43 protein-coding genes (1 of these 43 running past the window's edge) are annotated in these 57,671 nt (G+C 62.8%); 31 read left to right on the top strand and 12 right to left on the bottom strand.

The features are described 5' to 3' along the window. The 10 genes from lptF to tadA form a co-directional block, all read left to right on the top strand. Nucleotides 1-50, top strand: the 3' portion of a protein-coding gene (lptF, locus tag KVG91_RS00215; protein WP_169378424.1) for an LPS export ABC transporter permease LptF. It extends 1,069 nt beyond the left edge of the window; 50 of the gene's 1,119 nt are visible here — the last part of the coding sequence; its start codon lies beyond the left edge, outside the window; its stop codon occupies nucleotides 48-50. Further along, nucleotides 43-1,122, top strand: a complete 1,080-nt coding sequence (gene lptG / locus KVG91_RS00210; RefSeq protein ID WP_169378423.1) for an LPS export ABC transporter permease LptG — start codon at nucleotides 43-45, stop codon at nucleotides 1,120-1,122. The genes lptF and lptG overlap by 8 nt, the downstream gene beginning before the upstream one ends. A 151-nt stretch (nucleotides 1,123-1,273) precedes the next feature. Further along, nucleotides 1,274-3,073, top strand: a complete 1,800-nt coding sequence (lepA, locus tag KVG91_RS00205) for a translation elongation factor 4 (protein WP_169378422.1) — start codon at nucleotides 1,274-1,276, stop codon at nucleotides 3,071-3,073. A gap of 5 nt (nucleotides 3,074-3,078) precedes the next feature. Further along, the gene (gene lepB / locus KVG91_RS00200; RefSeq protein WP_169378421.1) at nucleotides 3,079-3,930 is read left to right on the top strand and encodes a signal peptidase I; all 852 of its coding nucleotides are present in this window, start codon (nucleotides 3,079-3,081) and stop codon (nucleotides 3,928-3,930) included. A gap of 150 nt (nucleotides 3,931-4,080) precedes the next feature. Then, nucleotides 4,081-4,770, top strand: a complete 690-nt coding sequence (gene rnc / locus KVG91_RS00195) for a ribonuclease III (RefSeq protein ID WP_017136295.1) — start codon at nucleotides 4,081-4,083, stop codon at nucleotides 4,768-4,770. Beyond that, the gene (era, locus tag KVG91_RS00190) at nucleotides 4,763-5,665 is read left to right on the top strand and encodes a GTPase Era (RefSeq protein WP_003234112.1); all 903 of its coding nucleotides are present in this window, start codon (nucleotides 4,763-4,765) and stop codon (nucleotides 5,663-5,665) included. Before rnc ends, era begins: the two co-directional genes overlap by 8 nt. Nucleotides 5,666-5,820: 155 nt before the next feature. Continuing rightward, nucleotides 5,821-6,507 carry a DNA repair protein RecO gene (recO, locus tag KVG91_RS00185; protein WP_169378420.1) on the top strand — a complete coding sequence of 229 codons (687 nt, stop codon included), beginning with the start codon at nucleotides 5,821-5,823 and terminating at the stop codon, nucleotides 6,505-6,507. 51 nt (nucleotides 6,508-6,558) lie between these two features. Further along, nucleotides 6,559-7,302, top strand: a complete 744-nt coding sequence (gene pdxJ, locus KVG91_RS00180; RefSeq protein WP_169378419.1) for a pyridoxine 5'-phosphate synthase — start codon at nucleotides 6,559-6,561, stop codon at nucleotides 7,300-7,302. A gap of 237 nt (nucleotides 7,303-7,539) precedes the next feature. Then, entirely contained in the window at nucleotides 7,540-8,916 is a 1,377-nt protein-coding gene (locus KVG91_RS00175) for a multicopper oxidase family protein (protein ID WP_169378418.1), read from the top strand. After that, nucleotides 8,916-9,416 carry a tRNA adenosine(34) deaminase TadA gene (gene tadA / locus KVG91_RS00170; protein ID WP_169378417.1) on the top strand — a complete coding sequence of 167 codons (501 nt, stop codon included), beginning with the start codon at nucleotides 8,916-8,918 and terminating at the stop codon, nucleotides 9,414-9,416. The genes KVG91_RS00175 and tadA overlap by 1 nt, the downstream gene beginning before the upstream one ends. A gap of 135 nt (nucleotides 9,417-9,551) precedes the next feature. Here the strand turns inward: tadA and cmoB are convergent, their stop codons facing one another. From cmoB to KVG91_RS00145, 5 genes are all read right to left on the bottom strand, one after another. Continuing rightward, nucleotides 9,552-10,508: a tRNA 5-methoxyuridine(34)/uridine 5-oxyacetic acid(34) synthase CmoB gene (gene cmoB, locus KVG91_RS00165; RefSeq protein WP_169378416.1), complete on the bottom strand. Its 957-nt coding sequence runs from the start codon at nucleotides 10,506-10,508 to the stop codon at nucleotides 9,552-9,554. Continuing rightward, nucleotides 10,505-11,248 (bottom strand): carboxy-S-adenosyl-L-methionine synthase CmoA, encoded by a 744-nt coding sequence (gene cmoA / locus KVG91_RS00160; RefSeq protein WP_169378415.1) that lies wholly within the window; start codon nucleotides 11,246-11,248, stop codon nucleotides 10,505-10,507. The genes cmoB and cmoA overlap by 4 nt, the downstream gene beginning before the upstream one ends. 65 nt (nucleotides 11,249-11,313) lie before the next feature. Then, complete coding sequence (locus tag KVG91_RS00155) at nucleotides 11,314-11,703, bottom strand: protease inhibitor I42 family protein (RefSeq protein WP_169378414.1); 390 nt, start codon at nucleotides 11,701-11,703, stop codon at nucleotides 11,314-11,316. A 202-nt stretch (nucleotides 11,704-11,905) separates the two neighbouring features. Then, complete coding sequence (lon, locus tag KVG91_RS00150; RefSeq protein ID WP_169378413.1) at nucleotides 11,906-14,329, bottom strand: endopeptidase La; 2,424 nt, start codon at nucleotides 14,327-14,329, stop codon at nucleotides 11,906-11,908. Between the two features lie 781 nt (nucleotides 14,330-15,110). Next, nucleotides 15,111-16,100 (bottom strand): GntR family transcriptional regulator, encoded by a 990-nt coding sequence (locus KVG91_RS00145; RefSeq protein WP_169375491.1) that lies wholly within the window; start codon nucleotides 16,098-16,100, stop codon nucleotides 15,111-15,113. A gap of 334 nt (nucleotides 16,101-16,434) precedes the next feature. Between KVG91_RS00145 and KVG91_RS00140 the strand changes: the two genes are divergently transcribed. From KVG91_RS00140 to KVG91_RS00080, 13 genes are all read left to right on the top strand, one after another. Beyond that, nucleotides 16,435-17,766 (top strand): amidase, encoded by a 1,332-nt coding sequence (locus tag KVG91_RS00140; RefSeq protein ID WP_169375492.1) that lies wholly within the window; start codon nucleotides 16,435-16,437, stop codon nucleotides 17,764-17,766. 11 nt (nucleotides 17,767-17,777) lie between these two features. Beyond that, entirely contained in the window at nucleotides 17,778-18,656 is an 879-nt protein-coding gene (locus KVG91_RS00135) for a polysaccharide deacetylase family protein (RefSeq protein ID WP_003234086.1), read from the top strand. A gap of 143 nt (nucleotides 18,657-18,799) precedes the next feature. Further along, entirely contained in the window at nucleotides 18,800-20,140 is a 1,341-nt protein-coding gene (locus KVG91_RS00130) for an MFS transporter (protein WP_169375493.1), read from the top strand. Nucleotides 20,141-20,150: 10 nt separating this feature from the next. Beyond that, nucleotides 20,151-20,912 (top strand): SDR family NAD(P)-dependent oxidoreductase, encoded by a 762-nt coding sequence (locus tag KVG91_RS00125; protein ID WP_169375494.1) that lies wholly within the window; start codon nucleotides 20,151-20,153, stop codon nucleotides 20,910-20,912. Between the two features lie 137 nt (nucleotides 20,913-21,049). After that, a complete protein-coding gene (locus tag KVG91_RS00120; RefSeq protein ID WP_169375495.1) occupies nucleotides 21,050-21,799 on the top strand; it encodes an SDR family NAD(P)-dependent oxidoreductase in 750 nt (249 codons plus the stop codon). A gap of 13 nt (nucleotides 21,800-21,812) precedes the next feature. After that, nucleotides 21,813-22,112: a hypothetical protein gene (locus KVG91_RS00115; protein WP_104501808.1), complete on the top strand. Its 300-nt coding sequence runs from the start codon at nucleotides 21,813-21,815 to the stop codon at nucleotides 22,110-22,112. Further along, a complete protein-coding gene (locus KVG91_RS00110; protein WP_169375496.1) occupies nucleotides 22,109-23,083 on the top strand; it encodes a CobW family GTP-binding protein in 975 nt (324 codons plus the stop codon). Before KVG91_RS00115 ends, KVG91_RS00110 begins: the two co-directional genes overlap by 4 nt. Next, nucleotides 23,080-24,255 carry an ABC transporter substrate-binding protein gene (locus KVG91_RS00105; RefSeq protein ID WP_169375497.1) on the top strand — a complete coding sequence of 392 codons (1,176 nt, stop codon included), beginning with the start codon at nucleotides 23,080-23,082 and terminating at the stop codon, nucleotides 24,253-24,255. The genes KVG91_RS00110 and KVG91_RS00105 overlap by 4 nt, the downstream gene beginning before the upstream one ends. 235 nt (nucleotides 24,256-24,490) lie before the next feature. Then, entirely contained in the window at nucleotides 24,491-26,827 is a 2,337-nt protein-coding gene (locus KVG91_RS00100) for a putative bifunctional diguanylate cyclase/phosphodiesterase (protein ID WP_169375498.1), read from the top strand. Nucleotides 26,828-27,035: 208 nt separating this feature from the next. After that, the gene (locus KVG91_RS00095) at nucleotides 27,036-27,713 is read left to right on the top strand and encodes a methylamine utilization protein (RefSeq protein ID WP_169375499.1); all 678 of its coding nucleotides are present in this window, start codon (nucleotides 27,036-27,038) and stop codon (nucleotides 27,711-27,713) included. Then, entirely contained in the window at nucleotides 27,697-30,045 is a 2,349-nt protein-coding gene (locus tag KVG91_RS00090) for a bifunctional diguanylate cyclase/phosphodiesterase (RefSeq protein ID WP_169375500.1), read from the top strand. The genes KVG91_RS00095 and KVG91_RS00090 overlap by 17 nt, the downstream gene beginning before the upstream one ends. An 8-nt stretch (nucleotides 30,046-30,053) precedes the next feature. Further along, a complete protein-coding gene (locus KVG91_RS00085; RefSeq protein WP_169375501.1) occupies nucleotides 30,054-30,917 on the top strand; it encodes a DUF3034 family protein in 864 nt (287 codons plus the stop codon). Next, entirely contained in the window at nucleotides 30,917-31,336 is a 420-nt protein-coding gene (locus KVG91_RS00080) for a group I truncated hemoglobin (RefSeq protein ID WP_169375502.1), read from the top strand. Before KVG91_RS00085 ends, KVG91_RS00080 begins: the two co-directional genes overlap by 1 nt. Nucleotides 31,337-31,499: 163 nt before the next feature. On the opposite strand, the gene KVG91_RS00075 is transcribed toward KVG91_RS00080, so the two are convergent. After that, a complete protein-coding gene (locus KVG91_RS00075; protein WP_169375503.1) occupies nucleotides 31,500-33,911 on the bottom strand; it encodes a glucose/quinate/shikimate family membrane-bound PQQ-dependent dehydrogenase in 2,412 nt (803 codons plus the stop codon). A 440-nt stretch (nucleotides 33,912-34,351) separates the two neighbouring features. Then, nucleotides 34,352-36,370 carry a TonB-dependent receptor gene (locus KVG91_RS00070; protein ID WP_169375504.1) on the bottom strand — a complete coding sequence of 673 codons (2,019 nt, stop codon included), beginning with the start codon at nucleotides 36,368-36,370 and terminating at the stop codon, nucleotides 34,352-34,354. Nucleotides 36,371-36,508: 138 nt separating this feature from the next. Between KVG91_RS00070 and KVG91_RS00065 the strand changes: the two genes are divergently transcribed. Next, nucleotides 36,509-36,742 carry a VF530 family protein gene (locus KVG91_RS00065; protein ID WP_169375505.1) on the top strand — a complete coding sequence of 78 codons (234 nt, stop codon included), beginning with the start codon at nucleotides 36,509-36,511 and terminating at the stop codon, nucleotides 36,740-36,742. Between the two features lie 4 nt (nucleotides 36,743-36,746). Beyond that, nucleotides 36,747-37,370, top strand: a complete 624-nt coding sequence (locus KVG91_RS00060; RefSeq protein WP_169375506.1) for a Pr6Pr family membrane protein — start codon at nucleotides 36,747-36,749, stop codon at nucleotides 37,368-37,370. A gap of 114 nt (nucleotides 37,371-37,484) precedes the next feature. Here KVG91_RS00060 and KVG91_RS00055 read toward each other — a convergent pair whose 3' ends face one another. Further along, complete coding sequence (locus KVG91_RS00055; RefSeq protein ID WP_169375507.1) at nucleotides 37,485-38,252, bottom strand: siderophore-interacting protein; 768 nt, start codon at nucleotides 38,250-38,252, stop codon at nucleotides 37,485-37,487. After that, complete coding sequence (locus KVG91_RS00050) at nucleotides 38,249-38,788, bottom strand: PadR family transcriptional regulator (RefSeq protein ID WP_169375508.1); 540 nt, start codon at nucleotides 38,786-38,788, stop codon at nucleotides 38,249-38,251. Before KVG91_RS00050 ends, KVG91_RS00055 begins: the two co-directional genes overlap by 4 nt. A 483-nt stretch (nucleotides 38,789-39,271) precedes the next feature. Here KVG91_RS00050 and KVG91_RS00045 point away from each other — a divergent pair, with 483 nt between their 5' ends. The 5 genes from KVG91_RS00045 (at nucleotide 39,272) to KVG91_RS00025 (ending at nucleotide 44,925) form a co-directional block, all read left to right on the top strand. Continuing rightward, nucleotides 39,272-39,760 (top strand): CS1 type fimbrial major subunit, encoded by a 489-nt coding sequence (locus KVG91_RS00045; RefSeq protein ID WP_169375509.1) that lies wholly within the window; start codon nucleotides 39,272-39,274, stop codon nucleotides 39,758-39,760. Between the two features lie 119 nt (nucleotides 39,761-39,879). Next, nucleotides 39,880-42,402: a CS1-pili formation C-terminal domain-containing protein gene (locus tag KVG91_RS00040; RefSeq protein WP_169375510.1), complete on the top strand. Its 2,523-nt coding sequence runs from the start codon at nucleotides 39,880-39,882 to the stop codon at nucleotides 42,400-42,402. A gap of 27 nt (nucleotides 42,403-42,429) precedes the next feature. Continuing rightward, on the top strand, nucleotides 42,430-43,170 hold the full coding sequence (locus tag KVG91_RS00035; protein ID WP_169375511.1) for a molecular chaperone: 741 nt from the start codon (nucleotides 42,430-42,432) through the stop codon (nucleotides 43,168-43,170). Between the two features lie 29 nt (nucleotides 43,171-43,199). Further along, nucleotides 43,200-43,676 (top strand): CS1 type fimbrial major subunit, encoded by a 477-nt coding sequence (locus KVG91_RS00030; RefSeq protein WP_169375512.1) that lies wholly within the window; start codon nucleotides 43,200-43,202, stop codon nucleotides 43,674-43,676. A 16-nt stretch (nucleotides 43,677-43,692) separates the two neighbouring features. Then, on the top strand, nucleotides 43,693-44,925 hold the full coding sequence (locus KVG91_RS00025; protein ID WP_169375513.1) for a hypothetical protein: 1,233 nt from the start codon (nucleotides 43,693-43,695) through the stop codon (nucleotides 44,923-44,925). A 1-nt stretch (nucleotide 44,926) separates the two neighbouring features. Here KVG91_RS00025 and KVG91_RS00020 read toward each other — a convergent pair whose 3' ends face one another. Both KVG91_RS00020 and KVG91_RS00015 read right to left on the bottom strand, forming a co-directional pair. Beyond that, on the bottom strand, nucleotides 44,927-46,924 hold the full coding sequence (locus tag KVG91_RS00020) for an NEL-type E3 ubiquitin ligase domain-containing protein (RefSeq protein ID WP_169375514.1): 1,998 nt from the start codon (nucleotides 46,922-46,924) through the stop codon (nucleotides 44,927-44,929). Between the two features lie 66 nt (nucleotides 46,925-46,990). Next, nucleotides 46,991-49,750, bottom strand: coding sequence for a dermonecrotic toxin domain-containing protein (locus KVG91_RS00015; protein WP_169375515.1), 2,760 nt, complete (start codon nucleotides 49,748-49,750; stop codon nucleotides 46,991-46,993). Between the two features lie 132 nt (nucleotides 49,751-49,882). On the opposite strand from KVG91_RS00015, the gene KVG91_RS00010 reads away from it, so the two are divergent. Next, a complete protein-coding gene (locus KVG91_RS00010) occupies nucleotides 49,883-54,403 on the top strand; it encodes a hypothetical protein (RefSeq protein WP_217894855.1) in 4,521 nt (1,506 codons plus the stop codon). On the opposite strand, the gene KVG91_RS00005 is transcribed toward KVG91_RS00010, so the two are convergent. Then, nucleotides 54,365-57,475, bottom strand: a complete 3,111-nt coding sequence (locus tag KVG91_RS00005; RefSeq protein ID WP_169375192.1) for a transglycosylase domain-containing protein — start codon at nucleotides 57,473-57,475, stop codon at nucleotides 54,365-54,367. The genes KVG91_RS00010 and KVG91_RS00005 overlap by 39 nt on opposite strands. Between the last annotated feature and the right edge of the window lie 196 nt (nucleotides 57,476-57,671).

Raw genomic sequence — 57,671 nt, 5'->3', positions numbered from 1 at the left:
GTTTGAAAATGAAGAGCCGTCGTGGCCAGAAGGAGTTGGCTCGTGGCTAAGCTCGATCGCTACATTGGTAGCAGCGTACTGATCGCCATCCTGGCGGTATTGGGCATCATCCTGGGCCTGGCGTCGTTGTTCGCCTTCATCGATGAAGTGGGCAACGTCAGCGATACCTATACCGTGTGGGACGTGCTGAGCTATGTGGCCCTCACCGCACCGCGTCGTCTCTACGACATGATGCCGATGGCCGCGCTGATCGGCTGCCTGATCGGCCTGGGCAGCCTGGCCAGCAACAGCGAATTGACCATCATGCGCGCCGCCGGCGTGTCCATCGGCCGTATCGTCTGGGCGGTGATGAAACCCATGCTGCTGCTGATGGCGTGCAGCGTGCTGATCGGCGAATACGTCGCGCCACCCGCTGAAACCACGGCCCAGGCCAATCGCGCACTGGCCCAGGGTTCGGGCGATGCGCAAAGCGCCAAGCACGGCCTGTGGCATCGCCAGGGTGACGAATTCATCCACATCAACGCCGTACAACCCGGCGGCCTGTTGATTGGCGTGACGCGCTACACCTTTGACAAGGAGCGCCACCTGCTGTCGTCGAGCTTCGCCAAGCGGGCGCAATACGGCGACGAAAAATGGCAGCTTAACGACGTCACCACCACCTACTTCCGCAATATCGGCCAAGGCACGAAGGCCACCACCGAAGTGATCAATGTGCCGAGCCAGGAGTGGGATATCGCCCTTAAGCCGGAGCTGCTCAATACCGTCGTGATGATCCCGGAAAGCCTGCCGATTTCCGGGTTGTGGGGCTACATCCACTACCTGAAGGACCAGGGCCTGAACAACGGTCGTTACTGGCTGGCATTCTGGGTCAAGGTGTTGCAGCCGGTCGTGACCGCCGCGCTGGTCCTGATGGCGATCTCGTTCATCTTCGGCCCGTTGCGCTCGGTAACCCTCGGCCAGCGTGTGTTTACCGGTGTGCTGGTGGGTTTCACCTTCCGCATTGCCCAGGACCTGCTCGGCCCGTCCAGCCTGGTGTTCGGCTTCTCGCCGCTGTTTGCGGTGCTGGTGCCCACGGCCATCTGCGCCCTGGCCGGGTTCTGGCTGTTGCGCCGGGCCGGTTGATACCGCGCTTATGAACAAAAAATGCCCCGGTCGAGAGATCGGGGCATTTTTGTTCTGGTCAGCAAAGATGACGTCTGGCCCGAGCATCAGGTACAATTCCCGGCTATTTTTCAGCGGGCAATCTGCCTGCAGCCTTTTTGAGTGTTGATCCGTGAGTGATTTGAGTCATATCCGCAATTTCTCCATCATCGCCCACATTGACCATGGTAAGTCGACGCTGGCCGATCGATTCATCCAGATGTGCGGCGGCCTTGCCGAGCGTGAAATGGAAGCCCAGGTACTGGACTCCATGGACCTCGAACGCGAGCGCGGGATCACCATCAAGGCCCACAGCGTTACCCTGTACTACACCGCCAAAGACGGTATCAAGTACCAACTCAACTTCATCGACACCCCGGGCCACGTTGACTTCACCTATGAAGTCAGCCGTTCCCTGGCCGCCTGTGAAGGCGCGTTGCTGGTGGTGGATGCGGGGCAGGGCGTTGAAGCCCAATCCGTGGCCAACTGCTACACCGCCATTGAGCAAGGCCTGGAAGTGATGCCGGTGCTGAACAAGATCGACTTGCCGCAAGCCGATCCGGACCGCGTAAAAGAAGAAATCGAAAAAATCATCGGCATTGACGCCACCGACGCCGTCGAGTGCAGCGCCAAGACCGGCCTGGGCGTCGACGAAGTGCTCGAGCGCCTGGTCAAGACCATCCCCGCTCCCACCGGCAACTACGAAGATCCGCTGCAAGCGTTGATCATCGACTCCTGGTTCGACAACTACCTGGGCGTTGTCTCCCTGGTACGCGTGCGCCATGGCCGTGTGAAGAAAGGCGACAAGATCCTGGTCAAGTCCACCGGCAAGATCCATCTGGTGGACAGCGTCGGTGTATTCAACCCCAAGCACACCGCCACTGTTGACCTGAAAGCCGGTGAAGTCGGCTTCATCATCGCCGGTATCAAGGACATCCACGGTGCGCCGGTCGGTGACACCCTGACCTTGAGTTCCACCCCCGACGTCGACGTGCTGCCAGGCTTCAAGCGCATCCAGCCGCAGGTTTACGCCGGCTTGTTCCCGGTCAGCTCCGACGACTTCGAAGACTTCCGCGAAGCCCTGCAAAAGCTCACCCTCAACGACTCGTCGTTGCAGTACACCCCGGAAAGCTCCGACGCCCTGGGCTTCGGCTTTCGCTGCGGGTTCCTGGGCATGCTGCACATGGAGATCATCCAGGAGCGTCTCGAGCGCGAATACGACCTGGACCTGATCACCACCGCGCCGACCGTTATTTTCGAGCTGGCGCTGAAAACCGGTGAAACGATTTACGTCGACAACCCGTCCAAGCTTCCAGACCTGTCCTCCATTGAAGACATGCGCGAACCGATCGTGCGGGCCAATATTCTTGTGCCGCAGGAACACCTGGGCAACGTCATTACTCTGTGTATCGAAAAGCGTGGCGTACAGCACGACATGCTGTTCCTCGGTACCCAGGTGCAAGTGACCTACGATTTGCCGATGAACGAAGTGGTGCTGGACTTCTTCGACCGTCTCAAATCCACCAGCCGCGGCTATGCTTCGCTGGATTACCATTTCGATCGATACCAATCGGCCAATCTGGTGAAGCTGGATGTGTTGATCAACGGCGACAAGGTTGATGCCTTGGCACTGATCGTGCACAAGGACAATGCGCATTACAAAGGTCGCCAGTTGACCGAGAAGATGAAAGAACTGATTCCGCGCCAGATGTTCGACGTCGCGATCCAGGCCGCCATTGGCGGGCAGATCATCGCGCGGACCTCCGTCAAGGCACTCAGAAAGAACGTATTGGCCAAATGCTACGGTGGTGACGTAAGCCGTAAGCGCAAGCTGCTTGAGAAGCAAAAGGCCGGTAAAAAACGCATGAAGCAAGTGGGCAACGTGGAAATTCCACAAGAAGCCTTCCTTGCGGTGCTCAGGTTGGATAGTTAGGTCCTATGTCGCTAAATTTCCCGCTGTTGCTGGTCATCGCCGTTGCCGTTTGCGGTTTCCTGGCGTTGCTCGATCTGGTGTTCTTCGCCCCGCGTCGGCGGGCGGCTATCGCGTCCTATCAGGGCAGCGTCAGCCAGCCCGACGGCGTGGTGATCGAGAAGCTGAACAAAGAGCCTTTGCTGGTTGAATACGGCAAGTCGTTCTTTCCGGTGCTGTTCATCGTATTGGTGCTGCGTTCGTTCCTGGTGGAGCCGTTCCAGATCCCGTCGGGGTCGATGAAACCTACCCTGGACGTGGGTGACTTCATCCTGGTGAACAAGTTTTCCTACGGGATTCGCCTGCCGGTGATCGACAAAAAGGTCATTGAGATCGGCGACCCGCAGCGTGGTGACGTGATGGTGTTCCGCTACCCGGCTGACCCCAGCGTGAACTACATCAAGCGGGTCATCGGTTTGCCGGGTGATACGGTGCGCTATACCAACGACAAGCACTTGTACGTCAACGGTCAGTTGATTACCGACCAGATGATCGGCACCACCTACGATCCGCAATTGGGTGATGTCGCGGTCTATAAGGAGCAGGTTGGCGCTTCCGAGCACCTTGTCCACAAAGCCATGGGGCGTTCCATGCCGGGTGGGCAATGGACTGTCCCGGCGGGTCATTACTTCATGATGGGTGACAACCGCGACAACTCCAACGACAGCCGCTATTGGGATGACGCCAGCATTCCCAAAGAGATGCTGGGCATGGTCCCTGACGGAAATATCGTCGGCAAGGCCTTTGCGGTCTGGATGAGCTGGCCGGAACCCAAACTCAGCCACCTGCCGAATTTCTCGCGGGTCGGGCTGATCAAGTAATACAGGCGGCGCTGTGAACACAGCGCCGAATGCTTTTCTGGGGTTGGGACAAATCGGTCCTGCCCCATGCAGCACCAACCAGGATTTGAATTTGAACACTGCGTCAATCGTCGATGGCCGCCGGTGCCACCAAACAGATATGGGTAAACCGTGAGCGTTTCTTTAAGCCGTCTCGAGCGCCAGCTCGGCTACACCTTCAAGGACCAGGAATTGATGGTCCTTGCCCTCACACACCGCAGCTTTGCAGGGCGCAACAACGAACGCCTGGAATTCCTCGGTGATGCCATCCTCAATTTTGCCGCCGGTGAGGCGCTGTTCGAACGTTTTCCTCAAGCGCGCGAAGGCCAGCTTTCGCGCCTGCGCGCACGCCTTGTGAAAGGCGAGACCCTGGCCGTGCTGGCCCGAGGTTTCGGCCTGGGCGAGTACCTGCGGCTGGGTTCCGGCGAATTGAAAAGCGGCGGTTTTCGTCGCGAGTCGATCCTGGCTGATGCCCTGGAAGCCTTGATCGGTGCGATCTACCTCGATGCAGGGATGGAGACGGCCAAGGAGCGTGTGGTCGCCTGGCTGGCTTCGGAAATCGAAAGCCTGACACTGGTCGACACCAACAAAGATCCCAAGACCCGCCTGCAGGAATACCTGCAGTCCCGTGGTTGCGAACTGCCACGCTACGAAGTGGTGGATATCCAGGGTGAGCCGCATTGCCGCGTGTTCTTCGTGGAATGTGAAATCACCTTACTGAACGAAAAAAGCCGAGGTCAGGGTGTGAGCCGTCGTATTGCCGAACAGGTAGCGGCCGCTGCAGCACTGATTGCCCTGGGCGTGGAGAATGGCCATGACTGATTCAACCGCAACACGCTGTGGCTACGTTGCCATCGTCGGCCGCCCCAACGTGGGCAAGTCCACGCTGCTCAACCACATCCTCGGCCAGAAGCTTGCTATCACGTCGCGCAAGCCGCAGACCACCCGTCACAACATGCTGGGCATCAAGACCGAAGGCAGCGTGCAGGCGGTCTATGTCGACACCCCGGGCATGCACAAAGGCGGCGAGAAAGCCCTCAACCGCTATATGAACAAAACCGCGTCGGCGGCGCTGAAAGACGTCGACGTGGTGATCTTCGTGGTCGACCGCACCAAGTGGACGGATGAAGACCAGATGGTCCTCGAGCGTGTGCAGTACGTCACCGGTCCGTTGATCGTCGCGCTGAACAAGACCGACCGCATCGAAGACAAAGCCGAGCTGATGCCGCATCTGACCTGGCTGCAGGAGCAACTGCCGAACGCCCAGATCATGCCAATTTCGGCCCAGCACGGGCATAACCTCGAAGCCCTGGAACGCGTGATTGCCGGTTACCTGCCGGAGAACGAGCACTTCTTCCCGGAAGACCAGATCACCGACCGCAGCAGCCGTTTCCTCGCCGCCGAACTGGTGCGTGAGAAAATCATGCGCCAGATGGGTGCCGAACTGCCGTACCAGATCACCGTCGAAATCGAAGAGTTCAAGCAGCAGGGCAAGACCTTGCACATCCATGCGCTGATCCTCGTCGAACGCGATGGCCAGAAGAAGATCATCATTGGCGACAAGGGCGAGCGCATCAAGCGTATCGGTACCGAGGCGCGCAAGGACATGGAATTGCTGTTCGACTCCAAGATCATGCTCAACCTGTGGGTGAAGGTGAAGGGTGGCTGGTCCGATGATGAGCGTGCGTTGCGTTCGCTCGGTTACGGCGACCTGTAACCGGTTCAGAGCACACCGCAATACACTGTGGGAGCGGGCTTGCCCGCGATGAGGATGTAACATTCAGCAGAGATGTTGACTGTGATACCGCCATCGCGGGCAAGCCCGCTCCCACATTGGATCGGCGCTGTTTCACGTTCTGCGAAGAGAGCCCCATGTCCGCTTCCCCCCCCAGCCAACTCGCCTACGTCCTGCACAGCCGCGCCTACCGCGAGACCAGCGCCCTGGTGGACTTCCTCACGCCTCAAGGCCGGCTGCGCGCGGTGTTGCGCAGCGCGCGGGGCAAGGCGGGTACGTTGGCGCGGCCTTTCGTGGCCTTGGACGTGGAGTTTCGCGGCAAGGGCGAGTTGAAGAACGTCGGTCGCCTGGAAAGCGTCGGTACCTCCGCCTGGCTCAATGGCGAGGCCCTGTTCAGCGGCCTGTACCTCAACGAACTGCTGATCCGCCTGCTCCCGTCTGAAGACCCCCACCCCGGCGTCTTTGATCACTACGCCGCGACCCTGCTGGCGTTGGCCGAAGGCCGCCCGTTGGAACCGCTGCTGCGCGCCTTCGAATGGCGCTTGCTCGACGACCTGGGCTACGGCTTCGAACTGGCCAACGACCTGCACGGCGACCCTGTCGCCGCCGATGGCCTGTACCGCCTGCAAGTGGACGCCGGCCTTGAGCGCGTGTACCTGCTGCAACCCGGCCTGTTCCACGGTGCCGAGCTGCTGGCCATGAGCGAAGCGGATTGGACCGCGCCGGGTGCGCTGTCCGCCGCCAAGCGTTTGATGCGCCAGGCCCTGGCCGTGCACCTGGGCGGGCGGCCGCTGGTCAGCCGCGAGTTGTTTCGAAAGCCCTGACATCCCCGTGTATGCTGTGCACCGATTCTTTCCCTTTTCAGGAGCGCTTCCGTGACCACCAGCAATCGCATTCTTCTTGGCGTCAACATCGACCACGTCGCCACCCTGCGCCAGGCCCGGGGCACCCGTTACCCTGACCCGGTCAAGGCCGCGCTGGACGCCGAAGAAGCGGGCGCCGACGGCATCACCGTGCACCTGCGCGAAGACCGCCGCCACATCCAGGAGCGCGACGTGCTGCTGCTCAAGGACGTGCTGCAAACCCGCATGAACTTCGAGATGGGTGTCACCGAAGAAATGATGCAGTTCGCCGAGCGCATCCGCCCGGCGAATATCTGCCTGGTGCCGGAAACCCGCCAGGAGCTGACCACCGAAGGCGGCCTCGACGTGGCCGGCCAGGAAGCGCGGATCAAGGCGGCGGTGGAGCGCCTGTCGAAGATCGGCAGTGAAGTCTCGCTGTTCATCGATGCCGACGAGCGCCAGATCGAAGCCTCGCGCCGTGTCGGTGCACCGGCGATCGAACTGCACACCGGGCGTTACGCCGATGCCACCACGCCGACCGAAGTGGCCGACGAACTGCAACGCGTCATCGACGGAGTGAACTGCGGTCTCAATGAAGGGCTGATCGTCAACGCCGGCCATGGCCTGCACTACCACAACGTCGAGGCTGTGGCCGCGATCAAGGGCATCAACGAACTGAACATCGGCCATGCTCTGGTGGCCCACGCGCTGTTCGTCGGGTTCAAAGGTGCCGTGGCCGAGATGAAGGCGCTGATCCTGGCTGCCGCCAAGTCCTGACATAACAACGGAGATCAAATGTGGGAGCGGGCTTGCTCGCGAATGCGGTGTAACAGTCGATACATGTATTGACTGACCCACTGCATTCGCGAGCAAGCCCGCTCCCACACTGGATCTTCGTGTTTTCGGAACCGTTTCTGTCATGCGGCAATGCGAAGCCTTACTGTTTAGGCGACGCAGGTGTATCGTATCAGCCCTTCGCGGGCCCCTGGCCTGCCGCCGATACGCGAGGTTGTTGTGTCCCGATCCTTTTCCCGTCGACAAATCCTGGGTGGTCTTGCAGGCCTGGCCGTAGTCGGTGTGGGTGCCGGTGGCGCCTACCGCTATTGGCTGGGGAAAGTCGCCGAGGCCGAGGCCGGGCACGATTACGAGCTGATCGCCGCACCGTTGGACGTGGAACTGGTGCCGGGGCACAAGACCCCAGCCTGGGCGTTCGGGCCTTCGGCGCCCGGCACCGAGTTGCGGGTGCGCCAGGGCGAGTGGCTGCGGGTGCGCTTTATCAACCACCTGCCGGTCGCCACCACCATCCATTGGCATGGCATCCGCCTGCCGCTGGAAATGGACGGCGTGCCCTACGTCTCGCAATTGCCGGTGCTGCCCGGCGAATACTTCGACTACAAATTCCGTGTGCCGGACGCCGGCAGCTACTGGTATCACCCCCATGTGAACAGCAGCGAGGAACTCGGCCGTGGCCTGGTGGGGCCGTTGATCATCGAAGAACGCGAGCCCACCGGGTTCAAGCACGAACGTACCCTGAGCCTGAAAAGCTGGCATGTGGACGAGGAGGGCGCGTTCGTCGCCTTCAGCATTCCCCGTGAAGCCGCGCGTGGCGGCACCGCCGGGCGGCTTTCGACGATCAATGGCGTGTCCCAGGCGGTGATCGATCTGCCGGCCGGGCAGATCACCCGCGTGCGCCTGCTCAACCTCGATAACACCCTGACCTATCGTCTCAATATTCCGGGCGTCGAAGCGCAGATCTACGCGCTGGACGGCAACCCCATCGAGCCGCGCCCGCTGGGCAAGGAATACTGGCTCGGCCCCGGCATGCGCATTTGCCTGGCGATCAAGGCACCGCCGGCCGGCGAAGAACTGTCGATCCGCAACGGCCCGGTGCGTCTGGGCACGTTCCGTTCGGTGGCCAGCACGGATGCACCCGCGCAATGGCCGCCGGCACTGCCCGCCAACCCGATCAGCGAGCCGGACCTGGCCACTGCCGAGAAACTCAACTTCAATTTCGAATGGGTGGGCTCCGTCTCCGTGGATGATGGCAAGCCGCCGAGCCTGTGGCAGATCAATGGCAAAGCCTGGGACATCACCGACAAGACCTGCGCCGACCGCCCCATCGCCAAGCTGGAAAAGGGCAAGAGCTACATCTTCGAATTGAAGAACATGACCCAATACCAGCACCCGATCCACCTGCACGGCATGAGCTTCAAGGTGATCGCCTCTAACCGCCACAAGGTGATCCCTTACTTCACCGATACGTATTTGCTGGGCAAGAACGAGCGCGCGCGCGTGGCGTTGGTGGCGGATAACCCAGGGGTATGGATGTTCCACTGCCATGTGATCGACCATATGGAAACCGGCCTGATGGCCGCCATCGAGGTGGCGTGATGCGCCAGTTTCGCCCCACCGCGATCATCGACCGCAGCCGCGACCAGGACTTCATGCGTGAAGCCTTGGCCCTGGCCGCCCAAGGCGCCGCATTGGGTGAGGTGCCGGTAGGCGCGGTGCTGGTGCAGGATGGCGAAATCATCGGCCGTGGCTTCAACTGCCCGATCAGCGGCAACGACCCCAGCGCCCATGCCGAAATGGTCGCCATTCGCGCGGCGGCGCAGGCCATCAGCAACTACCGGCTGGTGGGCAGCACCCTGTATGTGACCTTGGAGCCGTGCAGCATGTGCGCGGGGTTGATTGTGCATTCGCGGGTGGCTCGGGTGGTATATGGCGCGCTGGAACCCAAGGCGGGGATTGTGCAAAGCCAGGGGCAGTTTTTTACCCAGGGTTTTTTGAATCATCGGGTGGTGTTTGAAGGGGGGGTGTTGGCTGAGGAATGCGGGACTGTGCTGAGTGAATTCTTCAAGGCCCGTCGGGCCAAGCCAACCTCAATCTGACTTGGCAATCCATTCAATGTGGGAGCTGGCTTGCCTGCGATAGCTATTTTTCAGTCAACTCATCAGTGACGGGTACACCGCTATCGCAGGCAAGCCAGCTCCCACATTCGATCTCCATTTATTCAGATGGAAGGGTTATTTCCTGGCGATGATCACCGCCCGCATCGGCGCCGGCAGCCCTTCAAGGGTCTTGCTGTGATCCTGCGGATCGAGAAAATCACTCAACGACTGGAACTTCATCCACGCCGTCCCGCGCTGTTCTTCAACCGTCGTCACGCTTACATCCACGCAACGCACGTCACTGAACCCGGCACGACGCAGCCACAGCATCAGCGCCGGCACCGACGGCAGAAACCACACGTTACGCATCTGCGCGTAGCGATCTTCCGGCACCAGCACCTGTTGCTGATCGCCTTCGACCACCAGGGTTTCCAGCACCAGCTCGCCGCCCTTGACCAAGGTGTCTTTGAGCGCCAGCAAGTGCTCGATCGGCGAACGGCGGTGATAGAACACGCCCATGGAAAACACCGTGTCAAAACCTTCCAGATTCGCCGGCAAGTCTTCAAACGGGAACGGCAAGTGCCACGCCCTGGGCTCGGACAGGTAGCGCTGCACCGCCTGGAACTGGCAGAAGAACAGCCAGTTCGGGTCAACGCCAATCACACTGTCGGCGCCGGCGCCGAGCATGCGCCACATGTAGTAGCCGTTGCCGCAGCCGACATCTAGGATGCGCTTGCCCTTCAGGTCCAGGTGCGGGGCGACGCGGGACCACTTCCAGTCCGAGCGCCATTCGGTGTCCACGTGCACGCCGAACAGGTGGAACGGCCCCTTGCGCCACGGGCTCAACCCCATCAGCGCGGCGTGCATCTGTGTGCGGGTGGCGTCGTCGCAGTCGGTGTCCAGCACCAGACCGTTCAGCAAGTCGACTTCGGTCGGCATGATCTTCGGCAACGCATCCAACGCACTCTGCCAGCGCTCCAGGTCGCCATGGCCTTTTTCCATCTTGCTATCGAGTTGCGCTTGCAGGCCCTGGGCCCAGATGGCCAAGGGAGTGCCGACCAAGTGGCGGGCGAGGGGGGACAGATCAATCATGGCAAGGCAATCAACGAGGCAAAGTTAAGACACTGGAACCACGGCACGACTGTCGAGAACCCCGCCGCCAGCAGGCGTTCGCGGTGTTCGTCGAGGCTGTCGGGCTTCATGACGTTTTCGATGGCGCTGCGCTTCTGGGCGATTTCCAGTTCGCTGTAGCCATTGGCGCGTTTGAACGCGATGTGCAAGTCGGTGAGCAGCGCGTGTTCTTGGGGATCGTTGAAACGCAGTTTCTCCGAGAGAATCAACGCACCGCCCGGCAACAGTGACTGGCGGATACGCGCGAGCAACGCCAGGCGTTCATCGGGCGCAATGAATTGCAGGGTGAAGTTCAACGCCACCACTGAAGCCGGCTGGAACTGCAGCGCGAGGATATCGCCCTCGATCACGTCAACCGGCAACAATTCCTGGAACATCGAGTCCTGGCCATTGAGGTATTCGCGGCAGCGCTCGACCATCGCCGCCGAGTTATCCACAGCGATCACCCGGCAGCCATCGGTGCGCACGTGACGGCGCAGGGCTTGAGTGACCGCGCCCAGTGACGAGCCGAGGTCGTAGAGCACGCTGCCCGGTTGGGCAAACTGCGCCGCGAGCACGCCGAGGTTCTCGACGATGGTCGGATAACCGGGCACCGAACGCTTGATCATGTCCGGGAACACCCGCACCACGTCCTCGTTAAAGGCGAAGTCCGGCACCTCCGGCAGGGGCTGGGCGAATAGGCGATCGGGTTCTTTGCTCACGGCTGTTCCGGCGACGAAAGTGGAAAGGCCGGCATTTTAGCCAAGTTGGGCGCCACGTGCGCGCATCAGTTGACGGTAATCGCGCACTCAAAGGTCTCGACAGGTTCAGCTTCCGGCGCCCAGGGCTGCTGGGATGTCAGGCGCAAGCGGCCCTGGCCGCCGGCGAAGGCCTGGAAGCGCCAGGTCGATTGACCGCCGCCACCGATCACGCCGGATTCGGCGCTGCTATAGACCTCGGGGCCCAACGCGCGCAGCACGCCGCCGGCGGAATCCTGGATGGCCCAGCGGTAACCGGTGGTGGGGTTACTCGGCAGGGTGAGGATCAGGTTTTGTCCGTTTTTAAGCGCAAGCGGGCAGGCGTCCTGATTGTCCACGGTGACGTTTTGCTTCGGGGCACTGGCGCAGGCGGCCAGCAGGGCAAGGCTCAAGGGGAGAAGCAGGCGGGCAGCGGTCATGGAGGCTCCGTTGATGGGCGACGAAGGGCGAGCATAACCGAAGATGGGGTGAGGTGTGACTGGAGGAAATTTTGGGGTGACTGGGCCGGCCTCATCGCGGGCAAGCCCGCTCCCACAGTTGACCGCATTGTCATCAACAACATGGATCCCTGTGGGAGTCGGGCTTGCCCGCGATGAGGTCAGTCAGATCACTAGAGAACTGTCAGAACAGCACCTTCGCCACATCCGTAAACCGCTTGGCAAAGTGCACCGTCATGCCTTCCTTCAGATACTCCGGCAATTCCTCGAAACTGCCCCGATTCGGCTCCGGCAGGATCAGCTCATGAATCTTCTGGCGCCGCGCCGCGATCACCTTCTCGCGCACCCCGCCAATCGGCAGTACGTGCCCGGTCAACGTCAGTTCGCCGGTCATGGCCACGCCTTTTTTCGGCGGCTGGTTGCGCGCCAGCGACAGCAACGCACTGGCCATCGTGACGCCTGCGCTCGGGCCGTCTTTGGGCGTGGCACCTTCGGGTACGTGGAGGTGCACGAAGGCTTCGTCGAAGAACTTCGGATCGCCGCCAAACGACTTCAGGTTCGAACTGATGTAGCTGTAGGCGATCTCGGCGGACTCCTTCATCACTTCGCCCAGTTGCCCGGTGAGCTTGAAGCCGCGGTTGAGCGTGTGGATACGCGTCGCTTCGATCGGCAAGGTCGCGCCGCCCATGCTGGTCCACGCCAGGCCGGTGATCACGCCGGTGCCGGACAGCACCTGCTCATTACGGAACACCGGCATGCCCAGGGAACTTTCGAGGTCCTTGTTGCCGATCTTGATCACCTGGTCCGGCGCATCCAGCAACTTGACCACCGCCTTGCGCACCAGTTTGCCCAGTTGTTTCTCCAACTGGCGCACCCCGGCCTCGCGGGCATAACCGTCGATCAATGCGCGCAGGGCGCCGTCGCTGATGCTCAGGGTGTTTTTTGCAACCCCGGCTTTTTCCAACTGCTTGGGCCATAGGTGGCGCTTGGCAATGGCGACTTTTTCTTCGGTGATATAGCCCGACAGGCGAATCACTTCCATACGGTCCAGCAGTGGGCCGGGGATGGAATCCAGGGTGTTGGCGGTGCACACGAACAGCACTTTGGACAGGTCCAGGCGCAGGTCCAGGTAGTGGTCGAGGAATTCGACGTTCTGCTCCGGGTCCAGGGTTTCCAGGAGCGCCGATGCCGGGTCGCCCTGGAAGCTCTGGCCCATCTTGTCGATCTCGTCGAGCATGATCACCGGGTTCATCACTTCCACATCCTTGAGCGCCTGTACCAACTTGCCGGGCATGGCGCCAATGTAGGTGCGGCGATGACCCTTGATCTCGGCCTCGTCGCGCATGCCGCCGACGCTGAAGCGATAGAACGGCCGGCCCAGGGACTCGGCGATGGATTTGCCCACGCTGGTCTTGCCCACGCCAGGCGGCCCCACCAGCAGCACGATGGAACCGGCGACTTCGCCTTTATAGGCGCCCACCGCCAGGAATTCGAGGATGCGACTCTTGATGTCATCCAGGCCCGCATGGTGTTTGTCCAGAACCTTGCGCGCGTGCTTCAGGTCGAGTTTGTCCGCGCCGTACACGCCCCACGGCACTGAGGTGGCCCAGTCCAGGTAATTGCGCGTCACTGCGTATTCCGGCGAACCGGTTTCGAGGATCGACAGTTTGTTCAGTTCTTCATCAATGCGCTTTTTCGCCTGGGCCGGCAGCGTTTTGCCTTCCAGGCGTTGCTCGAACTGCTCGACATCCGCGCTGCGGTCGTCCTTGGTCAAGCCCAGCTCCTGCTGGATGACCTTGAGCTGTTCCTTGAGGAAGAATTCACGCTGGTGCTCGCCGATCTTGCGGTTCACCTCGGCGGACAGTTCTTTTTGCAGGCGCGCCACTTCCACCTCTTTGCGCAGCATCGGCAACACTTTTTCCATGCGCTTGAGCATGGGCACGCAGTCCAGCACTTCCTGCAACTCGTTACCGGTGGCCGAGGTCAGCGCGGCGGCGAAGTCGGTGAGCGGCGACGGGTCGTTGGGGCTGAAGCGGTTGAGGTAGTTCTTCAGCTCTTCGCTGTACAGCGGGTTGAGCGGCAGCAGTTCCTTGATCGCATTGATCAGCGCCATGCCGTAAGCCTTGACCTCATCGGTCGGCTCGCTCGGCTGGTGCGGGTATTCGACTTCCACCAGGTACGGTGGGCGGTGGTGCTTGAGCCAGGTCTTGATCCGCACGCGGGTCAGGCCCTGGGCGACAAATTGCAGCTTGCCGTTTTCGCGGCTGGCGTGGTGCACCTTCACCAGGGTGCCGTACAGCGGCAGGCTTGAGGTGTCGAAGTGGCGCGGGTCTTCCGGCGGCGTGTCCATGAAGAACAGCGCCAGGGAGTGGTGGTCGGACTTGCTCACCAGCTCCAGCGTCTCGGCCCACGGCTCTTCATTGACGATCACCGGCAGCACTTGCGCCGGGAAGAAAGGCCGGTTGTGGATCGGGATGATATAGACCTTGTCCGGCAGGTTTTGCCCAGGCAGGGCCAGGCCGGTGTTGGACGAAGCAGCGTGTTCGGCGTTTTCGGGGTCTGCGTAGTCGTTGATGTCGTAATCAGGGGATTCTTGCTGGTCGCTCATGGGGCACCTGCATCAGTAAGTATGGTGCTTAGATGGGGCAGGGCGGTGGTGGTTTCAATGGTGGGGGTGAGATAGCAACATATTGCATGGTATTTGTTGTCCCACAGACCCCGTGGCGGCCTTAGAGCCGGCCGGTATTGACGTCGAACTCGGTTCAAAATGTGGGAGCTGTCGAGCCCCAGCGAGGCTGCGAAGGCGGCGGCACTGCTGGGATTTTCTTCGCCTGACCCACCGCTTTCGCAGCCTCGCTAAAGCTCGACAGCTCCCACAGGGGATGAAGTCAGCCTCTGAAAGTTGTGTAGATACCTATGCTGCGATGGCCGCAACCCGGTGTGCCTGATGTACCGAAGTGACTGCATCGCAGGCAAGCCAGCTCCCACAGAAGAGCAAAGCTGCAGAGTGCCCCCAACCTGCTCTTGATCTGCTCTTGATCTGGCTTTTGATTTTGATCTTAGGCGCCCCGTCAACCACGCTGGCCGAACGCAGGCTTGAATCCGTGGGTAACCCGGCAGGACGCCGGGTTAGCCGTCCTGGGCCAAGGATGGCCCATGACGGCGGCCCACGGATTCAAGCCGGAGTGAGGGCACACCGAGCCTAGGCGAGGTGCCGAGTGGTGGGGCAAGAGCCCTTTGGTTACTTTGGGCTGGGCCGGCATTCCGGCTTTTCCAAAGTGACCCGCCGTAAGGGCGGAACCATAAGCCGCCGTTACCGAAGAAACGGATATGTACACGGTCAACAACACCAGCCTGGTCGGCCCTAAGGCCGCCACGGAAGCGCGAGGTCAACTGATTTTGTGCAGATAGGCTGGCAAAGGCTGTTCCGGCAACACCGACAACACCTTCAACCGCTGCAACATCCGCTGCCGAGCCCGCTGCAAATGCTCACGCAAATTCAGTGCCGCCGCATCAAACGCCCCATGCAGCAACAGCTCCAAAATCAACCGATGTTCAGCCAACATCGCCGGATCAGCACCGATCCCCAGCAACCGGTAGAAAATCCGACTGATGATCATCGGGCTTTGCCCCTGGCGAATCAGCGCCGCGATCTTGCGATTCTGCAGGCCGGCCAGGCAGCGTTGGTGCAAGTCTTCCTCGATCTGCTCGATGGCTGCCAGGCTGCACTGCGGGCTCTCCTGGGCGTCCAGCACGCGTTGCAGCATGGTTTCGAGCAGCTCGCGGTCCAGGCCTGGCGCGCTCTGGCGCAGGGCTTCTGGCTCAAGGCAAGCGCGCAGCTCGTAGTCTTCGGTGACTTCCCGCGCGGTCAAAGGCCCCGCCAGCCATTGGGAGTAGGGCTCTTTTTCCACCAGGCCACGGTCGCGCAGGCGCATCAGCGCTTCACGCACCACCGCGCGGCTGACGCCGTAGTGGTCGGCGGCGGCTTGCTCATCCAGGCGGTAGTGGCCGAAGGCAATGCAGGTGGACAACGCCGCGCCGATTTCCTCGACGATGCGTTCGCCCAGCGGCCGCGTGTCCACCAGCTCATCCTCGCCGTTAAGCCCCAGGTGTGCATGGCTCAAGGGCAGGCGCAGCGGCTCCATCGCCAGGCCATGCGGGTTGATCAGGTAGCCCCGACCGTTGAAGCGGCAGATCAAGCCTTCGTCGTGCAGCAGGTCCAGGGCCTTGCGCACCGGCACGCGGCTGGTGCCGAACAGTTCGGCCAGCGGCGCTTCCAGCAACACCAGCCCATGGCGGGCGGTGCCGTTGACGATCGCGTCGCGCATCACTTTGTGGATCATCGCGTAACGGGAGGCCGAGGCGGACACTGCTTTCATTGCGATCTCAGAGGTATAGGGACGGTTGGCCAGGGATTCTCTCATAGATGCGCCTGTCACTCTGCGCCACGTCGGCGGCACGTTTTTGGGGCCTCGACAGCAAAAATGTTACTTTTCTGCACCAAAATGTACTTATTAATAAAAGATACATTATTTCATTAAAGGCCTTGTACGGAGCCCTGCCCAGATTTTTTCCTCAAATAAAACCATCTACCTCGTTGCTCTGGACGCCAATCCCTGCTTTCGCAAAACCGGTTGTCCACAGACTGGCACGAAAGCTGCCTTTGTAAAATGTACATTTTATTAATATGTACGTTTTATGAGGTTCAGCCCGATGTCAGACGCCACGTCAATGGCCGAGGACTTCGCCAGCGGTCGCAGTGACCCGGTGCAAGCCCTTGAGCAAGCACTCGAGAAGGCAAGCCGAGTCCCGTCGGTGTTTATCAGCCTGACGCCCGAGCGCGCTCGTCGTGAAGCCGAAGCCGCCGCCGCGCGTTGGCGCGCCGGCCAGCCGTTGAGCGTGTTCGACGGTGTGCCGTTGGCCTGGAAGGACCTGTTCGACGTGGCCGGCAGCATCACCACGGCAGGCGCCGCCTACCGCCGCCACGCGCCCGTCGCGTTACTCGATGCGCCCACCGTCGGCCTGTTGTGCCGCGCCGGGATGGTCAGCGTCGGCAAGACCAACCTCAGCGAACTGGCCTATTCCGGCCTGGGCCTGAATCCCCATTTCGGCACGCCGCAAAATCCCCATGGCACGGATCAACCGCGCATCCCCGGCGGATCCTCTTCGGGCTCGGCCGTGGCCGTGGCCGCTGGCATCGTGCCCATCGCCATGGGCACTGACACGGCCGGTTCCATTCGCATCCCCTCGGCGTTCAACGGCCTGGTGGGTTACCGCAGCAGCAGTCGGCGCTACAGCCGCGACGGCGTGTTTCCATTGGCCCACAGCCTCGACAGCCTCGGCCCGATAAGCCGCAGCGTGCGTGATGCCCTGGCCGTCGACGACGTGCTGCAGGGTCGCAACCACACCCAGGCCCACGTCGCCCGCAACCCCAGGGGCCAGCGTTTCGTGCTGGCGCAGCAGCAGGATGTCGAACCCGCCGTGCGCAACAACCTGCTGCGCGCGGTGGAGCAGCTCAAGGTTCACGGCGCGCTGGTGCAAGAGCGCGAATGTGCGGCCTTCCAGGCGACACTCGAGCTGATCAAACACCACGGCTGGCTCGGCGCCTTCGAAGCCTTCGCCCTGCACGAAGCGTTGCTCGACAGCCGCGACGCCGAACAACTGGACCCCCGCGTGCGCCGTCGCCTTGAAGCCGCGCGCTCGCTGCCGGCCAGCCAACTGATCCACCTGACCGACGCACGCCGCCGTCTGCAACAGCAACTGATCGACGACCTCGACGGCGCCATCCTGATCACCCCGACCGTCGCCCACGTCGCCCCGGCGTTGGCGGCGCTTGAAGCCAACGACGACCTGTTCGTCACAACCAACCTCGCCACCCTGCGCCTGACCATGCCCGGCAGTTTGCTCGACATGCCAGGCGTGACCCTGCCCAGCGGCCGCGATGCCCAGGGCCTGCCCACCGGGTTGCTGCTCAGCGCACCGACGGGAGAAGACGCACGCCTGCTGCGCGCGGCGTTGTCCGTCGAATCCGTAATGACAATTTAAGGAGACACACCATGGCTAAAGACATTCTCTGTGCATTTGGCGTCGACGTTGATGCCGTCGCCGGCTGGCTCGGTTCCTACGGCGGCGAAGACTCGCCGGACGACATCTCCCGCGGCCTGTTCGCCGGTGAAATCGGCGCGCCACGCCTGCTCAAACTGTTCGAACGCTACGGCCTGCGCACCACCTGGTTTATCCCCGGCCACTCGATGGAAACCTTCCCCGAGCAAATGAAAGCCGTGGCCGACGCCGGCCACGAGATTGGCGTGCACGGTTACAGCCACGAAAACCCGATCGCGATGACCGCCGAGCAGGAAGAAATCGTCCTCGATAAATCCATCGAACTGATCACTCAGGTCACCGGCAAGCGCCCCACCGGCTACGTGGCGCCGTGGTGGGAATTCAGCAAGGTCACCAATGAGCTGCTGCTGAAAAAAGGCATCAAGTACGACCACAGCCTGATGCACAACGACTTCCACCCCTACTACGTGCGCAAGGGCGACAGCTGGACCAAGATCGATTACAGCCAGCACCCCGACACCTGGATGAAGCCCCTGGTGCGCGGCGAAGAAACCGACCTGGTGGAGATTCCGGCCAACTGGTACCTCGACGACCTGCCGCCGATGATGTTCATCAAGAAAGCCCCCAACAGCCACGGTTTCGTCAACCCGCGTCACCTGGAAGAAATGTGGCGCGACCAGTTCGACTGGGTCTACCGCGAACATGAACACGCCGTGTTCACCATGACCATCCACCCCGACGTGTCCGGCCGCCCGCAAGTGCTGCTGATGCTCGAGCGCCTGATCGAACACATCCAGAGCCATGCCGGCGTGCGCTTCGTCACCTTCGACGAAATCGCCGATGACTTCATCCGCCGCCAACCGCGTACCTGAACCTGCGTCACCCTGTAGGAGCGAGCTTGCTCGCGAAGAACCAGAGAGCGCCGCGCGCATCCAGGATGCCCGCGTCATCGTTGACGATTTTCGCGAGCAAGCTCGCTCCTACAGGGCCCACTAACCCCCCTGAGGCGCGATCTATGTCCATCTACAACAAGCTTGACCTGACTGGCTGGAAACCCCGGCAACTGACCTCCCAGGAGGTGCGGTTCGCCACCTGGATCGCGTTTTTCGCCTGGGTGTTTGCGGTGTATGACTTCATCCTGTTCGGCACCTTGCTGCCGGAGATCGGCCGGCACTTTGGCTGGGGTGAAGTGGAGCAAGCGGAGATCGCGACTTGGGTGGCGGTGGGAACCGCCGTGGTCGCCCTGGCCATCGGACCGATCGTGGACAAGCTGGGGCGCCGCAAAGGGATTATTTTCACCGTGGCCGGTTCTGCGCTGTGCTCGGCGCTGACGGCGATTGGCGGCGCGTGGGGCAAGTCGCCGTTGATCTTGATCCGTTCGCTGGGCGGCCTGGGCTATGCCGAGGAAACCGTCAACGCCACCTATTTGACCGAGCTGTACGGCGCCTCCGAAGACCCGCGGCTGACCAAGCGTCGCGGCTTCATCTACAGCCTGGTGCAGGGCGGTTGGCCGGTCGGCGCGTTGATCGCCGCCGGGCTGACCGCGCTGTTGCTGCCGATTATCGGCTGGCAGGGCTGCTTCATCTTTGCGGCGATCCCGGCGGTGGTCATCGCGATCATGGCGCGCAAGCTCAAGGAGAGCCCGCAGTTCCAGATCCATGAACGCATCAGCCGCCTGCGCAAAAGCGGCGCGGTGAGCGAAGCGCAAAACGTCGCGCAGACCTACGGCGTGGACTACGACGAGCACAGCAAGGCCGGTCTCAAGGCCGCGTTCCGTGGGCCGGCCCGGCGTGCCACGCTGGTGATCGGCGCCGCGCTGTTGCTCAACTGGGCGGCGATCCAGGTGTTTAGCGTGCTGGGCACGTCGGTGATCGTCAGCGTGCACCACATCTCGTTCGAGAACTCGCTGATCATCCTGGTGCTGTCGAACCTGGTGGGCTATTGCGGCTACCTCAGCCACGGCTGGATGGGCGACAAGATCGGCCGTCGCAACGTGATCGGCCTGGGCTGGATGCTCGGCGGGTTGTCGTTCGCCGGGATGCTGTTCGGCCCGAGCAATATGGCGATGGTGGTCGGGTTGTACAGCCTGGGTCTGTTCTTCCTGATCGGCCCATATTCGGCGGCGCTGTTTTTTATCAGCGAGAGCTTCCCCACCAGCATCCGTGCCACCGGTGGCGCGATCATCCATGCCATGGGCCCGATCGGTGCGGTGGTCGCAGGCTTTGGCGCGACCCAGGTGTTGTCCGCCGGCAGTGACTGGCAGACCGCCGCGCTGTGGTTCGGCGCCGTGCCGTGCTTTTTGTCCGGCATGTTGATGTTCGCCGCGCGCCATGTGCGTCCGGAAACCGTTCAGTAAGGAGTCCATGATGAGCCGTAAAGTTGCCTTGATTACCGGTGCCGCCAGCGGCATCGGTCAAGCCCTCGCCGTGGCCTATGCACGCCACGGTGTGGCGGTGGTCGGCGGGTACTACCCGGCTGACCCGCATGACCCGCAAACCACCGTCAGCCTGGTGCAGGCAGCCGGCGGCGAGTGCCTGATATTGCCGCTGGACGTGGGCGACACCGCTTCGGTGGATGCCCTGGCCGCGCAGGCCGTGCAGCATTTTGGCCGGCTGGATTACGCCGTGGCCAACGCCGGGTTGCTGCGCCGCGCGCCGTTGCTGGAGATGACCGATGCGCTGTGGGACGAGATGCTCAATGTTGACCTCACGGGGGTGATGCGCACCTTCCGCGCGGCGACCCGGCATATGCATGAAGGCGGCGCGCTGGTGGCGATTTCATCGATTGCCGGCGGCGTGTATGGCTGGCAGGAGCATTCGCACTACGCGGCTGCCAAGGCCGGCGTGCCGGGGTTGTGCCGGTCGCTGGCGGTGGAGTTGGCGGCCAAGGGTATCCGCTGCAATGCAGTGATCCCGGGGTTGATCGAAACACCGCAGTCGCTGGATGCGAAGAACTCGCTGGGGCCGGAGGGCTTGGCGAAAGCGGCGAAAGCGATCCCGCTGGGACGGGTGGGGCGCGCGGATGAAGTGGCGTCGCTGGTGCAGTTCTTGACCAGTGAAGCGTCGAGTTATTTGACTGGCCAGAGCATCGTCATCGACGGGGGATTAACCGTACGCTGGCCCGACTGACTGTACGGGATCAAAAATGTGGGAGCTGGCTTGCCTGCGATAGCGGTGGGTCAGCTACCTATGTATTGACTGATACACCGCTATCGCAGGCAAGCCAGCTCCCACAGGGGAACGGTGTTTGTCTCGGGAGAATTTCCATGCCTCAACTCACCCACCGCCGCGCCGTCATCACCGGCGCAGGCAGCGGCATCGGTGCCGCCATCGCCCACGCCTACGCCGCAGAAGGCGCGCGCCTGGTGCTGGCCGACCGCAACGCCGCCAGCCTCGCCGAAACCGCGATCACCTGCCGCAACCTCGGTGCCGAGGTGTTCGAGTGCCTGGCCGATGTCGGCACCGTCGAAGGCGCCCAAGCCAGCGTCGACCGTTGCGTCGAGCAGTTCGGCGGTATCGATATCCTGGTCAACAACGCGGGCATGCTCACCCAGGCGCGCTGCGTCGACCTGTCCATCGAGATGTGGAACGACATGCTGCGCGTCGACCTCACCAGCGTCTTCGTCGCCAGCCAGCGCGCCTTGCCGCACATGCTCGCGCAGCGTTGGGGGCGGATCATCAATGTCGCCTCGCAACTGGGCATCAAGGGCGGCGCCGAACTGGCGCACTACGCCGCCGCCAAGGCCGGGGTGATCGGCTTTACCAAGTCCCTGGCGCTGGAAGTGGCCAAGGACAATGTGCTGGTCAACGCCATCGCCCCCGGCCCCATCGAGACGCCATTGGTCAGCGGCATCAGCGATGACTGGAAGCGCGCCAAGGCCAGGGAACTGCCCCTGGGCCGCTTCGGCCTGGCCGACGAAGTGGCGCCGACGGCGGTGCTGCTGGCCAGCGAGCCCGGCGGCAACCTGTTCGTCGGCCAGACCCTGGGTCCGAACTCCGGCGATGTCATGCCATGAGCGGGGTGTAGTCATGTGCGGACTCTGCGGATTGCTGGGCGAAGACCTGCACTGGAGCGACCCCCTGGGCGACGAGCTGCCCAGGCGTCGTGAACGCCTGCGCCGGATCGCGGCGATCAACCAGGTGCTGGCGGTGTTCCGGCTCAAGGTCGAAGACTTCCAGGGTGCGTCTTATTTGTTGTTGGGCGCCACTGGCAAACAGGCCCTGGCCAGCGGCCTGGATCAACTGTGGCAGGCGGCGCAGGACATGCTCGGGCGTCCGTTGGATCCGCTCGACCCACGCCTGTTGGATCACTTGGAGTCCACCCCATGAGCATCGCTCTCAACGTCATCACCGGCTTCCTCGGCAGCGGCAAGACCACCTTGCTCAAGCGCCTGCTGCAGGGTGAAAGCCTGGGCGACACCGCGTTGCTGATCAACGAGTTCGGCGACGTCGGCATCGACCATCTGCTGGTGGAAGAGGTTGCGCCGGACACGGTGCTGCTGCCCAGCGGCTGCGTGTGCTGCTCGATCCGTGGCGAACTGAAGGAGGCGCTGCTGACCCTGCTGCAACGTCGCGAGCGCGGTGAAATTCCGGCATTCAAGCGGGTGATCCTGGAAACCACCGGCCTGGCCGACCCGGCGCCGATCCTCGCGACCCTGAATAACGACGTGCAACTGCGCGGGCGTTTTCATATCGGCCTGGTGATTACCCTGGTGGACGCCAGCCACGCTGCCCTGCAGGAGCGCCTGCACCCGGAATGGCTGGCCCAGGTGGCGGCGGCAGACCGTTTGCTGTTGAGCAAGACCGACCTGGCGGACGACTGCGCGGCACTGCGCGCGCACTTGCAGGCGCTGAATGCCGGCACCCCTATTATCGAGACCCATGCCATTCACAGCGGCGATCAGTTGCTGCTGGGCGAAGGTCTGCGCAGCGCTGAACCCGCCGTTGAAGTCAGTCGCTGGCAGCTGCATCAAACCACCACCGCCACCCACGGCGCTGCGCAAGTGTGCAGCCTGACCTTCGACCAGCCTTTGGATTGGGTCGGCTTCGGGGTGTGGTTGTCGATGCTGTTAAGATGCCACGGCGAACGAATCCTTCGCGTCAAAGGACTGCTCAACGTGAACGCCAGTAACGCCCCCATCGTCATCCATGGCGTGCAGCACTGCCTGCATGCGCCGGTGCATCTGCCTGCGTGGCCGGGCAGCGACCGTCAATCGCGGCTGGTGTTTATCCTGCGCGGCCTGGACCCTGCGCTGTTGCGCCGCTCCTTTGATGTGTTTTCGCGGCGGTTCGCGGCATGATCACCTTAAGGGTCCTCGGCACTTCGGTCACCTTGCTTGAATGCCTGCGCGTGCGGGCCGAGCAGGAACTGGGCATTCGCCTCGTGTACCAGGTGCATGACGTCGAACAGGCCCAGCGCATCGCGGTGATGCAGCCCGACAGCTATGACCTGTACGACCAGTGGTTCCATAACGTCGACTTCGTGTGGCCGGCCCGGGCGATCCAACCCATCGACACCCGGCGCATCGCGTTGTGGCATGAGATCAACGACCTGCCCAAGCGCGGTCGCTTGTCAGCCAACGACCGCCTTGGCAGCGGCAGCGTGCCCAGCGAGCGCTTGTTCGTGCAGCACGACGGCAGCCTCGGCAGTACCGTCACCGAACGCATCAGCATGTTGCCCCTGACCCACAACGCCGACAGCTTTGCCTACCGCCCCGAGCGCTTGCCCGAAGGCTTCTGCCATGGCAATGAAAGCTGGGGTTGGCTGCTCGACCCCGCGTGGCGTGCGCGCACGGCCTTGCAAAGTGATGCCGCCATCGGTGCCCTGGATGCCGCGCTGGCGGTGCAGGGGGCGGGGCTGGCCAGCTTCAGGGACATCGGCAACATGAGCATCGAAGAGATCGATGTGCTGGCCGACATCCTGGTGCGCAAGCAGAAGGAAGGGCATTTTGCGGCGTTCTGGTCCGATGACGAAGAAGCCGCGCAATTGATGCTCAGCCCGAGCATTGATATCCAAAGCCTGTGGTCGCCGACCTTGATGCGCCTGCACCGCGCCGGAGTGAAATACCGCCTGGCGGTGCCACGTGAAGGCTATCGAGCCTGGTTTGGGGGCTTGTCACTGTCGCGCCATGCCAAGGGCCCGGTGCTGGATGCGGCCTATGCTTACTTGAATTGGTGGCTGTCGGGCTGGCCCGGGGCGGTGATGGCGCGGCAGGGGTATTACATCGGTAACCCGGCGCGCAGTCGCGATCACTTGAGCGGTGCGGAGTGGGATTACTGGTACGCGGGCAAGCCTGCGCGAGAGGAACTGCTCGGCAGCGATGGCCTGCCATTGATCGACATCGGCGAAGTGCGCGACGGCGGCTCCTATGAACAGCGCATGGGGCACATTGCGGTGTGGAACTCGGTCATGGATGAACACAACTACCTGGTGCGGCGCTGGGGCGATTTCATGCGGGCCCGGTGTGTTTGATAAATGGCACTTGAACCCAACTGCTCCCTCCCGCCAACCTTCTATCGCCAATAAACCGCCACTAAAATCCCCGTAGTTATTGGGTGCGCTTATTCAAAGTCCCGGCTAATCTCTTCAAATCCAATATCCATGGAAAATGGATATATTTTTGACGCCAGGTCAGCCCTTGCAGGGAATGCGCATGACACCGGGACGCAGTGGCACAGAGAGGCGCAGGCGGCCAGGGGGCGCGGCAATGCGGTGGCGCCATACGTTCCAGACCCGCATTGCCGGGGTGCTGGCGCTGTTGCTGCTGGTCGTGGTCGCCGCCACCTACTTCGCCGTCAAGACCGCCACCACCCGCGCCGTGGAAAACCAGGCGCAAGTCCAACTGCGAACCGGCCGGCAGGTGTTCGAGCGCCTGCTCGACCTGCGCGGGCATCGCCTGCAATACGGCCTCGACTGGCTGAGCGCCGATCTCCCCTTCAAACACGCCGTGGCTGCCGGCCAGACCGGGCCGATGCTTGCTGCCCTGCGTCGCCACGGCACGGGTATCCGTTCCAGCGAAGTCTTCGTGTTGGACCTGGCCGGCAACGTCATGGTCAGCACCCTGCCTGTGGTCATCCGTGGCCAGCTTTTCCCCTATGACGAGGTCCTGCGCCAGGCACGGCGAACGGGCCTGCAGATGCTGATCGTAGCCATGGATGGACGGCCCTTTTTGCTGGTGCAGGATGAAGTGCTCGACCCGCTGCCCATTGCGCACATTGTCATGGGCTTTCCCATGGACGCACAGTTTGCCAATGAATTGCGCTCCATGAGCAACCTGGAGGTGTCCTTCCTCAGCGTGCACAACGGCAATCCCGGCCCGTTGCTCAGCACCCAGCCGCAGGCTTATCGCGCCGCCGCCCTCGACCTGTTGCGCGACGGGCCTGTCGACCCCGAGCCGCAGATCCAGCTGTTCCACGGCCAGCGCGTGCTGAGCCAGGTGTTGCCGCTGGCCAACACCGGTAATGGCGATGAAGTGCGGGTGTTGTTGCAAAGCCCGCTGGATCACGCGCTGGAATCCTTTGCGCCACTGGACCGGCAGTTCATCGGGATCGCCCTGGCGGTGCTGCTGGTGTCGCTGGCGGGTGCGTTGTTCCTGGCGCGACGTGTGTCACGCCCGCTCAATGCCCTGGTGCAGGCGGCCCAGCGGATTGGTGACGGTCATTACCAGACACCGGTGCGGGTGCGCAGCCACGATGAATTCGGCCTGTTGGCCCGCGCTTTCAATGCCATGCAAAGCGGCATCGCGGTGCGCGAGCGGCAACTGGCGCATAACGCCTTGCACGACCCGCTGACCGGCTTGCCCAATCGCGCCCTGGCCATGGAGCGCCTGGGCAGTGCGATCAGTGCGCGGCGGCCGGTGGTGTTGCTGTACTTGGGGATCGAGAACTACCGGGTCATCAACGAAGGGTTCGGCCCCGAAGGCGTTGAAGAAATGCTGCGCGAGGCCAGCCGCTGCCTGTCCATGAGCCTGCTGCCCAGTGACACGGCGGCACGCATCGCTGGCAGCGAGTTTCTGCTGCTGCTGGAAAACACCGAGGTCGACCGCGCCGTGGCACGTGCCGACCGCCTGTACGCGCTGCTCACCGAACCTCAGCGCATCGGCAATGATGAACTGCGCCACGAAGTGAGCATCGGCATCGCCGCTTACCCCGCCGACGGCCAGCAGGTCGAAGAATTGATCAGCCGCGCCGCCATCGCGCGGCATGACGCCGCGAGCCTGCCGGGGCATTTGCAGGTCTACCAGCAGGACCGCGACCTGGCCCATCAGCGCCAGATCACCCTGATCCGTGACCTGCGCCGTGCTGCCCCCGAAGGCGAATTGTTCCTGTGCTACCAGCCCAAACTCGATCTCAAGCATGGCCATGTAGGCCAGGCCGAAGCCCTGTTGCGCTGGCAGCACCCGACCCTGGGGCAAGTGTCGCCCGCTGAATTCATTCCCCTGGCCGAACGCACCGGCAGCATGAACAGCCTGACCCTGTGGGTGATCGAAGAAGCCATCCGCCAGATCGCCGAGTGGGCGCAGCGCGGCATGCTGATCCAGCTGTCGGTGAATATCTCGGTGGACGACCTGGCCGATGATGACCTGGCGATTCGCGTCACCGCGTTGTTGACGCAGTACCGGGTCGAGGCCGCGCAACTGATTTTTGAAATCACCGAAAGCGCGATCATGCATAACCCGCAACAGGCCCTCAGTGTGCTGGAGCAACTGCGCGGCTGCGGCATCAGCCTCTCGGTGGATGACTTCGGCACCGGCTACTCATCGCTGGCGCAGTTGCAGCGCCTGCCGGTGCAGGAGTTGAAGATCGACCAGTCGTTCGTGCGCAACCTCAACAGCAGCAGCGGCGATGGGGTGATCGTGCGGTCCACCATCGAAATGAGCCATAACCTGGGGCTCAAGGTGGTGGCCGAAGGCGTCGAGTTTGCCCCCAGCCTCACGTTGCTCAAACAGTGGAACTGCGACACCGCCCAGGGCTACCTGATCAGCCGGCCGTTGAATGCGATGGCCTTCGAAATGTGGATGCGCCGCGCGCGGGCACCGATCTAGAAAAGCCTGCGCAGCCACTACAGATTTTTTGCGCGGGGTCGATAACTTCTATAACGACTGACGGGTTGCGCAGGTTTTACCGACCGGCGGCCATGTGTTGCTGCATACTCGATAGTGGCAATTGGCCTTATTTGCGCCATCATGCATGCAGATCTACGCTTCCGTGCCAAGGCTGGCCGCTTTCTAGCCCATTTTCTGCGGATCGACCATGGCTCGGATTTTCCACTTTTTATCCCTCGCGGCGCTGTTGTTGGCCCCTATCGGCTCGGCGTCGGCGGCCACGCTTGAGGTGTTGGCTTACCAGGCCGACGGCCGACCGGTCGCCGATGCCGTGGTGACGCTGCAGGGCCCGGTCGGTGCGCCGCAAGGTGCGCTCAAGGCCGAAATGGACCAGCGTGACCAACGCTTCGCCCCCCATGTGCTGGCGGTGCATACCGGTACGCAGGTGCGCTTCCCCAACAGCGACAACATTCGTCATCAGGTGTATTCGTTCTCCACGGCCAAGCGCTTCGAATTGCGTCTGTACGAAGGCACGCCGGCCGCCCCTTTGCTGTTCGACAAGCCAGGGGTGGTGGTGCTGGGTTGCAATATCCATGACTGGATGCTCGGTTACATTTACGTGACCGACGACCCGCGTTTCGGCGTCAGCGACGACCAGGGCCGGGTGCGCCTGGCAGACCTGCCGGCCGGTGACTACCGCCTTACGCTGTGGCACCCGCAACTGGCGGATATGCAGCCGTTGGACGGCGGCACCGTGCACGTCCCGCCTGCCGGTCTCAGCCACCGTGTGGCGTTGACGCTTGCCCCTGCGCCCGCGGATGTACCACCAGCACCCAGCGCCTTTGGCGATGCTTTCCATCGAGCTGCCCGTGAAACTGCGCAGTAGTTTCCAGGCGCGGGTCGCCTGCGTGCTGATCCTGCTCTCGCTGGTGGTGATCGGTGCGCTGTATTTCAGCGTCAAGGCCGCGACCAGCTCGGCGGTACACCGCCAGGCCTTGGCCCAGTTGGAGGTGGGCACACGGGTGTTCGAGCGCTTGCTCGACGTTCGCGGTCGGCGCCTGGCCGATGGCGTACAGTTGCTGGCCGCCGATTTCGGTTTTCGCGACGCCGTGGCCAGTGGCGATTCGGCGACGATGCGCTCGGTGCTGCTCAACCACGGCAAGCGCATCAACGCCAGCGACATGATCCTGCTGGGCATGGACGGCAAAGTCCTGGCCAGCACCCTCAAGGACATCGCCGAGGGCTCGACCTTTCGCTATGACCTGGCCTTGCGCGAGGCACGGCAGAATTACCAGGCGACGCTGATGGTACCGTTGCAGGGCAAGCCGCACCTGCTGGTGGAGGCTTCGGTGCTGGCGCCGTTGCCGATCGCGCGGGTGGTGATGGGGTTCAGCATGGACAGTGCGTTCGCCGATGAATTGCGGTCGCTGAGCAACCTGGAAGTCTCGTTCCTGGCGATTGAGCAGGACCTGCCTGGCGAATTGGTCAGCACCCAGCCGCAAGTGTTACGCGCCAGTATCCGCGCGCTGATGCAAGGCGACTCGGCGCGCCGTGGCGTGTCCACCACCGATCACCTTGAGCAACGCTTCCTCAGCCAGTCGCTGGTGTTGGCCAGTGATGAAAACGGCAAAGTCCTGGCCCTGCTGCAAAGCCCGCTGGACGCGGCGATGCAGGCGTTTGCGCCGCTGGATGAAAAAATCCTGGGTATCGCCCTGGTCGCCCTGATCGCGTCGTTGATCGGTGCCTTGCTGCTGGCCCGCACAGTCTCGCGCCCGGTGCAGGCGCTGGCGCTGGCGGCCGAACGTATCGGCAGCGGCGACTACCAGACCCCGGTCGTGCTGACGCGCAGCGATGAACTGGGGCGCCTGGCCCTGGCGGTCAATGCCATGCAGAGCGGCATTGCCGAGCGCGAGCAACAGCTGGCGCACAACGCCCTGCATGATCGCCTTACCGGCCTGCCCAACCGCACGTTGGCGATGGAGCGCCTGGGCAGTGCGATTGCCCTGCGACGGCCAATGGCGTTGATCTACCTGGGCATCGACAATCTGCGCACGGCCAGCGAAACCGTCGGGCCCGAAGCGGTGGACCAACTGCTCTTGACCGTGAGCCAGCGCCTGCAAGCGGCGTTGCGCCCCGGCGATACCCTGGCGCACCTGATCGCCGATGAATTCCTGCTGTTGCTTGAAGGCGCGGGCAGCGACGAGGCCGTGGGTCTGGCCGACAAACTGCAGCAATTGTTACTGCGCCCCCAACGTATCAACGGTCATGATCTGGCGTTGGACTGCCGCCTGGGCATCGTGGCGTACCCGGCGGATGGCGAGAGCCCCCAGACCCTGCTGGAGCGCGCGGCCATCGCCATGAAGGACGCGGCGCAAATGCCCGATCGCTTGCAGGTCTACGAGCACGGCCGCGACCTCGCGCACCGCCGCCAGATCACCTTGATCCGCGACCTGCGCCACGCCCCCGGCCATGGCCAATTGCTGCTGCACTACCAGCCCAAGCTGGATATTCGCCAGGGCATCGTGCGTCAGGCCGAAGCCCTGTTGCGCTGGCAGCACCCGCAGTTCGGCCTGGTCTCGCCGGCGGAATTCATCCCCCTGGCCGAGCGCTCGGGCAGCATCCGCTTGCTGACCCAATGGGTGATCGAAGAGGGCATTCGCCAGCTATGCGAATGGAATCGGCGCGGCCTGGCCTTGCAGCTGTCGCTGAACATTTCGGCGGACGACCTGCTCGATGGCGAGCTGGCTCATCGCGTGTCGGCCTTGCTGCATCGCTATGGCTTGCCGGCGGAGCAACTGCTGTTCGAAATCACCGAAAGCGCTGTGATGCGCGAGCCGGAAAAAGCCCTCAAGGTGCTCCACCTGCTGCGTGATTGCGGCATCGGCCTGTCGGTGGATGACTTCGGCACCGGTTACTCGTCATTGGCGCACCTCAAGCGCCTGCCGGTGCAAGAGCTGAAGATCGACCAATCCTTCGTGCGCAACCTCGATGAGACCAGTGAAGACGCGGTGATTGTGCGTTCCACCATCGAGATGAGCCATAACCTGGGCCTCAAAGTGGTCGCCGAGGGCGTTGAATACGCCCATAGCCTGCGCCTGCTGGAGCGTTGGCAGTGCGACACGGCCCAGGGATACTTGATCAGCCGACCGTTGAGTGCCGACGCCTTCGAAGCCTGGGTGGCCTTGCCCCTCAGCGCGCAAACTTCCCTGGTTCATTGAGTAGTGGCATGACAGTGCGTATTTCGTTCCTGATCGGTTGCCTCGGCGCACTGGCCCTGCCAACGGCGCTGGCCGAGAATGGCCGCCTGATCGCGACCGGAGGCGCCGGCAGTCTCGAAGGCGCGGCGGGGGGCGGGATTACACCGTGGGCGATGCTGGCCGGTTATGGCGAGCAGCATGAGTGGGGCGCCACGGCGTTCGCCACCACGGTCAACCTGCCGGATTACCGGCTGGACGCGGCCGGTGTGGCATTGGCCTATGACAACCGCGTCGAACTGTCTTTCGCCCGCCAGCGCTTCGACCTCGGGAGCCTGGTGCATAAGCTCGACCTGCCCGAAGACAGCCTTGGGCAGGACGTGCTGGGCCTTAAGGTGCGGCTGTTCGGAGATGTGATCTACGACACGCTGCCCCAGGTCTCGCTGGGCCTGGAATACAAGCATCAGACTGACTTCGAGATTCCCCGCCTGGTGGGCGCCAAGCGTAACAGCGACGTCGAAGGTTACCTCGCCGCCAGCCGTTTGTTCATGGGCGCTGCATTCGGCTACAACGTGCTGCTCAACGGCAGTCTGCGCTACAGCCGCGCCAACGAGACCGGCCTGCTCGGGTTTGGCGGTGACCGCCGCGATAGCCGCAGCCTGCTCAAGGAAGGCTCGCTGGCGCTGCTGCTCAACCCGCGTTGGGCGGTGGGCGTGGAGTACCGCGAGAAACCCGACAACCTGTCGTTTGCGGGAGAGAGTGATTGGGCTGATGTGTTCGTAGGCTATTTCCCCAACAAGCATGTGTCGTTCGTCTTGGCCTACGCACGCCTGGGGGAAATCGCCACGCTGGATCACCAGAATGGCACCTATTTGTCGGTGCAAGGGAGCTTCTGATGCGCTGGTTACCGGTTTGCCTGCTGCTGTTGCTCAGTGCCTGCGCCCAACAGCCGCCCAAGGACGACAGCCTCTATCGCGACCTCGGCGCCCTGCCGGGGATCACCCGTATCGTCGAGGGCATGTTGCTCAACATTGCCCGGGACGCGCGCATCGTCGAACGCTTCCGGCGCGTCGATATCCAGCGCCTGCGCAGCAAGCTGATTGAGCAGTTCTGTGTCGAGGCGGGTGGACCGTGCACTTACACCGGCGACAGCATGGCCGAGAGCCATAAGGGCCAGAAGGTGAGCCGCAGTGACTTCAATGCGCTGGTGGAAGACTTGATCAAGGCGATGGATGCCGAGGGCATAGCGGTGCCGGTGCAGAACCGCCTGATCGCCCGGTTGGCGGCGATGCGCGGTGAAGTGATCGAACACTGATGTGGGAGCTGGCTTGCCTGCGATAGCGGTGGGTCAGGCCATACTGTTTTGGCTGATACTCCGCTATCGCAGGCAAGCCAGCTCCCACAGGTAGATTTTTCTTGCTCATGAAAAAGGCGGCTACCTTTGCAGGGTAGCCGCCTTTGTCTTACCGCCGATGAAGTTAATCCGGCAGTTTGAACGCCATCACATAGTCACCCTGCTTGGTACCCAGGGAACCGTGACCGCCCGCCATGACCAGCACGTATTGCTTGCCGTCCTTGCCGGTGTAGGTCATCGGTGTGGTTTGCGCGCCTGCCGGCAGACGGCCTTCCCACAGTTGCTTGCCGTTCTTCACGTCATAGGCACGCAGGTACTGGTCGAGGGTGCCGCTGAGGAAGGACACGCCACCGGCCGTGGTGAACGTGCCGCCCAGGCTAGGCACGCCCATGCTCAACGGGATCGGAACCGGCGAACTGTCGCGCACGGTGCCGTTCTTGTGCATCCAGATGGTCTTGTGGGTGGTCAGGTCGACTGCTGCCACGTAGCCCCAGGCCGGTGCCTGGCACGGCAGGCCCATGGGCGACAGCATGGCTTCGAGGATCACGCCATACGGCGCGCCTTTGTTTGGCTGCACGCCTTCGGTTTCGCTGACGCGCGGGCCTTGCTTGGCGATGTCGGCCGCCGGGATGAGCTTGGACTTGAACGCCATGTAGCTTGGGTTCACAAAGGCAATCTGACGTACCGGGTCTACGGAGATGCCGCCCCAGTCGAACACGCCGAAGTTACCGGGATAAACGATCGAGCCTTGCAGCGATGGCGGGGTGAACGGGCCGTCGTAGCGCAGGGATTTGAAGTCGATACGGCACAGCATCTGGTCGAACGGCGTCACGCCCCACATGTCACGCTCTTTGAGCGGTGGCGGCATGAAGTTCAGGTCCGACTTGGGCTGGGTAGGGGAGGTGCGGTCGCCCGCCACTGCGCCCTGCGGTACCGCCACTTCGTGGATCGGCACCACCGGCTGGCCGGTTGCGCGGTCCAGCACGTAGATGCTGCCTTGCTTGGTCGACGCCATGACGGCTTGCTTCACGCCGGCTTGCGTCTTGATATCGATCAGCGACGGCTGGCCGCCCACGTCCATGTCCCACAGGTCGTGGTGGGTGAACTGGAAGGTCCATTTCACGTGGCCGCTGTTGATGTCCAGCGCGGTCAGGCCGGCGGCGTATTTCTCGGAATCGTCGGTGCGGTCGCCGCCGTACTGGTCAGGCATCTGGTTGCCCATCGGCAGGTAGAGCATGCCGAGTTTTTCATCCACGGCGAACATGGACCACATGTTCGGCGAGTTACGGGTGTAGGTCTTGCCCTCGGCCAACGGTGTGGTGTCGTCCGGGTTGCCGCTGTCCCAGTTCCACACCAGCTTACCGGTGTGCACGTCGAACGCGCGGATTACGCCGCTGGGCTCGTCGATGGAAACGTTGTCGGTCACGTGACCGCCGATCACCACCAGGTCCTTGGTCACGGCCGGTGGCGAGGTGGAGTAGTAACCGCCTGGGGCGAAGCTGCCAATATTGGCACGCAGGTCGACCTGGCCTTTATCACCGAAGTCTTCGCACATCTTGCCGGTGTCGGCGTTGAGGGCGATCAGACGGGTGTCGGCGGTCGGTACGAAAATGCGTTTCGGGCAGGCCGTCGGCGCGGCCGCCGGGCTGGCACTGCCGGTCGGGCTCAGCGACGAGGCATAGACGGCGTCATCGTGATACGACACGCCACGGCAGGTCATGTGCGCCCAACCCTTGAAGTTCTCGGCACCCTGGCTGCTGATCTTCGGATCGAAGCGCCAGATTTCCTTGCCGGTGTCCGGGTCCAGGGCAATCACCTGGCTGTGCGGCGTGCACACGTAGAGCATGCCGTTGACTTTCAACGGGGTGTTTTCCGCGGTGGTCTCGCCCGGATCGTTCGGGCCAGGGATGTCACCGGTACGGTAGGTCCACGCCGGCACCAGTTTGTGCGCGTTTTCCGGGGTGATCTGCGCCAGTGGCGAGTAGCGATCGCCGTAAGCCGAACGGCCATAGGAATTCCAGTCGCCATCAGCCTGTGCCGGGGCGGCGCTGGCCATGCCCGGCACCGCGTCGCGGTCCAGTTGGCCTTTGATCTCACCCGGGTTGGTGAATTGGCTGGCAATGGCAGCGGCACCCGCCAGCACCACGGCCACGCTCAGCGCGCCAGTGCCCAGCGGGGCAGGCTGGCCACGCAGCAACGGACGGCGAAACCATGGAAGCAGCATGACGATGCCGAGGGCAAACAGCAGTGCCAGGCGCGGCACCAACTGCCACCAGTCCAGGCCCACTTCCCACAGAGCCCACACGGTACTGGCGAACAGCACCACTGCGTACAGGCCCAGCGCGGCGCGGCGGGTGGCCAGCAGCAGAATGCCGGTCAAGGTGATGCCGATACCGGCCAGCAGGTAATACAGCGACCCGCCGAGCATCGTCAGCTTGATACCCCCGGCCAGCAAGGCCAGGCCCATGATCAGCAGCAAGACACCTAGCAGCCTGGGCAGCAGGCGGCTTGGGCTCGAAGCACCGTCAGCGCTCATAGTTGTGTTTCTCCGTTACGTTGGAATTTGTGTCCCCGTGTTTCTTCACTGTAGATGACGATTCGACAGGGGCTTGGTTCAGTGCAAATTCGGGTTTTCTGAGGACAAGCGGGGTTATCCACAGACGGGCGATTTATCCCCAGGCGCGGGTCGGGAAAAGACAGCGCTGTCTTGAGAGAGGGGGAAATTCGGCAAGATGGGGTCGACCGCGGAAGTGAAACGTTTCAGTTTGTTGCGGGCAAGGATAAAGGGAGTGGGCGTCGAGAGAAAGCGCAAATCGCAAGATGCATCATTTCAGAATTGGTAACAGTGACAGAACGTCGCTGCACGAAAGTGTGGGAGCTGGCTTGCCTGCGATGCGGGCGCCTCGGTGTTTCTGTGGTACCGAGGAGATGCAATCGCAGGCAAGCCAGCTCCCAAAGGGTATTTGCGGGTGTCAGTTAGAACGTGGTGCGCACGCCAAACTGCACGCTTCTGCCTGGCGCCGGCGCGATGTCCCGCAGGATCGAGCTGGCGTACCGCACAGTCTGGTTGGTCAGGTTTTCACCATTGACGAACGCCAGCCATTGACTGCCGCCCATGTTGAAGCGATACCCCGCGCTCGCCCCCAAAGTGGTGTAGCCATCCGTGCCGCTCTCGTTATCCGGTACGCGGCCCTGGCCGGCGGCGTGTTCCACGTCGATGCGTGCCTGCCAGCGGTCCAGTTCCCACAGCAAGCCGCTGTTCAAACGCAGCGGAGCAATCCGCGGCAGGGCTTCGCCGGTGTCCAGGTTGGTGGCGCGGGTGTAGTCGCCCGACAGTTCAAGTGCAAATTTGCCGTAGGCGCTTTCGCCGAGTTTCCAGTGATCCTGGGCTTCAAAACCGGCGAAACGTGCACGCACGCCAGAGTATTTGTATTCGGGAATACCGCCTGCGTCTTCCTCGCCTTCATCGTTGAGCGTACGACCGCTGCCCAGCAAGCCGATGTAATTGGAGAAGCGGCTGTAGAACACGCCGAAACTGCCTTTGTGCGTGCCATTGTCAAAGCGCAGGGCCAGGTCGCTGGACACGGCTTTTTCTTTCTTCAGATTCGCGTCGCCCAGTTCATAGGTGCCGGTGGCGACGTGGGCGCCGTTGGCATACAGCTCATAAAAGGTGGGCGCGCGTTCGGTGTAGCCCAGGGTCGCAGCCAGGGACCAGATAGGTGTGAGCGTGTAGACGGCGCCCGACGACAGGCTGCCGGCGGTGAACGCATTGCTGTTCTCGGCCCCGGCAAAGCGCGCGTTGCCCTTGGCGTCCGGGTCGACGCTGGTGTGTTCCAGGCGCCCGCCGAGGCTGAGTTTCAGGCGCTCGGTGGCTTGCATCTGTTCGAGGATAAACAGCGCGCCGGCGTTGGTGTCGGTCTGCGGCACGAAGGCTTCTTCGCCCAGGGCCGAGAACTCGTTACGGGTCACCTGGGCGCCGACGACGCCGTCTAGCGGGCCGATCGGCTGGTGACGCGCCTCCACACGCGCTTCATAGCCCTTGTTCTTGAACACCGTGCCGGTTTCGCCGCCTTCGATTTCGCGGTGTTCGTAATCGGTGTAGCCAGCGTCGATCTTCACCGACGTAAACGGGCCTTGCAGGTTGCGGATTTCTGACGCGAAGGCGTAGTGATCCTGTTTCATGCGGATGCGTACATCCTGCTCGGCCGGAGAGCCGTAGTTCGCATCATAGTTGCTGTAGGACACGCCGGCGTAACCGTCATCCCAGGTGTAGGAACCGCCCAGCGCACCGCCGTCCTGGCGCCCGTCGCTGTTGCCCAGGCGGCCGTTTTTGCCGGGGGCGTCGTCGGTGGCCGGGGCGTGGCGGCTGCGCGCCTGGCCCGGAATTTTCAGGTCATTGAATTCCCGCGCATTCGCGTCCAGGTGCAAGGCAAAGGTGCCGTTGCCGGCCTCCAGCCTGCCGGCGCTGCTGCGCGTGGTGTCGGCGCCGCCGTAGCGCAATTCACCAGCACCGTGGATGCCTTCGATGGCTTCGGTGGGGATGCGGTTGTCGAAGGTGTTGACTACACCGCCGATGGCGCTGCCGCCGTACAACAAGGCCGCCGGGCCACGCACGATTTCAATGCGGTCGACATTGACCGGGTCCAGCGGCACCGCATGGTCGTAGGACAGCGACGACGCATCCAGCGCGCCCACGCCGTTGCGCAGAATGCGAATGCGGTCGCCATCCTGGCCACGAATGATCGGCCGGCTCGCGCCTGGGCCGAAGTACGAAGACGACACACCCGGCTGCTTGTTCAGGGTTTCGCCAAGGCTGCCCTTCTGTTGCAGGGTCAGGTCATCGCCTTCGAGCACGGTGGTTGGCGAGGCGAGCTGTTCATTGCCCAGCGGGTTGCCGGTGATGACTTGGGGCTGCAGCTCAAGGGCGTGGGCTTCGGCGCAGATCAGCAGGGCGGCGGCAAGCGGGGTCAAGCGCCACAGAGAAGAGAGGGACATCAGACATTCCTTGGCAAAGCGACGAAAAGATTGAGATTTATGGTTACAATATAACATCTCTTTTTCGCTGGGGGCGGGAACTTTTTTTGATCGTGCTAAAGTGCGCAGCTGTGTTTTCTCTCTTCGTAAAGGCCCGGCATGACCGCGACAAACAACGACCCACTCCACGGCGTAACCCTGCAGCACGTCCTCACCACCCTGGTTGAGCATTACGAATGGGCGGGCCTTGCCGAGCGCATTGATGTGCGCTGTTTCAAGAGCGACCCGAGCATCAAGTCGAGCCTGACCTTCCTGCGCAAAACCCCTTGGGCGCGGGAAAAAGTCGAAGGCTTGTATGTCAAGCTGATGCGCACCAAACGCCCGCTGGACTGAGCCCATGAAGCGGTTTGCAGCGGCAACCGCCCTGGCCGGTTGGGCGGGGTTGGCGATTCAGCAGTACCTGATTTTTTATTCGCGCTGGGAGTCCGGCGCCAGCCTGCTCGGCGGACTGATCAATTTTTTCAGCTTCTTTACCGTGCTCACCAACACCCTGGCGATGGTGGTGTTGAGCTATGCGTGGGTGGAACGCGACAGCGCGGCGAAACGGTTTTTCGGCGGGCCGGTCATCAGCAGCGGCATCGCCGTGAGCATCCTGGTGGTCGGCCTGGCCTACAATCTGCTGCTGCGCCATTTGTGGCAACCCGAAGGCTTTCAATTCATCGCCGATGAGTTGCTGCACGACGTCATGCCGGTGCTGTTTTTTATCTACTGGTGGCGGTGCGTACCCAAGGGCAGCTTGCGGCTCAAGCACATTGCCGGCTGGGTGGTTTACCCGCTGGTGTACTTCGGTTATGCGCTGCTGCGTGGGGATTTGCTCGGGCAGTATCAGTACCCGTTCATCGATGTCCTGACGCTGGGTTATCCACAAGTGTTCGTGAATGCCGGAGGGATTTTGGCGGGGTTTGTGGTGATTGCATTGGCCGTTGTAAGCCTCGACACATTCCTGAAACGAGCACGTTAACAACTGTGGGAGCGGGCTTGCTCGCGAATGCAGAGTGTCAGTCGCCAGATGTGTTGGCTGACCCACCGCATTCGCGAGCAAGCCCGCTCCCACAGGGTTAACCGTGTCAGGTTCCTATTCTTCTTCGCTGCCCTCGGCCCGCCAGTAGCCCACCGCCTTGAGGTATTCCTCGTTGACCTTGTGAGTGTCCAGCAGCACGCGGCGCACCTGGCGCGAGCGTCTGGTTTCGGTCGCCACGAAGCAGTACAACACACCGCCGGGCGGTGTCAGCTTGCGCACCGTTTCGAGCAGGTCATCCTGGCCGCGTATCACCCAGATCACTTCCACATCGGCGGCACTGTGCAGGGGCTGTTGCTCGGCCGCATTGGCAATTTCAATCACGGCCAGGACCCGGCGCCCCGCCGGCAATTCTTCCAGGCGCCGGGCAATGGCGGGCAGGGCGGTTTCATCGCCGATCAGCCAATAGCTGTCGAAGATATCCGGCACGATCATCGAGCCGCGCGGGCCGCCGATGTGCAGGTGCTGGCCGACCTGCACCTGCTCGGCCCAGGTGGAAGCGGGGCCATCGCCGTGCAGCACGAAGTCGATGTCCAGCTCACCGCTGCTCGGGTCATAACGGCGCGGCGTGTAGTCACGCATGGGCGGCTGCGGGCCATCGCCCTTGATGCTGAAGGTCGGGCTCTCCAGCGCGGCCTGTTCGGCGGCGTTCTGCGGGAACAGCAGCTTGATGTGATCGTCACTGCCCAGGCTGATAAACCCCGCCAGTTCCGGCCCGCCCAGCGTGACGCGGCGCATGCGTGGCGTGATGTCCACCACCCGTAGCACTTCGAGGCGGCGACGTTTGATTTCGTGGGTAACGCGGTGGATGGTGTCTGTGGTCATTGGTCTTTCCCGTCGGCAATGGCTTGAGCGGTGCGATTGAGCAGCGTGGCGACACGCACGATTTCTTCCTGGCTCCAGCGCCCGTGATGCGCGTGCAGGGCATGGCGCAGGTTGTGCACCGCCTCGTGGATCTCCGGCGGGCGGTCCTGGCCGCGCAGCGAGCGTTTGCTCACGTCGATGCGCATGCGCACGCCCTCCACGGCAATCGCCTGCTCACTCAAGAACAGACGACCTGCGTCGGTGATTGTGTAGCGTTTTTTTCCGCCGTCGGTGTCGCCGGTGATCAGTTCGCTCTCTTCGAGGAACGTCAGCGTCGGGTAGATCACACCGGGGCTGGGGCTGTAGGCGCCGTCGAACAGGCTTTCGATGCGGCGGATCAGGTCGTAGCCATGGCACGGCTGTTCGGCGATCAGCGCCGGCAGCAGCAGTTTCAGATCGCCCGGCGCGAACACACGGGGGCCACGGCCACCGCGTTCGCGGCCCGGGCGTTTTTCGAAGCCGTCGCGGCCATCGTGGTGGGGGTGATGCTCTCTCATTTCTCTGCGCTCCGTCTTGGTTAGATACAACGTAAGATATATCTTGGTGGGCAGGCAACGTTGTCCGACCAACGGTCGTGGCTCGTCCGGGGCAGCATGGGAATTATTCAACGCAAAGGCGAAAGTTGCGATAAGTGAACTAGAGTGATTAATGAAGTTGCCCGGCGCAGTAATTACTGGGCTATTTCCGAATGTGTAATCCGCTTCTTACAGATGCAATTCATGCTAAGTTATTCTCATTAAAGTTCATGTAGTCCAGTTCTTACAGGGTTTTTGAAAGTTTTAGTAAAAAGCCATAATTTTCCGATAAGTTGTAGTTAGCTTTAACTACGAAGTTAAGCGAATCGGACGGCATACGCACGTGGGATTGATCTTGATACTTGCCTGGCGTTGGAGGTTCTTAAACTTTCAATGCAACTAGTTGGAAAAATGACTTTTCCGGCTTTCTAAGAACCCCTGATTTTTAGATGACAGGTAATCACCATGTTCAAGAAGCTTGCTTTCGCCGTGCCGTTCGTCGCTGCCGCCCTGAGTTCCTCGGTGGCGTACGCCGTTGACGATGCGCGTTCATCCATCAACATCAAGGCCGACATCCCTACCAAGCAATTCCACGCTCAACCACGGGACCCTAACTTCGGTAAAGATGAAACCATGAGCTACAACACCGTCAGCGGTGAGCTGAGCTCCCTGCGCGCCACCTTCGATGTGAAAAACACCGACGGTTCGGTGCATGCCTACATCGAGGGCGGTCCAACCGCTGCTTCGTTGTACAACGGCACCGACAGCATCGCGCTGACCAACATCTTCAACGGTGTCGTGCTCACCGCCTCCCCGCAGGAAGTGGTCGATGATCCTCAGTCCACCCCAGGCACCCAGGCTGACCTGGTGGTTCGCGCCGCCAAGCCGACCGATACCCAGAACGGCCTCTACACCGCCAGCTACACCGTGATCTTCGACGCCGTTCCACGTTGATGATCGCTGCCCCGGCGCCGCGATGATGCCGGGCACCCGCTGAATAAGGGTCGCAGGACTGTCCTGTCCTGCGGCCTGCTCAACAGCCCTGATTGCCTGTACTGACGAGTATTCCGTTCATGTTTTCGAAGACGCCGATTGCGGGCGCGCTCGCGCTATTGCTGTGCGCCAGTGCCTGGGCCGCGCCGACGGCGCCCGGCACGACGCCGGGCAGCCTGCTGTCTCAATCCGAAGGGTTGCCCAAGGATTTTGAACAACACTTTTTTGATGTGCCCCTCGCGGTGCGTGTTGAACTCGATCAGCAGTTTCTTGGCGAAGCCATGATTGTGCTGGGCCGTGACGATAAGATCACCTTGTTGGAGTTCACCGATATCGGCGACAGCAACTTCACAGCCGCCGACCGCGACACCTGGCAGCAACTGCTGCAACAAGGCATGCCCTTGGGCGGTTGCGAAACAAGTTGCCCTGCCCAACTGCTGGCGGTGCACTACAGCCTGGAAAATTCCCTGGTGTCGATCCTCACCGAGAACATCGAACGCAACACCGATATCAAGCGTTACTACGATTTGCCCGAAGCCGGTAGCCATGGGTTGATCATTAATAACCAATTGAACCTCACCGGCGGCGAGCGGGAAGAACTGGGCGGCCGGTATGGCCTGGAAGCCAGCGCCAGCCTGGGTAACTGGACCCAGGCGTTGAACCTGCAACTGTCGCGCTTTGGCGGCACTGACACCACGCTTTATCACGCGGTGCACGAGCTTTATACCCAGCGCGAGCTGGAAGGCAACTTCCTGCGCCTGGGCTATTTCACCCCCGGTTCCGACGGTTTGACGCGCCAGATCCGTTCATTCGGCGCCAGCCCCGACACGGCGGTGGGTGTGATGTACGGCAGCTCCGACAGCCTGCTGATCAACAACCCCAAGCCAAGCGTCTACCCGATTTACGTCACCGCCAGCCGCCAGGCGGTGGTGGAAATCTACCGCAACGGCCTGCTGATCAATGCCCAGCCGGTCGCCGCCGGTTTGCAGACCCTCGACACCCGGCCACTGCCCGGCGGTATCTACGAAGTGGAAGTGCGCCTGGTCGAAGACGGCTTTACCACCTCCACCACCCAGGAGCTGGTGTACAAGCCCAACAACTGGCGCAACGCCGACGAACGCTGGCGCTACAGCACCTTTGTCGGGCGCGAGACCAAGCTGCTCAGCAACTGGGAAGAACAGAGCAGCGGGTTCATCACCTACGGCGCGGGCGTCAACTACCTGGCCCACCCGCGCGTGATCCTTGGCCTGTCGACCCGCAAAGTGCGGGAAATGATGCAATACGGCACGTCCATCGACTGGACCCTGGCCAGTTCCGCCAGCGTGTATGCCAACGTCTACCAGACCCAGGACCACGGCACCGGTCTGGACCTGCAAGGCATGTACAGCTATGGCCACGGCAGCATCGTGCTCAGCCACAACCGCAGCTGGCTCGACACCACGCGCACCTTTGAAATCCTGCCCGACGGCACCCGCCTGCGTTCGCGCACGGTCTTCGTAGGGCGCACGAGCAACTCCTCGTTGTCGGTCAACCATCGTTTGAGCAACAAGAGTTCGGTCAGTGCGCGGCTGTCCCACAGCCAGGGCAACATCGAAGGCGTAGGCCTGGACCTGGGCTGGAACCAGCGCGGCACCCTGTTCGGCAGTGATGCGAACTGGCGCCTGTCGGTGTTCGACCGTCCGGCCACGGCCAGCACCGGCGACACTCGCAACCGCGGCATCGACCTCAGCGTCAGCCTGGCCCTCGGCGCGCCGGGCGAGCAATGGTCGGCCAGCCTCGGCACGCGCACCGCGCGCGACGGCAGCCGCGACAACAACGGCTCGCTGACCTACCAGAAAACCCTCGAAGGTCACCTGCTGCAAAGCGTCTCCGCCACAGCCACCGCCGACACCTACGGCGTGGGCCTGGCCGGGCGCGCGAGCTTCCAGAGCGATGCGGTATACGGCGACACCTTCGTGCAGCGTTCCTCCTACACCGAACGCCTCAGCGGCGGCCTGAACCTGAGCAGCACGGTGGCCGTGGGCGCGCAGAAAGCCGTGCTCAGCAGCCAGCACCACACCGGCGGCGCGGGGATGATCGTCGACGTGGAAACCGACCTCGACAACATCACCCTGCGCGCCGACGACCTGGCCGGCGGCAGCGCCAAACTGCGCCCCGGGCGTAACTACGTGCCGATCACCGCCTACAAGAACAGCACCCTGAGTTTCGACTTCGAAGGCAACCATCCGCCGGCCGCCAACATCCAGCCGACCCGGACCAACTACCACCTGAACAAGGGGGGCGTGGACTACCGCAAGATCAGCGTGATGAAAACCGTGACCGTGCTCGGGCGCCTGCTCGACGCCCAGGGCAAGCCGCTCAAGGGCCACCACGTGATCAACCACGCCAGCCGCGCGGTCAGCGAGGTCGATGGGTTCTTCTCGATGGAAATGAACGCCGGCGCGCCGACCCTCGAAGTGCGCTACGCCAACACCCTGCTGTGCCAATTCCGCCTCGACCCGAGCAAGGCGCGCCAGGAAAGCGATGTGCTGTTGATCTGCGACCTGCGCTGTACGCCGGATACGTTGGCGGATGTGGCGACCACTGACCGGGCGGCGGGCTGATCTATTTTGCTTATTGAGGTTGTAAGAATGAAACGTTTGTTAATGCTGTGCAGCGCCTGTCTGTTTTCTCTGGGGGCCGTCGCCGGCCCGCAGATCAACGTGGGGGTGGTCTACGACTACCTCAGCGGCGACAAAAGTACCTACATGAAACGGGTGTTCAACGGCGGTACGTCCACCGCCTTCGTCAAGGTCAATATCCTCGAGATGATCTACAACGACGACGGCACTTACCGCGAAGTACCGCTCAAGGACCAGCACGACGCCACCGCCCGTGACGGCCTGATGGCCAGCCCCGCGCGGTTGATCGTGCCGGCCAATGGCACCCAGGGCACGCGCCTGTTGTTCATGGGCAACCGCGACAAGGAGCGTTACTTCCGCGTGCGCTTCGTGCCGGTGGTGCCCCAGAGCGACGATGAATTCGCCGCCACCGATGAAGAGCGCGCCGAGTACAAGGACAGCCTCGCCGCCGGGGTCAAGGTGCTGGCCGGCTACGGCACGGTGTTTTTCGTGCGGCCCAAGAACACCCGTTTTGACACCGCGATCCAGGACAACGCCAAACGCTACACCCTGCACAACAAGGGCAACAGCGTGGTGGTGATCGACGAGTTCAAGGACTGCGCCGCCGGCTCGACCACCGACTGCCGCCCGACACTGCGCCACCACATCCGCGCCGGGCGTTCCTATGGCTTCGACAAAGAGCCGGGCCGTGAATACCGCTTCAGCCTGATCGAAGGCAACGAGAGCAAACCCATCGAGGTCAAGGGCTGAGCCCTGGCCGCCTGTCACAGGTGAAACGCATGTTCAACAAAGCATGGTGCCTCGCGCTCTGCCTCGGCCTGGGCTTGCCCCAGGCGCGGGCCGCCGTCGAGCGCGAGACCTTCGAGGTGTCGGTGACCATTCCCACCGCCGACTTTTACGTACTGCCGGTGGACCCGCTGCTGGTGCAGCAGGAGCAAGTGATGCCGTACAACCCGGTGAGCTCGCAGCTGACGCCGCTGCGCGCGCAATTCGACGTGAAGAACGTCGGCGGTGGGATTGCCGCGCGGCTCGATGGCGAACCGTTTCTTTATAACGGCACCCGGCGCATCGACCTGCGCGTGACGTTCAACGCCGTGGAACTGGGCCTCGCCCCGACTGAAGTGGTGACCAGCAGCGATGCTCGCCCCGGCAAGCGCGTGGCCCTGGAAATTGCCGCGATCAAACCCGACGACGACTATCAGCCGGGGCGTTACTACGGAACCGTGCACATGGTGTTCGACGCCGTCGCCCCGTGATTTTTTGGAGTTAATGATGAAAATTGCTGCCTGGCTGCAAGGCCTGTTAAAAGCTGGACTGGTGTGCGTAAGCGGATTGTTGGCGTCGGTACCGGCTTACGGATTCGTGCAGGAAATCACCGCTGAGTTTCGCCCGAACCCGGCCAATCCCATGGTGAATATCTTCAAGAACACCACGCCGGAAAGCGGCATGTGCCCCTGGCATATTCCAGAGCGCTGCAAGCAATTGGGAATATTCAGTATCCGTACCCCGGCTATCCAGTTCACGTCCAGCGCACCTATCCAGGCCAATCACTCCGATCCGCGCAAGGGCGCCATGTTCAAGGCGCCCACCTCATGGCGCGAGGTGGCGGTGACTAATCTCGATACGGGCCAAAGCGAGACAGTTAAGGTGCGTATCGCCGGTATCGGTAACAAATGGATCATGCAGCCGCCGGCCTACTATATAGCCTGGGATAAAGGTTTCTATTTTTGGATGTACCCATCTCCGCCCTGTGTCAGTACGGGGATGGGCACCGGTCATCAGCGGTTGTTCCTGTTTGCATGGATTCTCCCTGTGGATGCAGGTATCTGCAAAGTTCAAGCGATCGACGATATCCCGGGTCTGGTGTATGACACCTTCGAGTTTTCCTACGAGATGAAAACGCCCAATCCACTGACCATGGGGGCGGGTCGTTACGTTGGGACCATCAACTACACGATCGGACCGGGCGCGGATTTCGATTTCGGCGACATCATGCTGCCCAATGACAATAGCTTGACCCTTAATTTTACCCTCGACGTCGACCACCACCTGCTCGTGGAAGTCCCCCCCGGCGGCAACCGTATCCAGCTCGAACCCCAGGGCGGCTGGCAGGCCTGGCTCAACACGGGACGCAAACCAAGCCGATTGTTGCGCGACCAGACCGTCAACCTGTGGGCCAGCTCGCAGTTCAAGATGAACCTGGAATGCGGCGAACCGCTGGGCAACACCTGCGGCCTGCGCAACGCCGCCGGCCACCAGGTGCCGGTGGAGGTGGCGGTGACCTTGCCGCCGGGCCTGACCGACGCCGTCGGGCGACCGGTCAACCGCCTGCCCCTGCGCCTGGACGGCAGCGGCACCGAACGGTTCCAGCCCTCGCGCTACATCGACCGCAAGCCCAGCACTTTGCATTTCGAGGTCAAGGCCGATGCCGTGGCGCAAATGCTCGATCAGGGCGGCAGTACCTACAACGGTACCGTGACCGTGGTGTGGGATTCCGAGGTGTAGCTCACCGCCGCGTATGGGCAGGCGCCTCCAGGCGCTGCAACGCCTCGCGCGTCAGGCGCCGCGCCAGTTCACGCTCACTTTCTTGGGTGCCGGTAAAACCGTCGGCCAGGATTCGTTCATAGGTTTGCGGCGTCATCGGCTCGCCGCTCAACACGCTCGCATGGGGCACGTTCAGCGCATCGGCCAGGCGCAACAGGCGTTGCTTGAGCGTATCGCTGCGTGCGCTGCTTGAGGCCCACTCGTTCTGCGCAAACATCAAGTCGTCCAGCGGCTCGATCAGCGCATTCGCGCGTTCGATGCCGGCGGCAAATTCATCGGCGTGGGCGCTGCGCAGATAGCTGTCCCAGAAGGGTTGTTCAAGCATGCCATCGACCAGACCGTCGCCGGCCTCCAGCGCCAAGACGCTGTCATGGGCGGCATTGATCTTGGCAGCGTCCACATCGGCGGTGGCGCGGTAGCTCATGTGGTCCGACACCCAGGGCAAACCCAGGCGTTGTTTGAGTGCGCTTTGATAGGCCAGGTAAATCTCCACTTCATCCACGGTGCCCGGCTGCCCGTCGACCATCTGCGTGGAAAAGCGCAAGCCCTGGCCGCCTTCGGCCACTGGCTTGAGGCGCTCGCGGATATCCGCCTGCGCCACTTGATTGAGGCGTTCCAGGCGCGACTTGCCCTTGGCCAGGCGCGCCAGTTGCAACGCCTGCTCGGTGCCGCTCCAGGTGTGCAACACGTCGTGGAGTTCGAACTCCACCCCCATCGCATTGAACACCTGCAACCCTGCATCGGCGCAGGTCACCGGGTTGCTCGCCAGCATGAACAAACGCGCGCGCAGGGCCTCGTCGCCCTGCATCACAATCAGCATGTGCCAGACCTTGCTGGTCAGATCCCGGCGGCTGCGCTGGTAACGCAACTGGTCGCGCGGGTCTTCGAACACCTCCGGTTGTTCCAGGCTTTTGAGCACTTCGAAAAAGCCCTGGGCGCCGTGTTCCTGTTCGAGTTCGTTCCACAGCTTCTGCAAGAAGGGCTGGTGGTCGGGTTTTTCGCCGTCCAGCCAAAAGGCCGCGTTGCCTTGAGGCTCGTACGTGCGCAGGGGGTCGAGCCCCGCCGCGAGGCGGTAGCCGACAAAGGTGTTCTCGGCGTCCAGCGTTAGCCGGTGGCGGTCCAGCCGGGTGCGCGCCACCAGCTCGGCTTCGGGTTGCCAGGGTAGAAATTGCGGGACGTGATCAATGGCGGTGTTTTGCAGGTCAAGGGTGAAACCCGCCAGGCGTGAGCGTGCGAACAAGCCCTCGGGCCATTCGCGGATGCCCGTGTTGCGCAGCGCGAGCGAACGCAGGAACGGCATGCCGCCGATGTCCGGCGCCACGCTCAGCAGGCGGTTGCCGCTCAATGACAAGTGCCGCAGCCACGGCAGGTGCCGCAATTGCGCCAGGCTTGCGGCATCCCATTGCAGCGGGTTGTTGTCCAGCGTCAATTCCCGCAGGCCGATCATGCGGGTCACCGGCTGCGGCAGGCGCGTCAAGCGGCTGCCTTGCAGGTTGAGCGTCACTAGCCGGGGGAAATTTTCCAGGAAGGGTGTGTCGCTATCCAGCAGTTGGGCGTCGATCAGCTCCAGGTGCAGCACGTGGTCGAAGCGGGCCTTGAGGCGCAGATTACCGAGCAAGCCTTGCAGGGAGGCGCCGTTCAAGCCGAGGCCAAATCCCTCCGGGTCAGGCTTGAAGTTGTGTTCCCACAACCGGATCAAGGCGTTGGCCAGGTTATGCCGGCGTCCAGCGCTGCCTTCGGGCTCGCCGGGCGTGCTCAGCTCGGCCCAGCTTCTCAGCTCGGTCTTGAGTTCGACTTTTTCCACTTCGCGGGCTTCGAAGCGCTGCAACTGTTGCGGGTCTTCCAGGCTGGGCAGGTAGGTGTCGATTTCCTCTCGGGTGGCGAAGGGGTAAAGCGTCTTGACCCGCTCTTCGAGGGTCGGTGTAAACAATTGCGAGCGCCATTTCGCCAGGCGGCGCATGGGTTTTTGCGTCAATACCAAGGCGTCGCGCGTCGCTTCAGGGCTGATATCAGGGCTTTCGAACAGCTAGCGCCGTTGCTCGGGGGCGGCGATTTTCTCAAGCATCCAGGCCTTGAACGCCTCGCTCTGGCCCGGCGCGAAACCCAGGGCCGCCTGGCGATCCAGGGGCAAGGCATGCAGCACGGCTTCAAAGAACTCGGCGTTGCGCAACAACAGCCGATGTTGACCGTCGTAGAGCTGGTGCTGCTTGCCGTTGGGCCGCACCAATACGCGCACGCGCCGTGCATCCGCCGCGCCGACGTGGATCTGCAACGGGCCGGTGGGGCTCTGGCTGCGGATTTCCAGGCGCGTATCGAGCAACGCATCGCTGTGCAGGCGCAGGGTATTGAGCACCATGCGCTCGGTGTCGGCGTTGACCAGCGCCGGTTCGAAAAACCCTTCCAGCCCCTGCACGCCGCGGGCTTGCACTTGCAGCTCGCGGGCCAGGTTGCGCAGGCGCAGCGGTACGTGCCGGGCAGTGTCGTCCAGCTCATTTGGGCGGGCGTGGGCGATCACCTGCCGGGCGAGGGTTTTAGGCAGGTCGCCGACCGCCTGGCGCACCTGCAAGGCCGCCGTGTCCAAGTCTAGTTCGCTGTTCTGGTAGAGGTAGTTGAAGACCGCGCGGTGTTGCTCGGCGAAGCGCTCGGCCAGGCGATTGCGCAAGGCCTGCACCGGGTCGCTGCCGGCGCTGTCGCCGAGCAGTGCCTGCAATTGCGCCTTATCGAGAAACGCTACCAGACGCTCTGGCAGTTTGCCCAGGTTCAGGTCCTGACGACTGATCTTGAGCACCTGCGTGGCATCGTCTTCGCCATTGCGCAAGGCGTCGCCGGTCAGCTCAGGGTTCTCGTACACATCGATCGCCCGATCCGCCGGCCAACCCGGCAACTCGCGGGCCAGTTGCGGGCTCCAGTAGGTGTCGTCGTCGATCCCAATGCCATCGCGCAGATGTTGCGGCAGTTGCTTGGCGCGCTGGTTGAGTTCAAAGCGTTTGAGCGTATGGTCCAGCAGCGGCGTTGGGCTTTGCTCGGTTTTCGCCGCGCGCAGGGTGGCATAGTTGAAGCCGCTGAGGGTGAGGAGCTGTTCCGCGTGCGCCACGTTGTCCGGGCCCAGGCTGCGCAACAGTTGCTGATCGCTCCAGGCGCTCGGGCTGTCGTCGCGCACCAGCGGCGGCGCGTAGGCGTCCGGGCGGGTGGCGTGGCGGATGCGATAGTTGCCCTCGGCGCCGTCGGGCTGCACTGCGTACCACTTGCCGTCGAGCGCCAGCAGCTGTTTCCCGGCGTGCATGTGCAGGCCATGTTCATCGGCGACCGCCGCCGCCGGCAGGATCAAGCCCTGTTGCTGATAGGGGCCTGGATCGGGGTTCCACAAGCGCACGCGGCCGTTCACGTCCACCGCCTTGAGGCCGTCGACGAAGGGCGATCGGGCCAGTTGCCCGCCCACGCCGAACGCCGCGAATTGCACCACGTCGTCGACCACTTCGAGCAAATGCCGGGCTGCTTCAAGCGCCTGCCCCTGGGCCAGGTCCACCACGCCCTCGACCACTTCATCGAGCAGTTGGTAAGCGGTATAGGCCAGGGTCAACTCGCCCAGCAAGGGCACGAACGGCGTGACCACCAGCAGCGCGGCGCTGAAGATATCCGCCAGCACACGGTTGACGTTATCCCACCAGGCCTGGCGCGCGCGGCTGTCGGCCAGCGCGGTGGACACCGCCAGTTCGCGGGCGTCGTTGAGGATTTTGTTCAGGCTTTGTTGATACAGGTCCGGCCACAGGTCGGCGTCGATACGCAGGACGCCGAACGTCGTGCGTGGCGTTGTCGGGTTGAAGAAATGCCCGCGCTGGGCCTGGTCGACGAACTGGCTGAAAAAGCGCCGGTAGCCGTCATCGCGCAGTTTTTCGTCCAGGGCCTTCATGAAAGCGTGGCTGTCGGCGTAGTGCTGGAGCGCGCCGTGGCGGTCGTTGGGGATGTACACCAGCAGCGGCGCGGGCTGGGTGGCTTTTTGCAGGTCGGGGGCGATGATCAGGATGCCCGTCAGGTAGGTGTCGCGCATCTGCAGCCGGTAAAACTGCATCACCCCGCGTTCGCCGTGCAGCGCACGTTGCACCACGGCGAAGGCCGCCAGGTCGATGTCCTGGCGCAACAGGGCCAGGTGCGCGGCGTTCTCTAGGGCGGCCTTCTGGCTGGCGATCACCTCCTGTTGCAGGGCTTTGGCAGCGGCGGTGTCGTTGGGCAGCAAGTGCTTGCGCAGGTGCTTCTGATAGCGTGCGCCCAGGTCGAGTTCACGGCACAGGCGGGTGAATTGCTCGATGCTCATATCCTGTTTGAGCGGCTCGATCATGAAGTGCCCACGGACGTCGGGCCGGGTGATGTAGCTTGAGCTGTCGGTGAACGTTTCGTCATGGGCGAAGTTGTGCAAGGCGGCGTTCAGCAGCGATACGGTGCGGCTGGTGGTGCCCTGGATGATCTTGCCTTTGGCGGTGTGCAGGAACAGGTGCGTGGCGGTGACGTCGAGCGTCAGGGCATAGCGCTCTTTGATCTCTTCGGTCAGTAACGGTTGGGCGAAGGCGTACACGTCCTGCAGGTGCTTGAGGCGCCGGTCGACGGCGTTTTGCGTGGTCCAGGTCTGGGCATTGGCGCGCTTGAGCTCGGCCTGGGGCCCGGCGTGGATAAACGCCGGCAACTGCAACAGCGGCGCACGGCGCAAGGCCTGGGCGCGGTGCCCGGCGGTGTCGCGCAGCCACGCGGGCAAGGTGCGCTGGATCAATGGGTAATGCGGGCCTTTGGACATGGCGATGACCTTGCGGGTAGAGAATCGCCTCAGCCTAGGGCGCGTGGCGGGCGCCGGTGAGGTAACTGTCTAGTGCAAGTGGCCCGCGTGCGGGGCGTAGCGTTTTTGGCTCACCCGAACGAGAGCCTGTTTATGTCTGCTTCACTGCGCCACCTTCAAATCGAACAGATTCACACCCTCTTCAGCGACCCGCCAACTCTGGAAACGGTGGCACTGGACAGCGCCCAGGCCTGGCTGGATCAATACCTGGCGGCGCAGCGTTTCAACGCCGCGCGTACGCTGCTGGCCACCGACGGACGCTATCAACCGTTGGCCCAGCTGGTGGTCGAACGTCTGGCTGCGGCCAAGCCGACGCTGCTGTTCGAAGGCGAACACCAGGTTGTGCAGCGCACTCGCGAAACCTATACGCCGGACGGCCCGAGCCTGGCCGACGTCGAGCGCTTGATCAACCGTTGCGGCACGCGCTTGCTGCAACTGTTCAGTGATCGCTTGCAGGCCTGGTGGCGCGAAGCACTGCCGGTGAACATGACGCGTTGGGGCTACCTGGCCGATGAATTGCTCGAACTGCTCTACGATTCGCCCGCGCCGCCGGGCATGAGCGCACAGCGTTTTGGCGAAGTGTTCCCCCGCTCGAGCCTGCACGCGCGGCGACCCGACCGCCTGTGGCGGCTCGGGTTGCCGGTGTTTACCGTGCACCTGCGGCAGGAGGCCGACACTCAAACCCTGCCGCTGCTGCTGATCACTCATGCGCCGTACACCTTGCTGTTCAGCCCGGCCAGCGGCGTGCACCTGCTGGATAACCTCGACGCCGTGCAGCCGTTATTGTCGAATTACGCCAGCCCCTTGCTGGGGAAAACCTACAGCCAGTGGTTTACCCAGCAGGTGCAGGGCGATCCGTTCGATGCCTTGGCGGCGGCGCATCTCGAGCGGCAGTTGCAGGAGATCGCCAGCCTCAACCCCCGCCTACCGCGCTCGGTGCAGGATTACCATCAGTTGCTCGGTTATATCGTCAACACCCAGCGCTGGTTCGTGCCGGCCCTGAGCGCCGCGCAACAGGCGCTGCGACCCGCGTTGCCGTTGTGGCTGGCGGCCGCCGACAGCGACGACAGCCTGGCGGCCGCGACATTGCTCCACGGCTTGGCATTGGCGGCTCAACAAGATGGCAGCGAAGACTTTCTCGACGGTATCGAGCCGCTGCCGGCCTATGTCGCCAGTTGCCTGCAGGGGTGCCTGCACAAAGACGAACCGCGCGCGGCCGATCTGGCGCCCGCCGACATCAGCCTGACCTTCGACCGAGTGATCGCCGCTGCGGTGCCGGTGCCCGGCGGTTTCATCGCAGGTCAGGTGCAACGCTTCACCCTGACCCTGACCGAACTGGCGCTGGAAAACCTCGGCGGTTTGCCCCATACGCCCAAGGCCATCCGACTCAAGGGAGAGGCCGCGCCTGAGTGGCTGACCTACGACCTGCTCAAGGCTTGCGTCACCGCCGTCGATATCGGCCAGGCTTACCCGGCACTCTTGAAAAAACACTTGATCGAGGATGCCGCCGACGCTTCCCGCCGCCAAGCCCGGTTCAGTCGCCAATGGCGTGCGCAACTGCCGTTGCAGGCGTTGCAATGGAAGATCCAGGGCTTGCACGGGCTGACGCACATGGGCTTTCGTCGGCTCAATGCAGCCGTGCAGGCCAGCAAGGCCCGGCGCGTGGTGGACGGACACGCCGTGGCCCTGTGGCCGCTGGCGTTCAAGGCGCGGCCGAGCGACTCGGCGGACACGGTGGTTGGGCATTTCGTCATCGGCCCGCGCCAGGGCGAAGAAGGCCCGCATCTGCTGTATCGGCCGCTGTTCAGCCCGGCCTTGCTCGAATATCCGTCGCAGCAAGCCCTGCTTGCCGCGATCCAGGTCAAGGGCGAGCTGCAGGACACGGTGCTGGCCTGGATAGCGCCACAGCGCCAGTCAGTGTATGCCAACGATGGTTTCCGCCAGCCGCACATCCGCTACTTTCTACAGGGCGACGAATTCACCCCCTACACCACGCCCGAGCCGGTGCAATTGAGCCGCCGGATCAGCGACGCCGACCCGGCGCAGCAGGTGTTCACCGCCACGGCCCAGGCTCTGGTGACCTTGGCCGATCGACAGACCGTGTCGAATGCCGAACAGCGCTGGGCCAGCCTCAAGCAGGCCGGGTGGTTGCTGTTCAGTAGCCTGATGCCGTTGATCAGCGGGCCGTTGATGCTGGGCGGCTGGCTGCTGCAGGTGGTGGACAGCGCGCGCAACGATCTGCCGGCGCTTGCCAGTGACGATGAGCAGGCCCGCAACGCCGCCGTGCTCGACCTGCTGGTCAACCTGATGGCGATCCTGGCGCACCAGGCTGCGCCGCATGACGCCCACGCGCCGCTGGCACTGGAAGACCCGGTATTCGCGCCGCTGGCGCTGCCCAAACCGGTGCCTGCCGAGTTGGTGCACGTCACGGCGCCAGTGGATTTCGAGGCCCCGGCCAGTTGGGCAAATGCACGCGATACCCTCACCGCCGCCCTGCAAAGGCGGCTGGATGCGCTGAGCCTGAAAACCCAGGCCAAACCCTGGCCCAAGACACTGGCGGGTGCCGAGTCCAGCGGCCCGTTGCAAGGACTGCTTCGCGACACCGCGCACACGCCGCCGCAGTGGCAGGCGCTGGTGCGCGGTCAGCTATTTCGCGTGCGCATCGAACAAGGCCGCGTGCGCGTGATCAGCGCCGACGGTAGCCGTGTCGGGCCGTGGCTCAAAGCGCTGGGCCAGGGTGCGTGGGACTTCGATCTGCAATTGCACCTGCGCGGTGGCGCTGGCGGAAACGAGCCGCCACCGCAAGATCGCCAGGCGCTGGAGCTTGAGTACACACAAGCCGGGCTGGATCGCACCAAGGCCCAGCTCGCCATGGAAATTGCCCGCAAGCTGGTGGAAAAACCACCCGGCGTACTCGACGACGAGCAGCGCAGCCGCGCCTGGTACCGCTATCTCAAAGCGATCAAAGATAAAGTGCAGGCTGCCCGCCAGGAGGTGCGCTTGCTCAAGCGCCTGCGCGAATTTGCGCCGCGCCCGCGTTATGAAGAAGACCTGTGCCAGGGCCTGGAAACGATCATCCTGTCGGCACAGTTGATGGACGCGCATAACCGCGCGCAACTGCGCGATATCAATGAACGCTTGCGGCCGCTGCTGCAACCTGAGAGTGATGAACTGGACGCACAGGCCCACGCCGAACTGGGCAAGGGCATGCGCGAACTGGCGGATAACCACGACAGCAGCATTTATTGGCGCACGCTGGAGCAACGCTACCTGGAGGAACTTCAAGACGTGCCCCGGCTGGGCCGCGACAAGGCTCGTGCGTTGACCGAGGCGATCCCGACTCGCCCTTCGATCCTTGATTTGCAGGCATTGCAGGTCACCACGTTGTGGAGCGTGGCCATCAATGTGCCAGGGGAGGCGCTGGACGATGACTTTTTCGCCGGCATGAGCGCCACCATTGACCGGGCGCGCTGGGCCAGTTGCTCCCAGGCCGACATGCAGCGATTGCAAAGCAGCGAGGCCGAGCGCATTGAGTTACTCGATAGCATTGACCACGTGTATGCGCAAACCGATGACCGCATCGAGTATTGGCGGGTTATGGAGCCCGCCAAGTTCGATCTGCCTTACTTGCAGCGGTTACAGGCATTGCTGGCGACGTTACATCGCCGGGCTGAGCAAGACTTGGGCGAGTTGCTGCACACGCCGACGAAGACCATGCCCGAACCTAAGCCGAAGCCGGTGCCAGCTTCGGAGGTGCGCCGTAAGAAAATCATTCGTACCCGCAATCGTGACATCTACGTGGCACACATGGGCGACACGGACGCCGAGCTGCGCGATTCTCACGATAAGGTGATTGGCGCGTTCACCGAGGCCGACGATGGGGTGTGGGATCTTCGGACCACGCCTGAGCCCGCGCGCCCCGATCCCGAACTGGGCGCGCTGTTGAAAAAGGCCGACGCTTTGCTGCGTGATGTCGACAAGGCGATCGCCAGCGTCGAGACGATGGTCGGCAGCGCCAATGAGCCCGCGTCACTTCAGGAACTCTTGGAGGCCGAGGCGCGTAGCCGCAAATGGGCCGCCGACGCCATCGGGCGCAAACTGCGCGGCCTGGACAATGCGCGGTTGGCGGCGGCGCAGCAGGCCAAGGCACGGCTCAAGGAGAGCGAGTTGCGTACGGCAGCGGCGCGCCTTGAAAGCGCAGGCCTGGATGCACGCATTCGCGGCTCGCGCGGCAAGCTGCTGACCCAGGACGACATCGCTTTTTTGCACCGCCATGGCGAGGTGCGCATCAGCCGTCAGGAGCGGCGGGTGAAGTTGCGCAAGGACGACTACCTGCAAGTGTATGAGGTGATTGACGTGCACACTGGGAAAGCCCTGTGTTACGCACACTTTCATTATGCGCGGGGCCAAGGCCCGGATGATCATTTCACCGCCGCGCACCTCAAGACGCCCGAGCAGGAACGCCTGGGGCGCCAGGCCCAGGCGGAAGTCGAGGCGCAGGCCTTTGCGCGCATGCGCCTGGGCCAGACCGGGCGCGTGCAACAGACGCTCGACATCCGCCGCTCCGCGATCCAGCTACCCCTGGCGCGGCAGTTGTTTTTCAGTGTCGACTGAAGCGGGCTGGCACAGCGTCCGCGTACCGGGCTGCAAATACGGCATCAGGATCGGCGCCATGCCCTTGAGCACTTGCACCGGCAGGGCCGAGGTGAAGGTGAAGTTTTCTGCCGAACGCCCTTGGACGTAGGCTGTGAGGGTGCCGAAATGCTGGTCGCCCAGGTAAAACACGAAGGTCGCCGTGCGGTTCAGTGCTTTGGAGCTCAACAGGCGCCCGCCGGCACCGATGGCTTGGATGCGGTTGTCACCGGTGCCGGTCTTGCCGCCCATGGCCAGGGGCATGCCGTCGGCCAGGGTAAAACTGCCGGCCACGCGTTTTGCCGTACCGGCGTCTACCACTTGCGACAAGGCGACGCGCAACGCCCGGGCAACTTCCGTCGGCATGACCCGCTTGCCGGCGGCGGGGTCATTGACCAGATGGGTTTCGTATGGGGTGCCGGCGGCAAAATGCAGGCTGTCGATGCGCAGCACTTTGCCGCGCACACCGTCGTTGAGGATGATGCCCATCAACTCGGCCAGCGCCGCCGGGCGGTCGCCGGAGCTGCCAACCGCGGTGGCCAGCGACGGCACCAAGTGATCGAACGGATAACCCAGCGCCTGCCAGCGCTGGTGAATATCCAGAAACGCTTCGATTTCCAGCATGGTGCGAATACGGCTGTCGCGCGCGCGCTGGTGACGGCTCTTGAACAGCCAGCTGTAAACCTCCTGACGTTCGAATTCACTGGCCTTGACGATCTCGTTCCACGTCGCCTCGGGGTGGCTGAGCAAGTAGCCCAGCAGCCACAGGTCCAGCGGGTGGACCTTGGCGATATAGCCCTGGTCGGGCAAGTCATAGGCCCCCGGCCCGTAGCTGGCATAGAGTTTTTGCAGGCGCGCCTCGGTGATTTTTTCCGTCGCCAGGTGCGAGCGCACGAAGCGGTTGAAGCTGTCCTGGCTGGCGTCGGGCAGCAGGTAGCGGTGCACCGCCGCCAGGCGAATCGGCGTGGGCCGGATGCTGTCCAGAAAGGTGTCGAGCCGGGCCTGGGTGTCTTTTTTGCGGTACTTCTTCCAGAACTTCTGCAGGTACGCCGTGCCTTCACGGTCGGCGAACCGGGCCAGGTATTCCTGGCGCCGTGGGTCGCTGTCGTCCTTGAGCAACTGGGCCGTGTGATTGGCGCCGCCATAGGTGCTGTAGCGCACCAGGTCACGCATCAGGCGAATGAACGGCAGGTTGATCGACTCGCGCAGGGCATCGCGCAGGGTCGGGTTGCGGCCATTGTCCTGGCTGCGAAAGTTAGTGAACCGGTGCACGCCACCTCCGGTGAAAAACGCCTCGCCGGGGCTGGCCGAGTAGGTGCGTTCGAGCGCGGCATCGAGCATCCGCTCCAGAGATTTGTCCGGTGTCTGGCGCAGGTAGTCCACCGCCCAGCGGCTCAGGCGATCCTGCTCATCCACCGCGACTTGCTTGAGCGCCTCGGCACCGAGGCCGCCCAGGCGCTCATGCAGCTCGGCGATGATTTGCAGGTAGGTGGTGAGCACCCGCAACTTGGCGGTGGAGCCCAGTTCCAGCTTGCTGCCTTCGTTGATGTCGAACGGTTGGTCGGTGTTGTCGGTTTGCACACGTACCCGTGCGCCATCGGGGGTCAGTTCGAACAGGGTGAAGCTGTAGCGGACCTGGGGCGTGGTGGTGGCGGTGAGCAGACGCTCGCCGAGCAGGCCGGTCCGGCGGGCGAAGTCGGCGTCGGCCAAGTGCTTGAGGTAGTCGCTGACCTGGCCCTGCAGGCTGGCTTGCAAAGTCGTGATAGCGGACAGGTCGAGACGGTCCAGGTCGTACAGCGGCCGGTCGAGCAGGCCGGCCAGTCGGCTGCGCGCGACGCTGATACCTTTGTTGGTTTCGATCGGCTGCACGGTGGGTTGCTGCAGCCAGTCGCGGTAGATCAGCGGCGCGTCGAGGGCCGCTTGCAGCAGCGCGGGGTCGATTACCTTGTTGTGGGCCAACAGCCGCAAATGGCTGTCGGCGAGGTGGGCCAGGTCCGCACGGCCCTTGACCAGGTAGTAGGACGGGCGACGCTGGGCGATGATCAGCGCCAGCACCTGGCGCAGGGCCAGGCCGCGCAGCGCCGGGCTGGCGTGGGGATCGGCCAGGGCGTGGTTGACCTGGTTGAAATCGGCGCCAAACCACACGCGCAAACCTTCGGCCAGGCCGTGGACTTCGCCGTGGCCAGGCACCGCCGACAGCGGCACGCTATTGAGGTAATCGCGCACGATGGCCTGGCGCGCAGCCAGCGTAGCGGTGCCGTCGCGGTAGGCGCGCACGCTGGCGGAAATCATCTGGCGAATTTTCTCCGCGCCCGACAGGGTGAGGCCGTCGGGAGAATGCCGGTACTTCTCCAACTGCGTCGCCAGGGTACTGCCGCCTGCGCTCTGGCCGGGCAGGTGCAGCCATTTGGCGAGCTGCGACCAGGCCGCCAGGCCAAAGCGCGGCCAGTCCACGGCCGGATTGGCCAACGGTTGCGCGGGGTCGAGCAAGTCGCGATTTTCGATGAACAACAGGCTGTCGACCACCACGGGCGGGATCGCGGCGAAATCCACATACAGCTGCTGCGGATAGCGGTACTCATACAGCGGCACGGCGCGGCAGTCGGTGATCGATAGACCCGCCTGGATTTTCTCGGCATAAGGCGCAAAAAAACCGTTGTGCACGTAATCCATCAACGGCGTGGAAAAGCGCGCCTGGGCCTCGATCACGTAACCGCGCTTGACCAGGCGCTCGGTAAACCCGCCGAGGTCGCTGTAGCCCAGGCGCCGGTCAAACGGCCCCTGCCCGGGAAAAGCAATGGCCGGGCTGGCGCCGGGTTCGACACGGTAGGTCAACTCACGCGCCAGGTCGCTCAGTTGGCGCGATTGCCAATAGGCGGTGCGCGCCTCCCTGGCGAGTAGCACACCCAAGGCGATCAACGCGACCAATAGCGCCAGCCAGAACAGGCGCCGGGCACGGCGATGTATCGGTTTTTTCGCGGGCAACGGCGCCGGAGTCTCACTGCGCCCTGTTTGCGCAGCCTTGGTCGAATCGGTTTGCCGCAGTACGCCCATAGTCGATTGATCCATTCACGCAGATTGATCGGACTTGCCTGAAGCTTAGACGCTGAATCAGAAGCGGGCCTCGGTGTTTTGCGCGAACAGCGCTTCCCTCAACAGAGAGTCGGATAAAGACTTCGGCCGAGCCCCGGCGAGGCTGCGAAGGCGGTGGCATTGCTGGCATTTCTTTGACTGACACTGCGCTATCGCT

Source organism: Pseudomonas azadiae, from assembly GCF_019145355.1.
GTDB lineage: Bacteria > Pseudomonadota > Gammaproteobacteria > Pseudomonadales > Pseudomonadaceae > Aquipseudomonas > Aquipseudomonas azadiae.
The sequence above is the reverse complement of the archived record's forward strand: the minus strand, read 5'-3'. Positions and strand labels throughout refer to the sequence as shown.

Coding starts and splice junctions, on each gene's coding strand:
- lepB (WP_169378421.1), top strand. CDS start 3,079: ATGTCGCTAAATTTCCCGCTGTTGCTGGTCATCGCCGTTGCCGTTTGC.
- era (WP_003234112.1), top strand. CDS start 4,763: ATGACTGATTCAACCGCAACACGCTGTGGCTACGTTGCCATCGTCGGC.
- recO (WP_169378420.1), top strand. CDS start 5,821: ATGTCCGCTTCCCCCCCCAGCCAACTCGCCTACGTCCTGCACAGCCGC.
- tadA (WP_169378417.1), top strand. CDS start 8,916: ATGCGCCAGTTTCGCCCCACCGCGATCATCGACCGCAGCCGCGACCAG.
- cmoB (WP_169378416.1), bottom strand. CDS start 10,508: ATGATTGATCTGTCCCCCCTCGCCCGCCACTTGGTCGGCACTCCCTTG.
- KVG91_RS00155 (WP_169378414.1), bottom strand. CDS start 11,703: ATGACCGCTGCCCGCCTGCTTCTCCCCTTGAGCCTTGCCCTGCTGGCC.
- lon (WP_169378413.1), bottom strand. CDS start 14,329: ATGAGCGACCAGCAAGAATCCCCTGATTACGACATCAACGACTACGCA.
- KVG91_RS00145 (WP_169375491.1), bottom strand. CDS start 16,100: ATGAAAGCAGTGTCCGCCTCGGCCTCCCGTTACGCGATGATCCACAAA.
- KVG91_RS00140 (WP_169375492.1), top strand. CDS start 16,435: ATGTCAGACGCCACGTCAATGGCCGAGGACTTCGCCAGCGGTCGCAGT.
- KVG91_RS00135 (WP_003234086.1), top strand. CDS start 17,778: ATGGCTAAAGACATTCTCTGTGCATTTGGCGTCGACGTTGATGCCGTC.
- KVG91_RS00130 (WP_169375493.1), top strand. CDS start 18,800: ATGTCCATCTACAACAAGCTTGACCTGACTGGCTGGAAACCCCGGCAA.
- KVG91_RS00125 (WP_169375494.1), top strand. CDS start 20,151: ATGAGCCGTAAAGTTGCCTTGATTACCGGTGCCGCCAGCGGCATCGGT.
- KVG91_RS00120 (WP_169375495.1), top strand. CDS start 21,050: ATGCCTCAACTCACCCACCGCCGCGCCGTCATCACCGGCGCAGGCAGC.
- KVG91_RS00115 (WP_104501808.1), top strand. CDS start 21,813: ATGTGCGGACTCTGCGGATTGCTGGGCGAAGACCTGCACTGGAGCGAC.
- KVG91_RS00110 (WP_169375496.1), top strand. CDS start 22,109: ATGAGCATCGCTCTCAACGTCATCACCGGCTTCCTCGGCAGCGGCAAG.
- KVG91_RS00105 (WP_169375497.1), top strand. CDS start 23,080: ATGATCACCTTAAGGGTCCTCGGCACTTCGGTCACCTTGCTTGAATGC.
- KVG91_RS00100 (WP_169375498.1), top strand. CDS start 24,491: ATGCGGTGGCGCCATACGTTCCAGACCCGCATTGCCGGGGTGCTGGCG.
- KVG91_RS00095 (WP_169375499.1), top strand. CDS start 27,036: ATGGCTCGGATTTTCCACTTTTTATCCCTCGCGGCGCTGTTGTTGGCC.
- KVG91_RS00085 (WP_169375501.1), top strand. CDS start 30,054: ATGACAGTGCGTATTTCGTTCCTGATCGGTTGCCTCGGCGCACTGGCC.
- KVG91_RS00080 (WP_169375502.1), top strand. CDS start 30,917: ATGCGCTGGTTACCGGTTTGCCTGCTGCTGTTGCTCAGTGCCTGCGCC.
- KVG91_RS00075 (WP_169375503.1), bottom strand. CDS start 33,911: ATGAGCGCTGACGGTGCTTCGAGCCCAAGCCGCCTGCTGCCCAGGCTG.
- KVG91_RS00070 (WP_169375504.1), bottom strand. CDS start 36,370: ATGTCCCTCTCTTCTCTGTGGCGCTTGACCCCGCTTGCCGCCGCCCTG.
- KVG91_RS00065 (WP_169375505.1), top strand. CDS start 36,509: ATGACCGCGACAAACAACGACCCACTCCACGGCGTAACCCTGCAGCAC.
- KVG91_RS00060 (WP_169375506.1), top strand. CDS start 36,747: ATGAAGCGGTTTGCAGCGGCAACCGCCCTGGCCGGTTGGGCGGGGTTG.
- KVG91_RS00055 (WP_169375507.1), bottom strand. CDS start 38,252: ATGACCACAGACACCATCCACCGCGTTACCCACGAAATCAAACGTCGC.
- KVG91_RS00050 (WP_169375508.1), bottom strand. CDS start 38,788: ATGAGAGAGCATCACCCCCACCACGATGGCCGCGACGGCTTCGAAAAA.
- KVG91_RS00045 (WP_169375509.1), top strand. CDS start 39,272: ATGTTCAAGAAGCTTGCTTTCGCCGTGCCGTTCGTCGCTGCCGCCCTG.
- KVG91_RS00040 (WP_169375510.1), top strand. CDS start 39,880: ATGTTTTCGAAGACGCCGATTGCGGGCGCGCTCGCGCTATTGCTGTGC.
- KVG91_RS00035 (WP_169375511.1), top strand. CDS start 42,430: ATGAAACGTTTGTTAATGCTGTGCAGCGCCTGTCTGTTTTCTCTGGGG.
- KVG91_RS00030 (WP_169375512.1), top strand. CDS start 43,200: ATGTTCAACAAAGCATGGTGCCTCGCGCTCTGCCTCGGCCTGGGCTTG.
- KVG91_RS00025 (WP_169375513.1), top strand. CDS start 43,693: ATGAAAATTGCTGCCTGGCTGCAAGGCCTGTTAAAAGCTGGACTGGTG.
- KVG91_RS00020 (WP_169375514.1), bottom strand. CDS start 46,924: ATGCGCCGCCTGGCGAAATGGCGCTCGCAATTGTTTACACCGACCCTC.
- KVG91_RS00015 (WP_169375515.1), bottom strand. CDS start 49,750: ATGTCCAAAGGCCCGCATTACCCATTGATCCAGCGCACCTTGCCCGCG.
- KVG91_RS00010 (WP_217894855.1), top strand. CDS start 49,883: ATGTCTGCTTCACTGCGCCACCTTCAAATCGAACAGATTCACACCCTC.
- KVG91_RS00005 (WP_169375192.1), bottom strand. CDS start 57,475: ATGGGCGTACTGCGGCAAACCGATTCGACCAAGGCTGCGCAAACAGGG.